Raw genomic sequence first — 55,830 nt, forward strand, 5'->3', positions numbered from 1 at the left:
AATGGTCGCGGTCGGGGAAGACTTCGTCCTGCAGCGGCAGGAACGCGCCGCCGGAATCGACCAGGTAGATGCACGGCAGGTGGTTCTGTTCGGCAATCTCCTGCGCGCGCAGGTGCTTCTTCACCGTCATGGGATAGTAGGTGCCGCCCTTGACCGTGGCATCGTTGGCCACGATCACGCACTCCACGCCGCTCACCCGGCCGATGCCGGCCACCACGCCGGCGGCCGGCACGGCGTCTTCGTACATGCCATGCGCGGCCAGCGGCGCGATTTCGAGGAAGGCGCTACCGGGGTCGAGCAGGGCGTCGATGCGGTCACGCACCAGCAGCTTGCCGCGTGCGGTGTGCTTGGCGCGCGCGGCCTCGCTGCCACCCAGCGCGGTGCGCGCCAGGGTGGCGTGCAGATCGTCAACCACGGCCTGCATGGCCGCGCGGTTGGCTTCAAAGGTATCGCTGCCCGGTTGCAGCTGGCTGTTCAGGACGGTCATCGCGGTGGCCTTACAGGGTGCGCTGGAACAGTTCGCGGCCGATCAGCATGCGGCGGATCTCCGAGGTGCCGGCGCCGATTTCATACAGCTTGGCGTCGCGCCACAAGCGGCCGGTCGGGTATTCGTTGATGTAGCCGTTGCCGCCCAGGATCTGGATCGCCTGGCCGGTCAGCCAGGTCGCCTTCTCGGCGGCGTACAGGATGGCACCGGCGGCGTCCTGGCGGGTGGTGCGGCCCTGGTCGCAGGCGCGCGCCACGGCATAGACGTAGGCGCGGCAGGCGCCCAGGCCGACGTACATGTCGGCGATCTTGGCCTGGATCAGCTGGAAGCTGCCGATCGCCTCACCGAACTGGTGGCGCTCGTGCACGTACGGCATCACCACGTCCATCGCTGCGGCCATCAGCCCCAGCGGGCCGCCGGACAGCACCACGCGCTCGTAGTCCAGGCCGGACATCAGCACGCGCACGCCACCGCCAACCTGGCCCAGCACGTTTTCTTCCGGCACTTCGCAGTCCTGGAACACCAGCTCGCAGGTGGGCGAGGAGCGCATGCCCAGCTTGTCCAGCTTCTGCGCGGTGGAAAAGCCCTTCATGCCCTTCTCGACCAGGAACGCGGTGATGCCCTTGGCGCCGGCGTCCATGTCGGTCTTGGCATAGACCACCAGCACGTCGGCATCCGGGCCGTTGGTGATCCACATCTTGTTGCCGTTGAGCACGTAGCGGTCGCCGCGCTTGTCGGCGCGCAGCTTCATCGACACCACGTCCGAACCGGCACCAGGCTCGCTCATCGCCAGCGCGCCGACCAGGCTGCCGTCGCACAGGCCGGGCAGGAAGCGTTGCTTCTGTTCTTCGTTGCCGTTCTTGCGCAGCTGGTTCACGCACAGGTTGGAGTGCGCGCCATAGGACAGGCCGATGCCGCCGGAGGCACGCGAGATTTCTTCCATCGCCACCACGTGGGCCAGGTAGCCCATGCCGGTGCCGCCGTATGCTTCTTCCACGGTGAGGCCGAGCAGGCCCTGTTCGCCCAGCTTCGGCCACAGGGCCAGCGGGAACTGGTTGCTGGCATCGGCCTCGGCGGCCAGCGGTGCGACCTCGGCGGCGGCAAAATGGGCCACGCTCTGGCGCAGCAGGTCGATGTCTTCGCCAAGGTCGAAGTTCAGGGATGGCACGTGCATTGTGGTGGCTCCACGACGGGATGGCAGGAAATGGACGCACCCGGCGGGGGAGCGGGCGGCGGTCTGCAGGACCGCTGCCCGCACGGGCGATTGGACCCAGCGTAGCGGGGTTCGGATAAGAAGTGAATACAAATTCAAAAATTGAAACCAGAATCAAAACATGGCCTACAAACGCTCTGCACTGATGGAAGAACGCCTGGCCGGGGCCCGTGAACGGATCCTGCTGGCCACCCGTGAGCTGGTCGCCACCGGCGGCTGGCGCAACGCCCCGGTGACCGCCGTGGCAACCCAGGCGGGGGTATCCACCGGCCTGATCTATCGCCATTTCCCGTCCAAGGCCGAGCTGTTCGTGGAGGTGCTCAACGCCGCGGTGGCCCACGAGGTCGCGATCATGGAGCGCATCGCCAGTGGTCCGGAGGTGGCCAGCGAGCGCCTGCGGTTGGCGATCACCGCCTTCGTTCGCCGCGCCCTGGCCGGGCCGGGGTTGGCGCATGCCTTCATCGTCGAACCGGTCGATCCGGACGTGGAGGCTGAGCGCATGCGTGGTCGTCGCGCCTTCGGCGACGTGTTCCTGCGGCTGGTGGAGGAGGGCGTGGCCGCCGGTGAGCTGCCGGCGCAGGACGCGCATGTGGCCGCCGCCTGCCTGGTCGGCGCCTTCACCGAGGCGATGGTCGGCCCGACCGCACCCAGCCGCGAAGCGCACCGCGACGAAGACGCGCTGGTGGATGCGATCTGCAGCTTCTGCCTGCGCGCGATCGGCGCCCGGTAACGTGGTAGAGCCGGCCGCTGGCCGGCTTCTGTTGCTGGGGTCAGATCCCTTCTGCGCCGCAAAAGGGATCTGACCCCAGCCCCCGGCATGTTGCGCCGCACCAGCGGTGACGCCTGTTGTCGCACGCAAAGCGCGTTCTATACTCGGTCCATCACGCAGTCGCTCAGCCGTGGTCCAACGACTATCAGCCAGGGGTAACGAAGAGTGCGGAATTACGATCTGGAGTTCCTGAAACGCTTCTCCATGGTGATCGCGCTGCTGGCGACCATCACCCTCGGCCTCATCCTCCTAGCCGCCTACATCCACACCCGGATTCCGCCCGAGGTGTCGCCGACTGCGGCCAAGCGCACCGAACAGCGCATCTCGCCCACCGGCGCGGTCTATGCCGGCAGCACCGGCGCCGCCGCGCAGGCTGCGGCCAAGGCCGCCGCGCTGGCCAAGGCCGCCTCGCAGGTGGCCTACGGCGGCACCAAGGACGGCAAGGTCATCTTCGACAACCTGTGCACCGCTTGCCACACCACCGGCGTGGGCATGGCGCCGACGCTGGACCATTCGCACTGGGACAAGCGCATCGCGCAGGGCAAGGACACCCTCTACAAGCACGCCATCGAGGGCTACACCGGCCCGGATGGCGGCATCATGCCGCCCAAGGGTGGCAACCCGGCGCTGACCGAGGAACAGATCCACGCCACCGTGGACTGGATGCTGGGCAACCTGAAGTAGGCGCCGGAACGGCCAAACCGCGAAACGGCGGAAACGTTGGAACATGGAACGGCCAAACGGGATGGCGGAACCGCGGAGCATGGAACGGCCGAACGGGATGGCGGAACCGCGGAACATGGAACGGCCGAACGGGATGGCGGAACCGCGGGAAGGGGGTAGAGTCGACTGTTGGTCGACTGCTCTTCCCAACGCCACCGAAAAAGCCCGCGCTGCGCGCGATAGTCGATTAACAGTCGACTCTACCCGCCGGTCGCCCCAATCGCCGCGGTCGTTCTCCATCCGCCGCCGGCGGCTTTGCGGGCCAAGGCCAAAACCGCGCGCGTCGCTGGGGTTTCGCATTTCAAGGTTAGTCTGTGCGCCTCTTCCATGGAGTCGCCCGTCGATGCGCCGCCGTTCCCTCGCCCTTGCCCTGTCCCTGCTGCTGCCGGCCGGTGCCTTTGCCCAGGCCCAGCCGCAGGCCGCACCGGCCGCGTCGCCCTCCGCTGCGCGCAGCAGCGCCACCGTGGTGCTGACCGCCGCGCCGGCCGACTGGCGTGCACTGGATGGCCAGCGCGTGCGCATCGCCGCACCGCTGACCCTGGCCGGTACCGACGGCCTGGAGCGCTTCGGCCAGCTCACCGTGGCCTTCGATGGCCGCCTCTGGCAGCCGACCGAAGTGGCCACGCCGGGCACTGCCGGCTATGAGCAGGTGATGGCCGACAACCAGCGCCGCCGCCTGGTGCTGGAAGATGGCGGCGATGCCCGCGACCCGGCCAGCGTGGCTTACCTGCCGGGCAACCCGGTGCTGCGCACCGGCATGCAGCTGCGCGATGTGCAGGGCATCGTGCGCATGGACGCGCAGGGCCATCCGCGCCTGCAGGTCGAAGGCGCGCTGAAGCTGCCGGAGCTGAAGCGCCCGGCGGTGCCGACCGTGCCGGGCAGCCTGCATGTGGCGGCCTTCAACCTGGAGAACTTCTTCAACGGCGACGGCCAGGGCGGTGGCTTCCCGACCCTGCGCGGCGCACGCACGCTGGAGGAACACAAGGCGCAGGTGGCCAAGCTGGTCACCACGGTCAACGCGCTGGGCGCCGATGTCGCCGCGCTGATGGAACTGGAGAACGACGGCTACGGCCCGCAGTCGGCCATCGCCGAACTGGTCGATGCGCTCAACCGCGACCGTGGCGCGCAGGGCGACTGGCGCTTTGTCGACGCGGGCAACGGCCCCGGTGACAACCCGATCCGGGTCGGCATCATCTACCGCAGCGCGCGCCTGCAGCCGGTGGGCAAGCCGGCCACGCTGACCGGTGGCCCGTTCGTCGAGCACAGCCGCGTGCCGCTGGCGCAGGCCTTCCAGGGCAAGCAGGGCGCGCCGTTCGTGGTGGTGGCCAACCACTTCAAGTCGAAGGGCTGCCGCGACGCCGCCGGTGCCGACGCCGACCACAACGACAACCAGGGCTGCTGGAACGCCACCCGCGTGACCTCGGCGCAGCAGCTGCACGCCTGGCTGCAGACCGACCCGACCGGTACCGGTGCAAAGGACGCGGTGCTGCTCGGCGATTTCAATGCCTACGCGATGGAAGACCCGATCCGCACCCTGCATGACCTGGGCTGGCAGGACGCGTTCAAGGTCGCCAAGATCGAGCATCCCTACAGCTACGTCTACAACGGCTATACCGGCCGCCTCGACCACGCGCTGCTGAGCCCGGGCATGGCCAAGCGCCTGCGCGGTGCCGCCGAGTGGCACAGCAATGCCGACGAACAGGACGCCAGTGGCTACCAGGGCCGCAACGTGCAGGGCCCGTGGCGCAGCTCCGACCACGACCCGCTGTTGTTGGGTTTCGACAGATAAGGTTCGGCGGGGATCTGCTCTGGGAGGGACCTTGATCGGCACGGATCCTGCCGTTGCTTTTGATCTTCCAGTCCGTCTTCAAGCGAGCCGAGCATCGCAGGTGAATCAGGGGCGAAGAGGCGCCGATGTTTGAGCGCAGCGAGTTCGGCGCCGTCCCCTGGTTCATCGAGAAGCGCAGGGTACCGGTGCACAGCACCGGCTCGCGGCTGGCGGCGCGTTTCTTTTGGTTACTTTTCTTTTCGCGCGAAAAGAAAAGTGACATCCCACCGCGGGCGCGGAAATGGCCCGCCGCAACCAACGCTCACCCCCGGGCGATCAACCCGATCGCCAGCACCGCCAGCGCCAGGCCGGCGCGGTTCCACTTCGTGGTCGCCTCGCCGAAGGCGAACACGCCCACCAGCGCACCCACCACCACCACGCCGATGTTCATGCCGGCGAACACGGTGGCCGGGCTCTGCGGCATTGCCTGGTGCGCATGCACATAGAAAAGAATGTTGCCGCCATTGAGCAGGCCCAGCAGCGCGCCGGCGCCGAGGTTGCGCCAGGCCAACCGGCTGCGGTCACTGAAATGCCGCCACAGCTGCAGCGCCAGCATCAGCCCGAAGGCCACGCTGAAACTGGCCAGTACCGCCGCCATCGACGGCGTGCCGGACAGCGCCACCTGCTTGAGCAGCACGTCCACCACCGCGAAGCCGCCCCATACGCCCAGCAGCCAGCCCCAGCCACCGGGTGAGGACGCCACCGCCGGTCCGCGCGGGCGCAGGCTGATCGCCACCATCGCCAGCAGGCCCAGGCCGAGTCCGGCCAGCTTCCACGGCGTTGCGGTCTGGCCGAAGAACAGGAAGGCCGCCGCCAGTGACAGCAGCAGCGACAAGCGCTGCGCCACATCGCTGCGGACGATGCCGGCCACCGCGACCGCGCGGCCCAGCACCAGGAAGATCGAGGGCAGCACCACCGCCAGTGCCAGCAAGGACAGCCACGGCGCATGCGGTGCGCGCAGTGCATCCAGCGGCGGCTGCAGCACCACCGCCGTCATTGTCGCGGCCACCAGATAGTTCCAGGTGACCATCTGCGCGACATCCAGCTGGCGGCGTCCGGCCACCTTCAGCAACACCGAAACCAGCACACTGCAGATCACGGCCAAAGACAGGTAGAGCATGGGGCGGGCACAGGGCAGGGGCAGGGGACGGTATCATGGTGCCATGCACAAGCCTTCGTTCCCCGTCGCCCCCGGCGAAACCGCCTGCCTCGAACTGGACGGCCCGGCCGGCCCGCTGGAAGTGGTCGTCGACCTGCCCAAGGCCGATGTGCCGGTGCAGCCGATCGTGGCCATCGTCTGCCATCCGCTGTCCACCGAGGGCGGCACCCTGCACAACAAGGTGGTCACCATGACCGCCACCACCCTGCGCGAGCTGGGTATCGCCACGGTGCGCTTCAACTTCCGCAGCGTTGGCGCGTCGGCCGGTGAGTTCGACCACGGCGTGGGCGAGCAGGATGACTTGAAGGCCGTGGCTGCCTGGGTGCAGAGCCAGCGCCCCGACGACCGCCTGTGGCTGGCCGGTTTCAGCTTCGGCTCGTTCGTTTCGCTGAAGGCTGCGGGCGAGCTGCAGCCGGAAGCGCTGATCTCGATCGCGCCGCCGGCCGGCCGCTGGGACTTCGATGGCATCGCACCGCCGGCCCGCTGGCTGGTGATCCAGGGCGAGCAGGACGAGATCGTCGACCCGCAGGCTGTCTACCAGTGGCTGGACACGCTGGATTTCCCGCATGAGCTGGTGCGCATGCCCGAGACCAGCCATTTCTTCCACCGCAAGCTGATCGACCTGCGCGGCGCGCTGACCCACGGCGTCAAGCACTGGCTGGGCGCGGCGGCATGAGTGCAACCGAGCTGACCCCGTCGCAGCGGTACGCGGAAGGGGTTGCCCGTGGTGACTGGCAGAACGACCCGGCCCAGCATGCGGCGCTGGCCGAGCTGGACCGCATCCACCTGGGCCTGCTGGACAGCGCCGAGGACGGCTGGCTGGACCGCCTGTCCTCGTTCTGGAAGAAGCCCGAGCCGGTCAAGGGCCTGTACTTCTGGGGCGGCGTCGGCCGCGGCAAGACCTTCCTGGTCGACCTGTTCTACGACGGGCTGCCGATCAAGCAGAAGTACCGCACCCATTTCCACCGCTTCATGCGCAGCGTCCACGAGCGCCTGCGCGAGCACCAGGGCCAGAGCGACCCGCTGGCGAAGATCGCCCAGGAATGGCGCAGCAACCTGCGCGTGCTGGTGCTGGACGAGTTCTTCGTCACCGACATCGGCGACGCGATGCTGCTGGCGCGGCTGCTGGAGCGCCTGTTTGCCGAAGGCGTGACCCTGGTCACCACCTCCAACACCGCGGTGGAGAACCTGTACCTCAACGGCCTGCAGCGCGAGAGCTTCCTGCCGGCCATCGGCCTGCTGCAGCGCTTCTGCGTCGAGCTGTACGCCGAGGGCACCGAGGATTACCGGATGCGCGCGCTGACCCGCTCGCCGGTGTACCGCGCGCCGCTGGCTGCCGACAGCGATGAATGGCTGGCCACGCGCTGGAACGAGCTGAGCGGCGGCCAGCCGGCCAAGACCGGCAACATCGAGATCGAGGGCCGCAAGATCCCGGTCCGCGGCCGTGGCAAGAGCATCGCCTGGTTCGATTTCGCCGCGTTGTGCGAGGGCCCGCGCGGCCCCTCGGATTACATCGAGATCGCGCACGAGTTCAACACGGTGCTGCTGGGCGGCATTCCGGCGTTCGATCGCCTCAACGAAGATGCCGCGCGCCGCTTCGTCAACCTGATCGACGAGCTGTACGACCGCCACGTCAACCTGGTCTGCACCGCCAGCACCTCGCCGGTGGAGCTGTACACCGGCCAGCGCCTGCAGGGCGCGTTCGAGCGTACCGCCTCGCGCCTGATCGAGATGCAGAGCGCCGAGTACCTGGGCACCCCGCACCGGGCGTGAGGGGCCTGCGGGCGTGCGTTGCCGGCCAGCGGCCGGCACGACCCCCTGGGATTCCGGTAGTGCCGGCCGCTGGCCGGCAATGATCGGGAGAAGGGCGCAACGGCGTTTCCCTGCGGCCGCCGCTCCGGCCTGGCCGACACATGCAGCCTCGGGTCGCTGCCCGGCGGGCGGTCCCGGCATCCACCGGATTCCCACCGGCTGCCCACCACCTATCCACAGGGTTGTCCCTAGCCAGTTTCATCACTGTCATGTGAAGCTGTCATTGTTCCGTTTTCGCGGTGCGTTGTACCACCGCAATGACGCCTTTCGGGCTTGACTGCGCAGCCCGTTCCGGCAGGTCTGAAGCGTCTGATCCGGACGCCGGCGGCACGATCCTTGCGGCGCAAGGGATTGCCGAATTTCACTACATTTGGCGTTGACGGGCCCCATCACCCCCACTATCTTGTGGCCGTCGGTCGCAGCAACCCCAATTCCAGGGATGCCCGGGTACCCATCCGCGATCGTCAACGGCAGTGGCAGGCGCAGGGTCTCATCCGCTGCGACGCCGTCCTGCCATCCTGGGCTGTCATGTCCCGGGCTGCGTCACCCGATGCATCGAGCACCCACCAATCACGCCAAGAGGACACACGCCGTGACCACCGAATCCAGCGCCACCATCGAGAAGGAAAGCGAATTCCTGTTGACGTCGCCGCCGACGGCCAACGCGATGAGTGTGACCAAGCGCAATGGCACGACCGAACTGGTGGACCTGAACAAGATCGTGCGCGCGGTGCAGCGTTCCTCCGAAGGCCTGCACGCCGTCGATCCGATGCGCGTGGCCACCCGCACCATTTCCGGCCTGTACAACGGCGCCACCACCCGCGAGCTGGACGAACTGTCCATCCGCACCGCCGCCCTGCTGATCGGTGAAGAGCCCGAGTACGGCCGCCTGGCTGCGCGCCTGCTGGCCAACTACATCGCCAAGGAAGTCTCGGGCCAGGAAATCTACGCCTTCTCGCAGTCGGTCAGCCGTGGCCATGAAGTCGGCCTGATCAACGACCGCCTGCTGAACTTCGTGCAGACCAACGCGCGCAAGCTCAACGACGCCATCGACATCTCGCTGGACCTGAACTTCGATTACTTCGGCCTGCGTACCCTGTACGACCGTTACCTGCTGCGCCACCCGCACACCCGCAAGGTGATCGAGACCCCGCAACAGTTCTTCCTGCGCATCGCCAGCGCGCTGAGCGAGGACGTGTCCGAGACCCTGGCGCTGTACAAGCGCATGGGCAACCTGGACTACCTGCCGTCCAGCCCGACCCTGTTCAATTCCGGCACCACCCACGAGCAGCTGTCCTCGTGCTTCCTGCTGGACTCGCCGCAGGACTCGCTGGAGTCGATCTACTCCAAGTACGGCGACATCGCCCAGCTGTCGAAGTTCTCCGGCGGCATCGGCGTCAGCTACACCCGCGTGCGTTCGCGTGGTTCGCTCATCAAGTCGACCAACGGCCACTCCAACGGCATCGTGCCGTGGCTGAAGACCATGGATTCGTCCGTGGCCGCAGTGAACCAGGGTGGCAAGCGCAAGGGCGCGGCCTGCGTGTACCTGGAAACCTGGCACGCCGACATCGAGGACTTCCTCGAGCTGCGTGACAACACCGGTGACGAAGCCCGCCGCGCGCACAACCTGAACCTGGCCAACTGGGTGCCGGACCTGTTCATGAAGCGCGTCGAAGCCGACCAGGAATGGTCGCTGTTCGATCCGCGCGTCGTGCCGGAGTTCACCGACCTGTTCGGCGAAGCCTTCGAGGCCGCCTACCTGCAGGCCGAAGCCCAGGGCAAGGCCAACCGCACCATCTCTGCCCGCAAGCTTTACGCCCGCATGATGCGTACGCTGGCCGAGACCGGCAACGGCTGGATGACCTTCAAGGACAAGTGCAACCGCGCCAGCAACCAGACCCTGCGTCCGGGCAACGTGATCCACCTGTCCAACCTGTGCACGGAAATCCTGGAAGTCACCTCCAACGATGAAACCGCGGTGTGCAACCTGGGTTCGATCAACCTGGGCAACCACTTCGACGAGCACAACGAGTTCGATTTCGAGAAGCTGGCCGAGACCGTGCGCCTGGCCGTGCGCCAGCTCGACCGCGTCATCGACCTGAACTTCTACCCGATCGAAACCGCCCGCCGCGCCAACCTGCGCTGGCGTCCGGTCGGCCTGGGCTGCATGGGCCTGCAGGACGTGTTCTTCCGCAAGCGCCTGCCGTTCGACAGCGCCGAAGCCCGCGCCCTGTCGAAGAAGATTGCCGAAGCGATCTACTTCCACGCGCTGGAAACCTCCTGCGAGCTGGCCCAGGAACGTGGCAAGCACCCGTCGTTCAACGACACCCGCGCCGCCAGTGGCGAACTGCAGTTCGACGCCTGGAACGTGGTGCCGGAAGACACCGCACGCTGGGACGCCCTGCGCGCCCGCATCAAGGAACACGGCCTGCGCAATTCGCTGATGATCGCGATCGCACCGACCGCGACCATCGCCTCGATCGCCGGCTGCTACGAGTGCGTCGAGCCGCAGGTGTCCAACCTGTTCAAGCGCGAAACCCTGTCCGGTGACTTCCTGCAGGTCAACCGTTACCTGGTGAACGAGCTGAAGAAGCTGGGCCTGTGGACGCCGGAAATGCGCGATGCCATCAAGCTGGCCGAAGGTTCCATCGCCGGCGTGGCGCAGATTCCGGAAACGCTGCGCGAGGTCTACCGCACCGCGTGGGAACTGCCGATGCGTTCGCTGATCGACATGGCCGCCGAGCGTGGCGCCTTCATCGACCAGTCGGCCTCGCTCAACCTGTTCATGGAAAGCCCGAACATCGGCGCGATGTCCTCCATGTACATGTACGCCTGGAAGCAGGGCATCAAGACCACCTACTACCTGCGTTCGCGCCCGGCCACCAAGATCGCCAAGACCACGGTGAGCGCTGCGGCCCCGGCCAAGGTATTCAGCCCGGACGAAGCCATCGCCTGCTCGCTGGAAAACCCGGAAGCCTGCGAGGCCTGCCAGTAACACACCGCGCGGTGGGTGCCGACCGTTGGTCGGCACTCGAACACCTCGCACCTGTAGAGCCGAGCGATGCTCGGCTGCGGAAAAACACCCACGGTAGCGCCGGGCCACGCCCGGCGGCTCACCCAGGAATTCAAGGAAACACCCATGGCCGACAAGCCCAAGCAGATGCTGCTCGATCCCGGTTTTGAACTGACCCTGCGCCCGATGCGCTACCCGCAGTTCTATGACATGTACCGGAACGCGATCAAGAACACCTGGACGGTGGAAGAGATCAACTTCCAGATCGACATCACCGACCTGCACAGCAAGATGTCGCCGGGCGAGCGCCACCTGATCCACCGCCTGGTCGCGTTCTTCGCCACCGGCGACTCGATCGTCTCCAACAACCTGGTGCTGAACCTGTACCAGCATCTCAATGCGCCGGAAGCGCGCATGTACCTGTCGCGCCAGCTGTATGAAGAAGCGCTGCACGTGCAGTTCTACCTGACCCTGCTCGACAACTACCTGCCGGATCCGGAAGAGCGCGCCAAGGCGTTCTCGGCGGTGGAGAACATCGACTCGATCAAGAAGAAGGCCGATTTCTGCTTCAAGTGGATCGACTCGATCCAGAACCTGACCCGCATCGAGACCCGCGAACAGCGCCGCCAGTTCCTGCTCAACCAGATCTGCTTCGCCGCCTGCATCGAAGGCCTGTTCTTCTTCGCGGCCTTCGCCTACGTGTACTACTTCCGTTCGCGCGGCCTGCTGCCGGGCCTGGCCTCGGGCACCAACTGGGTGTTCCGCGACGAGAGCGCACATATGGAGTTCGCGTTCGAGTCGGTGCGCGTGGTGCGTGAGGAAGAACCGGACCTGTTCGACGAAGAGATGAAGCAGCAGGTCTACGACATGCTGGCCGAAGCCATCGAATGCGAAGTGCAGTTCGCCGAGGACGTGCTGTCCGGCGGCGTGGCCGGCATCTCCACCCGCGACATGCGCCAGTACCTGCAGCACTGTGCCGACCAGCACTTCGCCAAGCTGGGCATGGAAAAGAAGTACAACGTGCGCAACCCGCTGCCGTTCATGGAACTGCAGGACGTGCAGGAGCTGACCAACTTCTTCGAACGCCGCGTCTCGGCCTACCAGGTCGGTGTGCAGGGCGAAGTCGCCTTCGACATGAACTTCTGATCGAACCGGCCCGGCCTGTCGCAACGAAGAACCCCGGCCAATGCCGGGGTTTTTCGTTGCGCATCAGAAGGATGAGCTATTCTCGCTGGACGCCAGTGGTGGCGGTGCTTCGCATCCATGCCGGGCCTGGGGAGGAAGAGGGGATGCCACTGCAGGAATGACGCGTGGACAATCCCAGCGCCGGGTTCCCGTGCGCGTGGTCCTGCCATGGTGGCGCAACTGAATGGACCCTGGAGGTCGCAATGGAGACTGCAGTGCCTGGAACAGCAACCCGCAGGACCGTGTTTCGTGGGTGGACGGGAGGATTGTTCGCCGTCCTGGTCGCCTGTCCGCCCCTCGCCCATGGCACGAACTGCGATTCCAAGGTGACCAACGTTTCCATCGATGCCAGCGGCAAGGTGTTCGTGGCGACCACCGTCTCGCCCATCCACGCGGTCTGCAACATCGTCAGCAAAGGCGACTTCAGCATGCCGCCCGAGGTCTGCAAGGCAACCTACGCCATGCTGATGAGTGCGAAGGTCTCCGCCATACCCATCCGCCTGTACTACACCAGCGTGCCGCAATGTGGCGATATCAAGGCCTGGTCGGCACAACCGAGCTTCTACCACGCTGAACTGTTCTGATTACGGGGCCGGGCGTATCGCCTGGAGGGCACGCCGCGATCAGCGCCGCCCTTCCACCGCCATGCGCACCGCCAGTCCGGCCAACACCGTGCCCATCAGCCAGCGCTGCACCATCTGCCAGGTGGGGCGTGCGGCCAGGAAGCCGGCGATGCTGCCGGCGGTCAGCGCGATCATGCCGTTCACGCTGACGCTGACCAGGATCTGGGTGGAGCCCAGCACGATCGACTGCATCAGCACGCTGCCTTCGCTGTCCGGGTGCAGGAACTGCGGCAGCAGCGACAGGTACATCACCGCCACTTTCGGGTTCAGCAGATTGGTCAGGAATCCCATCGTGAACAGCTTGCGCGGGCTGTCCTGCGGCAGTTCGCGCACCGCGAACGGCGAACGGCCACCGGGCTTGAGCGCCTGCCAGGCCAGGTACAGCAGGTACAGCGCGCCACCGATGCGCAGCGCGTCGTAGGCGAACGGCACGGTCATCAGCAGGGCGGTGATGCCCAGTGCCGCGCACAGCATGTAGAACACGAAGCCCAGCGCCACCCCGCCCAGCGAGATCAGTCCCGCCATCGGCCCCTGGCAGATTGAGCGCGAGATGACGTAGATCATGTTCGGCCCGGGCGTGAGCACCATGGCCAGCGAAACCAGCGCAAAGGCCAGCAGGTCGGAAGTGGCGGGCATGGGAGGTCCTGGCAGTGGGCGTGAAGCAGTGTAACGCCTGCTGCAGGCGCGGCCTGCGCAGGCACCGCTGCCGGGTGACCGTTGCACGTGCATTCCGATGGCCGTCACGCCGGTCGCTTAGAATCCGCAGCACCCCACACCGAAGCTCCCCCATGACCCCGATCCCCGAGACCGTGCCGCCCATCGAAGTGCGCATGGCCGAAATCGTCTTCCCCAACCACACCAACCACCTCGGCACCCTGTTCGGTGGCCAGGCACTGGCGTGGATGGACAAGGCCGCGTTCCTGGCCGCCGCCCGCTACTCGCGCCGTACCGTGGTGACCGCGCGCAGCGACCAGGTCGACTTCAAACTGCCGATCCGCATCGGCCAGATGGTGGAAACCATCGGCCGCATCGTCGAAGTCGGCCGCAGCTCGATGAAGGTGGAGGTGGAACTGGTCGCCGAAGACCTGCACAGCGGCGAGCGCAAGCTGTGCACCCGCGGCCACTTCGTGATGATCGCGCTGGACGAGGAAGGCCACCCGATCGCGGTGCCGCCGCTGCCGGCGGCCTGACCCGGCCAACCGACCGGCGCTTGCAGGGGCGCCGCAGCGCCCCCATCTGGCAGCCATGAGCCTGCCACTGACCGACTTCATCGACCGCGCCCAGCGCCTGTTCGTGCTGACCGGCGCCGGCTGCAGCACCGCCTCGGGCATTCCCGATTACCGCGATAGCGACGGCCAGTGGAAACGCACGCCACCGGTGACCTACCAGGCCTTCATGGGCGAGACGGCTACCCGCCAGCGCTACTGGGCGCGCAGCCTGCTGGGCTGGCCGCGCTTCGGCCTGGCCCGGCCCAATGGTACCCACCAGGCCCTGGCCGCACTGGAAAGCCGTGGCAAGCTGCAGGTGCTCCTGACCCAGAACGTGGACGGCCTGCACCAGCGCGCCGGCAGCCGTAACGTGATCGACCTGCATGGCCGCCTGGACCTGGTGCGCTGCATGGGCTGCGAGCGCCGCAGTGGCCGCGAGGACTTCCAGCAGCGCCTGCTGGACGCCAACCCCGGCTGGGATGCGCTGGAGGCCGGCGTCGCGCCTGATGGCGACGCCGACCTGGAGACCGATTTCTCCAGCTTCGTGGTACCCGGGTGCCCGCACTGCGGCGGGGTGTTGAAGCCGGACGTAGTGTTTTTCGGCGAAAACGTGCCCCGCGAGCGGGTGGAGGCGGTGCACGAGCACCTGCAGCAGGCCGACGCCGTGCTGGTGGTGGGCTCGTCGCTGATGGTCTATTCCGGCTTCCGCTTCGTGCAGGCGGCGGCCAAAGCAGGACTGCCGGTGGCGGCGTTGAACCGTGGCCGCACCCGTGCAGACGACCTGCTGCAGTTCAAGGATGAACGCGATTGTGCTGAGGCGCTGGCGTCGGTTATCGAACCATCGGCTGGGTAGAGTCGACTGTCAGTCGACTCTACAGGCCACCCGCCGCCGCGAAACAGCGATCCATCCAGATGGTTGATCCCGGAGCCGTGCGGCGGTGCAATACGCATCCCCTACGTCGTCCATCACTGTCTTGAGCCAGCTGTTTTCGCCGATCTCGTTCGGCCCCCTGACCCTGTCCAACCGCATCGTCGTCGCGCCGATGTGCCAGTACTCCGCCGAAGACGGCCGCGCCAGCGACTGGCATGCCATGCACCTGGGCAACCTCGCGCAATCCGGCGCCGGCCTGCTGATCCTGGAAGCCACCGCGGTCGAGCCGCGTGGCCGCATCAGCTGGGCCGACCTGGGCCTTTGGGATGACGGCACCGAGGCCGCGTTGGCACAGGTACTGGCCAGCGTTCGCCGCTGGTCGCCGATGCCGCTGGGCATCCAGCTCGGCCATGCCGGTCGCAAGGCCTCGGTGAACCGCCCTTGGGACGGCGGTGGCCAGCTGCCGGCCGACGATGCGCGTGGCTGGGCCACCGTGGCGCCGTCGCCGCTGCCGTTCCACGCCGCCGATCCGGCACCGCAGGAACTGGACGAGGCCGGCATCGCCGAGGTCATCGCCGCCTTCGCCGCCAGTGCGGTGCGTGCCGAGCGCCTCGGCTTCGAGCTGATCGAGCTGCATGCCGCCCACGGCTACCTGCTGCACCAGTTCCTGTCGCCGCTGAGCAACCGTCGCACTGATGGCTACGGTGGCTCATTGCCGAACCGCCTGCGCCTGCTGGTGGAAGTGTTCGACGCCGTGCGTGCGGCGGTTTCGGACAAGGTCGCCGTGGGCGTGCGCATCTCCGCCAGCGACTGGGTCGATGGCGGCTGGGATCTGGTGCAGAGCGAAGCGCTGGCCCAGGTGCTGGACGCGCGCGGCTGCAATTTCCTGCATGTCTCCAGCGGTGGCCTGGACGAACGCCAGAAGATCACCGTCGGTCCGGGCTACCAGGTGCCGTTCGCGGCAGCGATCAAGGTCAAGGTGCGCATGCCGGTCATCGCCGTGGGCATGATCACCGAGCCCGAGCAGGCCGAATCGATCCTGCGCCATCGCCACGCCGATGCCGTGGCCCTGGCGCGCGGCATCCTCTACGACCCGCGCTGGCCGTGGCATGCCGCTGCCGCATTGCGCGACAGCGTGGAACCGGCGCCACAGTACCTGCGCTGCGAGCCGCGCGATGCGCGCGGCGTGTTCAAGACGCGCTGAGGCTCACACCCGCCAGGCCGGCGCGATGCCGGCCTGAAGGTGTTCGAACAGCGCGCGGATCTTGGCGGTGAAATCGCGGCGGTCGCTGACGCAGAAGTAGACCTCCATCGGTTCCGGGCGCCACGCGGTGTCGGCGTCGAACACCGCCTGCAGGCGGCCCTCGCGCAGGTACGGCTCGGCCACGAATGCGGCCAGCCGGGTGATGCCGGCACCGGCCGCCGCCAGCGTCGCCAGCGCATCGATGTCATCGCAGACCATGCTCGGTGGCAGCGCGGCGTCCACGCGCTGGCCGTCCTTCAGCAGGCCCCAGCGCAATGGCCGGCCATCGGTGGGGAAGCGGTGCAGCAACCCGCGATGACCGCCCAGATCGGAAGGCTGTTGCGGGGTGCCGTGCGCCTTCAGGTAGGCCGGCGAGGCACAGAACACGAACGGAACACGCGCCAGCTGCCGCGCGACCACCCCATCCTCCAGCTGCGCCCCGATGCGGATGCTGGCATCCACCGCTTCCGGTCCATGCTGCACGGCGCGGTCGGTCAGGCGCAGCTCCAGCTGCAGTTGTGGGTAGAGCTGCTGCAGTGAAGGCAACAAGGGGGCAAGCACGTGGCGACCGAAGGCGCTGCTGCTGGCGATGCGCAGCGGCCCGGCCGGTTCGATGTCACCGGCGGTGACCATCGCCTGCGCGCGCGCCAGGTCGGCTTCGATGTGGCGCACCTGCGCCAGGTACAGCGCGCCGGCCTCGCTGAGCGCCAGCTGCCGCGTACTCCGGTTCAGCAACCGTACGCCCAGATGGGCCTCCAGCCGGTTGATGTTCTGGCCGACCGCGGTGGCGCTGATGCCAAGGATGCGGGCCGCGGCGGCAATGCTGCCGGTCTCTGCGGTGCGGGTGAAGCTGCGGATCAGTTGCAACAGGTTCATGACCGACCAGCTTGCCACGGGAAGGTCCAAGTATCGCTTGGTACTGAACCAAGCAGGCCGGTTGCACCCGTGATCATCCGGCCGCTGGGCAGGGCGCTGCCCTACACTGTAGCGATGCGCCCCGATTCCATTCTTACCCTGTCCTGCCCCGACCGCACCGGCATCGTCTACCGCGTGTCCGGCCTGCTGTTCGACCACGGCTGCAACATCCTCGACGCCCAGCAGTTCGGCGATGAGGAGAGTGGCCGCTTCTTCCTGCGCGTGCACTTCGACCGCGATGCCGGCCTGCCGCTGGAAACCGTGCACGCGGCCATGGCCACGCTTGCCGAGGGCTTCGGCATGGACTGGCAGCTGCACGATGGCCGACGCCGCGCGCGGCTGCTGGTGCTGGTCAGCAAACAGGGGCATTGCCTCAACGACCTGCTGTTCCGCGCCCACAGCGGCCAGCTGAAGGTGGACATCGCAGCAGTGGCGTCCAACCACGCCGACTTCGCGCCGCTGGCGGCGTCCTACCAGGTGCCGTTCCACCACCTGCCGGTGACCGCCGATACACGCGCGGTGCAGGAGCAGCAGATCATCGACCTGGTCGAGCGCGAGCGCATCGACCTGGTGGTGCTGGCGCGCTACATGCAGATCCTGTCACCCACGCTGTGCCGCGCGCTGGCCGGCCGTGCGATCAACATCCACCACAGCTTCCTGCCCAGCTTCAAGGGCGCGCAGCCGTACCACCAGGCACACGCGCGTGGGGTCAAGATCATCGGCGCCACCGCGCACTATGTCACCGAGGACCTGGACGAAGGCCCGATCATCGAACAGGACGTGGCCCGCGTGGACCATGCGATGGCACCGCGTGAACTGGTGCGGCTGGGAAGTGATACCGAATCGCTGGTGCTGGCACGCGCGGTTCGCCGCCATGTGGAGCACCGCATCCTGCTCAATGGGCATCGCACGGTGGTATTCCGGTAATCGCCCATCCCGCGTCCGCCGGGCATGGCGCGGCGCTACCACGGTTGCTATCCGGTAGTGCCGGCCGCTGGCCGGCAACTGCAGAGATCCCGAGGTTGCCGGCCAGCGGCCGGCACTACCGAATCCTGATTTCATCCAATGAAAAGCCCCCGGTTCGGCCGTCCCGCGATCTGTAGGGGGGCGTAGTTAGGGGGCTGGATGAATCGATTGTGTTGTTGTGGGCAGGAGCGCGCAAGCGGCATAAGCGACGTGCGCGGTAGCGCCGGGCCATGCCCGGCGGTCACGCCTCAGACGATCGCGATCCCCGCCTTGCCCAGCGCCTCGCGCACCATCGCGTCATTGGCTTCGGTCACCGGCCGGGTCAGCTCCCACAGGAACTTCACCCGGAAGCCGGACTTCACCGCGTCCTGCGCGCTCCACAGCACGCAGTAGTCACGGGCCAGGCCGCATACGTGCACTTCGCGGATGCGGCGTTCATGCAGCCAGCCGGCCAGGCCGGTGGCCGGGCGCTCGCCATCGGGGCCGTGGTTCTCGCGGAAGGCGCTGTACGAATCCACCTGTTGGCGCATGCCCTTGCGCAGGATCAGGTCGGCCACGGTCCAGTCCACGCCCGGATGCAGGGCGGCACCGGCGCTGCCCTGCACGCAGTGGTCGGGCCACAGGGTCTGCGGCTGCGCATGCAGCAGGATGGTCTCGAACGGACGCTGGCCGGGGTGCTGGCTGGCGAACGAGGCATGGTCGGCCGGGTGCCAGTCCTGTGTTGCCACCACGGTGCGGTAGCGGCGCTGCGCCAGCAGATCGGCAATGGGTGCCACCAGCGCATCGCCCTGGTCGCAGGCCAGGGCGCCACCGGGCATGAAGTCCGGCTGCAGGTCGATCACCAGCAGGGCGACATCGGCGGGCAGGGCGGTCATGGCAGTCCCGGTACAACAGAAGGGGCGACCAGCGTGGCCGCCCCATGCCTGCACGTCAATCGTCCTGCGGCGTCCCAGCGTCCTGCCCGTAGTACAACAGGCCGATCTTGATCCGCTCGCGGCCATTCTCGCGGCGATGGCGGTTGGCATCGCGCAGCGAGTACACGCAGCCGCAGTATTCCTGCTGGTAGAACTGCTCGCGCTTGCTGATCTCGATCATGCGGCTGGCACCGCCGCCCTTGCGCCAGTTGTAGTCCCAGTACTGCAGGCCTTCATAGCGCGAGGCGGCGCGGATGCCGCAGTCGTTGATCTGCGCCATGTTCTTCCAGCGCGAGATGCCCAGCGAAGAACTGATGGTGTCGTAACCGTGCTCGTGCGCGTACAGCGCAGTGCGCTCGAAGCGCATGTCGAAGCACATCGTGCAGCGGATGCCGCGCTCGGGCTCGTTTTCCATGCCGCGTGCACGGCTGAACCAGTTGTCGGTGTCGTAGTCGCAGTCGATGAAGGGAATGCCGTGCTGCTCGGCGAAGCGGATGTTCTCCTGCTTGCGCAGCTCGTACTCCTTCACCGGGTGGATGTTGGGGTTGTAGAAGAAGATCGCGTAGTCGATCCCGGAGGCGGTGATCGCCTCCATCACTTCGCCGGAACAGGGCGCGCAGCACGAATGCAGCAGCAGGCGCTTGCCGTCGGCGGGCAGGGTCAGGGTGGGGCGTTGGAGCTCGGTCATCGTCAGGTACCGCATGGACCGCCGGCAACGGCGGTGGCCCATGCATCAGCGCGTGGGTGAACGGGTCTGGCCGGATACCGTGAACAGGACGCGCGCGGCCACACCGCCTGCACGCGCAGGACGACGACGGCCCCGGCAACCTCCCCGCGGAGATTCCAGGTCGAGTCAGGGGACGGTCGTGTCCCCCGGCCGGGGCCGGTATTCGGGCTGATGGACACGGGCCGCAGCCCACCTACTACCCGCCGCTTCCCAGGCGCGAGCCCAGTGCTGTTGGCAGGATTCGTTTCCATTCACCGCTGCGGGGCAGCTCCGGAATGGACGCGCGAGGCGCCTTCACCGGATTCCCGTTTAAATCCCTCCCCGCGCCGCAGCGATGGGAGGGATACCTTCGGCGTGTGCAAGGTGGACCTGTTGGTGGCGCCGGTCAAGAGCGCAGGGGGCAGAGCCCGATGCGCTGCAACGGGATCCGACCCCGGTCGGGATGCACCTTCAATGCCCCACGGCCGCCCGCGTGCGGATGTCGTCCAGCCGCTGGTCGTGCAGCAGGCGGCCGTTCTCCCACACGGTCACCATTGCGTCCTCGAAGCCGTCCGGCAGGGTGTCGTCGCCATTGGCCGGCAGTGGCGCCGTATGCAGGCTGCCATCGTCCAGGCGGCGCAGCAGGCGCATGCGGCCACGCTTGCTGGCCTTGCCGGCGTCGGTGACCGGATCCTTATAGACGTCGATCCACTCGCCCTCGACCCGTGCGGCCGAGCACTTCAGCGCGAACTTCTGCGTATCGCGGTCCAGCCGCTGCAGCAGCGCACCGCCCATGCCGAAGGCCACGTTGTCGGCGGCGTAGCCGTTGTCGGTGATGCGCTGCAGGATCGCGCGGATGGTGTCCGGATTGATGCCATCGCCCTGGATCACCCGCACGTGGTTGAGCACGCGATAGCCCTTGCCGTTGATCGCGTGGCCGAAGGCTTCATCCAGCCGGCGCAGGCTTTCGGCCACCACCTCCACCGGGTCACCCGAGTCGGGACGGATGACCAGGGTGGCGCCCGACGCGATCACGTCATCGCGCAGGGTGGTGCCCCAGTGTTCGCTGATCGCGCGGTAGATGTCATAGCTGTCCGACACCACCGCCACGATCGAACCGGGCTTGCCGAACTGGCGCAGCATGTTGCGATAGGCGTCCACCTCGCGTTCGCGGCCCCAACTGGTGATGGTGCTGTGCTCGGCGGCCGGAATCGAATAGCCGGCCATCGGCGCGTGGTAGTGCGCGCGTGCCAGGCACAGCGCCGACACGGTATCGGTGCCGAGGAAGTTGACCAGGTGCGCGGCACCGCCCAACGCGGCCGATTCCAGGCTCGATACACCGCGCGCGCCGAAGTCGTGCAGCTTGAACGGCAGCTGCCCCTGCGGGTCGTCGCTGGTCTGCTGCAGGAACGCGGCGATGGTCTGCCGTGCGTGCCAGCTGATGGTGGCCACGGTGACCGGATACCACACGCGCAGCAGCAGCGTTTCCAGGTACGACGGCACCCAGAACGCAGCCGGATCGGTCGACTCGATGGTCATCAGTGCCTGGTGGGTGGGCACCACGCTGCCCTCGGGAACGGCGCGGATGCGCACCGGCAGGTGGCCGCCAAGCCGGTCGACGATATCGCGCCAGCCGGCCTCGTTGAACGGTTCGCCGTGTGCGGCGAATACCGCAGCAGCGTCGTCGATGTCGGCGTGGGTGACCGGTCGTGCCAGCGCGTCCTTGAGGATCGCCTGCAGGCCGAAGAACACCGTGCGATCGTGCAGGCCGCCACGTGATTCGACGTAGAAGAACGTGGCATCGGTACCCGGCGGGTACTGCAGCCAATGGCTGGCCTTGTAGCTGTCGGTGTTGAGGAGAAGATTATCGAGGTAGTGCATGACGGAAGCTCCTTCGCGTCGAGTGACACCAGCGGTCTATCCGCCAGTGGGGAGGCCGGGCCTGTCAGCCGCGGCCGAGGAAATACTCCAGGATGTGCAGGTGGTCTTCGAACAGCTGCGGGCCCATGTCCAGGGCTTCACTCACCGGTATCCAGCGCGCCTTGTCGGCGTCGTCGCCGCCGCGCACAGGCGGCAGGTCACCGGCCGGGAATTCGAAGTGGAAACCGTGGGTGATGGTGCGGCCGCGCTGGCTGCGGTCGGGGTGGTCGAAGACCTGCTGGCCCTTCAGCGAACCCTTCAGCACCGGCAGTGGAATCTTCAGCCGGGTTTCCTCGCGCAGTTCGCGCAGGCAGCTGTCGAGCAGGCTCTGTTCCTGGCCGACGAAGCCGCCGGGCAGCGCCCACAGCCCCTTGCCGGGTTCCGAGCGGCGACGCACCAGCAGCACGTGGCCTGAATGCACCACCACCGCATCGGTGGTGACGAAGGTGGGCGCGTAGGGCGCATCCTTCCAGGCGGCCTTGTACTGTTCGATGAAGCGGTACTCGGCCACCAGCTGGCCATAGGCAGGCGCGCTTTTGCGGAACGCTTCAAGCATGTCGTACACCGGCCCCGGCACATTGCCACGCAGCATCAGCAGCGCACCGTGGAAGTCGACGTCGCCGGCTTCGAACAGGTAGCGCCGCAGCTCGGTGGCCGACAGGGTGGCGGTGTGCTGCACGTCCACCAGCGGCCACTGCGGGAACTCGCGCAGGTAGTAGCTGGACGCGTCCTTGTCCATGCCGATCAGGCCCACCTTCGCATCGGCGGCGGCGCCGTCGTTGCGCAGGGCTTCAGCCACCTGGCGCTGCACGTTGGCGATCCACTGCGCTTCGTTGTACAGGTGGTCACGCAGCGGGCGGATCAGCAGACGGTCGGTGTGGCCATCGAGGGCGGCCTGGATCATCACGGCGCGTTCGGCCACGGTCCAGGGATTGCGCAGGCTGCGGGGGGTATCGGCAGAGCCGACCAGGAAGATCAGCTTGCGGGCCCGGCTCAGGGCCAGGCGGGCAACGGCGGCGTGGCCGTTGTGGAAGGGCTCGAATCGCCCGATGAAGACGAGATAGTCGAATTCCATGAGAATCCCTCATGTCGTTGTGGCAGCCGCGGGTCTGTCCCTTGGCTTGCTGCAGATGCTACGCCGATGGCGGGGCGGGTCAAGCCTGCAGCCGTGCTTTCTGCTGAACGGCGCATTGCGTGCGCGGACTGCGCCGTTGTTCTCAGGCCCTGAGAAGCCCCTGCGCCATACTGGCACCCACGCGGCGGACGGCATGCTCGGGGGCAAGACAGTGGCGGACAAGTACTGCGATCTGGTCATGAAAGGCGGCATCACCAGCGGCATCGTGTACCCCAATGCGGTACTGGCGCTGGCGCGCGAGTATCGCTTCAAGAGCATCGGCGGCACTTCGGCCGGCGCCATCGCCGCCGCCGTGGCGGCTGCGGCGGCCTGCGGTGATCGTCGCCAGCAGGCCGGCGAGCACCTGCCCGGCGATGCAGGCTATGGCGGGTTGTCGGCGGTGTCGGCGCAGCTGTCGCGGCGCGGCTTCATCTACAGCCTGTTCCAGCCCGCACGCGGCGCACGCGCGGCCTATCGCCTGCTGGTGGTGCTGACCGGCAATGCCAGCCTGCCGCACAAGCTGCTGTGCCTGGCCGTTGCCGTGTTCGAGATCGCGCCGCTGGAAGTGCTGGTGTCGCTGGCGCTGCTGCTCGGCCTGGGCTGGTGGGGCGGTGGTTGGAGCGGGGTGGCGGCCACGCTGCTGCCGTCGCTGCTGTGTGCGTACGGTGCGGGTGTGGCCGGTGCCGCGCTTCGTGTGGCACGCGTGGCGCGACGCAATCTGCTGGGCCTGTGCAGCGGCCTCGGCCGCGATGCTCGCACGCCGGCACTGACCGAGTGGCTGCACGAATGCCTGCAGCAGTTGTCCGGCAAGCCGTTGGATGCACCGCTCACCTTCGCCGACCTGCACGATGCGCCGCGCTATGCCGGCGAGCCGGACAGCCCGCATGCGATCAGCCTGCAGATGATCACCACCTGCGTGTCGCACAATGAGCCGCGCACGCTGCCGCTGGGCGGCGCGCAGTTCTGGTTCCTGCGCGAGGAATTCGAGCAGCTGTTCCCGGCCAGCGTGGTGCAGTGGCTGGTGACGCAGGCCGGCCCGCCGCTGGAGGTGGAAGGGCGGCAGTACTACCACCTGCCGCCGGGCCCGAAGCTGCCGGTGCTGGTGGCCACGCGCATGAGCCTGAGCTTCCCGCTGCTGATCAGCGCGGTGCCGCTGCATGAACCCTCACGCCGCGAACGACGCTGCGAGCCGACCGCGCCGGCGGCCGACCCCGAGCACAACGTGGCCGACAGCATGGAAGGGCTGACCAGCGCCGGGCAGGCTTGCGGCCCGGTGATCACCGCCTTCCGCATCTGCTGGTTCTCCGATGGTGGCATCAGCAGCAATTTCCCGATCCATCTGTTCGATGCCGCGTTGCCGCGCTGGCCGACCTTCGCCATCAATCTGGTCTACCCGCAGCACGCCGAAGAGGTGAACCACGGCAGCAGTGGCCGCCAGTCGCTGGAGCACGCGGTGTTCCTGCCCACCGAGAACCGACACGGCTGGCAGCGCACCTACCAGTCGATCGCCACACCGCTGGCGGCCGCCGAGCTGGGCCGCTTCCTGTTCGCGGTGGTGGCGACCATGCAGAACTGGCGCGATCTGCTGCAGGCGCGCGCGCCGGGTTACCGCGACCGCATCGTGCACGTCAGCCTGCAGGGCGACGAGGGCGGCATGAACCTGGACATGCCGCAGGAGGTGCTGACCCGCATCGCCGACAAGGGCAGCCTCGCCGGTGCGCGCTTCTGTTCGTTCTCGTTCGAGAATCACTACTGGATCCGCTGGCGCAACCTGGCCTCGGCCTACCAGCGCTACACGCTGGAAGTGGCACGCACCGATGATCCGGCGCAGCAGGTACTGGCTTACCGCGCGGCGTACGCGATGGTTGCCCGCGGGGAACCGGCACCGCCGTCGTACAAGCTGGGCTCGGAAGACAAGCGGCTGGTCTCGCAGCAGCTGTGGGGGTTGATGGTCGAGCAGGGACGTACCTGGGAAGACCTCGGCCCGGACCTTACCGACGGAGCACCGCGTCCGCTGCCGCAGATGAAGGTCACGCCGATCTACTGAGCCGGCAGTAGATCCACGCCATGCGTGGATGCATTTCGCGCAGGGCCAGAGCGTGCCGACCAACGGTCGGCACCCACCATCAGCATCAGCATCAGCATCAGGTTCCAGCAGCAGGAGGAAACTGTCGAAGGCGGGGTGGTGTCGGATTGCGGGGTGTCCGCGGCATGGATGCCGGGGGGGCACTTCAGGGACGGGTTCACGGCGTCCCCGCAATCCGACACCGCCCCGCCATCCCACGGAAAGCCCGCTGTTGCTTTTGAGGTTGCCGGCCAGCGGCCGGCACTACCGCAGGTGCAGGGCGCAGCCCTGCCGAACCAACCCTACCGCCCCGGCAACTGCGCGAACGCGCGCTGCATGCAGTCCTCGCGCGGGCACACCCGGCAACCCGGCCCGATCGACACCGAGTTCCCCGGGCTCTGTACATCCAGCCCCAGCGAATACACCAGTCGTTCGGCGTGCTGCAGGTCGCAGCCCAGCGCCACCGCGAAGGTCTTGCGTGGCTGGCCATGGCCCACCGGCCCGCTGCTGACCTGCCGCGCCAGCCAGAAGTGGCGCCGCCCATCGGGCATGCGCGCGGTCTGGGTGAGGATGCGGCCGGGCTGGTTGAACGCCTCGTAGACGATCCACAGCGGGCACGACCCTCCCACCTGCGAGAAGTGGAAGTCGGTGGCCGAATGGCGCTTGGAGACGTTGCCGGCGCGATCCACGCGGATGAAGAAGAACGGCAGCCCGGGCGCGCTGCGCCGCGCCAACGTGCTCAGCCGATGACAGACCGCTTCAAAGCCCACGCCGAACTGGTGCGCCAGCAGCTCGATGTCGTAACTGCTGGCCTCGGCCGCACGCAGGAAACGCATGTACGGCATCACCAACGCACCGGCGAAGTAATTCGACAAGCCAATCCGCGCCTGCGCGATGCGTGCCTCATCGGTAAAGCCAGCGCGCGCCACTACCGCATCGATCTGCGGCAGGTAGCCGTGAAGGGCCAGCTCGGCCGCCATCTGGAACGCCTGCTGGCCGGGCTCCAGGTAATCGGGCAGCCACAGCCGCCGCGCACCGGCATCGTATTGTCGTTTCTCGCGCCCGGCCTGCAGGGCGGCCACTTCCACCAGCACGCCATGGCGGTCGGCCAGCAGCTGGCGCAGCCGCGGTGCCACATGCCCGGGTGACAGCCCCCACTCGGCGAACAGGCGCTCGGCCAGCTCGTCCAGCTCGGGAATGTGGTTGTGCATGCGGTTGAAGAACTCGCGTACCTGGTCGCCGGCCGGCAGTGTGCTGCCGGCACCGGGCTCGCCCAGCTGGAACTCCAGCGCGGCGGCATGCTCGCGCAGCGCCAGGTGGCGGCGGTGCAGGTCCAGCAGTGCGCGGCTGACCTGCGGCAGGTTGCCGGCCAGGGCGCGCAGCTCGGTCGCGCTGACGTCGGCCAAGCCGAGGTCGCGCAGGGTCTCGCCCAGTGCTTCCTGCAGGGCAGCGGGTTCATCTTCGTCGAACAGTGAGGAAACATCGCCCAGTACCTCGCCCAGCTTCTTCTGCACGGCCGGGGTGAGCGGGCGTTTGTTGCGCTCGATCTGGTTCAGGTAACTGGCCGACAGGCCCAAGGCGCGGGCCAGGTCCACCTGGCTGTAGCCGCGCTGCTCGCGCAGCCGTAGCAAGCGCAGGCCAAGCTGCCGCTGGGTGGCTGAATAATTCACAGAATTAACATGAATCGTCTGGCGTGTTGGCCAGATTAAGCGGATTCAGCCCGGAAATCGAGTCGGTTGCTGTGAATAATGCCAAGCATCTTTCGCACCCCGTGGGATTGTCGTCATGACTGTTGCAGCGCCCCGTATCCGCATGCTGATCGATGGCCAGTTCGTTGAATCGGCCACCTCCCACTGGCAGGACGTGATCAATCCGGCCACCCAGGACGTGCTGGCCAAGGTGCCGTTCGCCACCACCGGCGAAGTGGACGCCGCCGTCGCCGCCGCCAAGGAAGCCTTCAAGACCTGGCGCAAGACCCCGATCGGCACCCGCGCGCGCATCTTCCTGAAGTACCAGCAGCTGATCCGCGAGAACATGAGCGAGCTGGCCCACATCCTCACCGCCGAACAGGGCAAGACCCTGCCGGACGCCGAAGGTGATGTGTTCCGTGGCCTGGAAGTGGTCGAGCACGCCGCCGCCATCGGCAACCTGCAGCTGGGCGAGCTGGCCAACAACGTGGCCAATGGCGTGGACACCTACACGATCATGCAGCCGCTGGGCGTGTGCGCTGGCATCACCCCGTTCAACTTCCCGGCGATGATCCCGCTGTGGATGTTCCCGATGGCGATTGCAACGGGCAACACCTTCATCCTCAAGCCGTCCGAGCAGGACCCGATGGTCACCATGCGCCTGGTCGAGCTTGCCCTGGAAGCCGGCATTCCGAAGGGCGTGCTGAACGTCGTCCACGGCGGCGAAGAAGTGGTCAACGCGATCTGCGACCACCCGGACATCAAGGCCGTGTCGTTCGTCGGTTCCACCCGCGTCGGTACCCACGTCTACAACCGCGCCTCGCTGGCCGGCAAGCGCGTGCAGTGCATGATGGGCGCCAAGAACCACGCCGTGGTGCTGCCGGACGCCAACAAGGAACAGACCCTCAACGCGATGGTCGGCGCCGCCTTTGGTGCGGCCGGCCAGCGCTGCATGGCTGCCTCCACCCTGGTGCTGGTCGGTGAAGCGCGCAACTGGGTGCAGGACCTGGTGGCCAAGGCCCAGACCCTGAAGGTCAGCGCCGGCACCGTGTCCGGCACCGACGTCGGCCCGGTCATTTCCTGCAGCGCCCGCGAGCGCGTGGAAGGCCTGATCGCCTCGGGCGTGGAGCAGGGCGCCAAGCTGGTACTGGATGGCCGCAAGCCGCAGGTGGATGGCTTCGAGAAGGGCAACTTCGTCGGCCCGACCATCTTTGCCGGTGTCACCACCGACATGCGCATCTACCAGGAAGAAATCTTCGGGCCGGTGCTGGTCATCCTCGAAGCGGAAACGCTGGAAGACGCCATCGCGATGGTCAACAGCAACCCGAACGGCAATGGCACCGCCCTGTTCACCCAGTCCGGCGCGGCCGCACGCAAGTTCCAGGAAGACATCGACGTCGGCCAGGTCGGCATCAACGTGCCGATCCCGGTGCCGGTGCCGCTGTTCTCGTTCACCGGCTCGCGCGCGTCCAAGCTGGGTGACCTGGGTCCGTACGGCAAGCAGGTGGTGCTGTTCTACACCCAGACCAAGACGGTCACCGCGCGCTGGTTCGATGACGAAACGCTGAGCCATGGCGTCAACACCACGATCAGCCTGAAGTAACGGCAGGAGCAGCCATGAGCCACTCGATGACGACGGAACTGGAAGAAGCACAGCAGGCGTACCGCGAGGCGGCGCGCGACTTCGCACAGGCCGAACTGGCGCCGCACGCCGCGCGATGGGATGCGGAGGGCATCTTTCCGCGCGAGGCGATCGCCAAGGCAGGTGAACTGGGCTTCTGCGGTCTGTACATGGACCCGGAGGTGGGCGGCAGCGGTCTGAGCCGACTGGACGCCGCCGTCGTCATCGAGGAGCTCGCCAACGTCGATCCGTCGACCGCGGCGTACATCAGCATCCACAACATGGCCTCGTGGATGGTGTCCAAGTGGGGCCAGCCGGCGCTGCGCGATGCGTGGGGCCAGGATCTGGCCGCCGGCCTCAAGCTGGCCTCGTACTGCCTGACCGAACCCGGTGCCGGTTCCGATGCGGCCTCGCTGAAGACCACGGCCGTGCGCGACGGTGACTTCTATGTGCTGAACGGCTCGAAAGCCTTCATTTCCGGCGCCGGTGCCACCGAGCTGCTGGTGGTGATGGCGCGTACCGGCGGTGCCGGTGCCGGCGGTGTCAGCGCGATTGCGGTGCCGTCGGACCTGCCGGGCATCAGCTTCGGCCGCAAGGAAGAAAAGATGGGCTGGAACAGCCAGCCCACCCGCGGCATCACCTTCGAGAACGTCCGCGTGCCGGTCAGCCACCTTCTGGGAGAGGAAGGCGGCGGCTTCAAGCTGGCGATGAAGGGGCTCGATGGCGGCCGCATCAACATCGCCGCCTGCTCGCTGGGCGCCGCGCAGGGAGCGCTGGATGCCGCGCGCCGCTACATGGGCGAGCGCCGCCAGTTCGGCAAGGCGTTGGCCGAATTCCAGGCGCTGCAGTTCAAGCTGGCCGACATGGTCACCCAGCTGGTCGCCGCACGGCAGATGGTGCACACCGCCGCGCGCAAGCTCGATGCCGGTGCCAGCGACGCCAACGTGTGGTGCGCGATGGCCAAGCGCTTCGCCACCGATGCCGGTTTCACTGTCTGCAATGAAGCGCTGCAGATCCACGGTGGCTACGGCTACATCCGCGAATATCCGATCGAGCGCCTGCTGCGTGACTGCCGCGTGCACCAGATCCTGGAAGGCACCAACGAGATCATGCGGGTGATCGTTGCCCGTCACCTGCTCAACACCGAAGAGGAACTGCGATGAAGGATTGGCGTACCCAGGAGCACGTGGGCCTGAAGGTGGAGGTCGATGGCCACACCGCCGTGGTCACCCTGAACAACCCGCCGGCGCACACCTGGACCGTGCACAGCCTGTCAGCGCTGCGCGACCTGGTCGGCGCGCTCAACGCAGACCGCGACATCTACGCGCTGGTGATCACCGGCGACGGCGAGAAGTTCTTCTCCGCCGGTGCCGACCTCAACCAGTTCGCCTCCGGTGACAAGGCCGCTGCACGTGAAGCCGCGCGCCGTTTCGGTGAAGCCTTCGAAGCGCTGTCCGGTTTCCGTGGTGTGTCGATCGCCGCGATCAACGGCTACGCCATGGGCGGTGGCCTGGAATGCGCACTGGCCTGCGACCTGCGCATCATCGAAGACCACGCCCAGGTCGCGCTGCCGGAGGCCACCGTCGGCCTGTTGCCGTGCGCCGGTGGCACCCAGAACCTGCCGCGCCTGGTCGGCGAGGGCTGGGCCAAGCGCATGATCCTGCTGGGCGAGCGCATCAATGCCGAGACCGCACTGCGCATTGGCCTGGCCGAAGAAAAGGTCGGCAAGGGCGAATCCAAGGCACTGGCCCTGGAATGGGCGAAGAAGGCCGGCAAGCAGAGCCCGACCAGCATCGCCGCCTGCAAGACCCTGGTGCAGTCCACCCGCACCGGCACCCACGCCTCGGCGCTGGTGGCCGAGCGCGAAGCCTTCGTCGACCTGTTCGACACCGCCGACCAGGTCGAGGGCGTGACCGCCTTCCTGGAAAAGCGCGCCGCGCAGTGGAAGAACGCATGAGCACCGACACCGCTGCCGACGACGCACCGGTGTTGTTCGAAGAGCGCGTGGCCGGCAACGGCACGCGCATCGGCATCGCCACGCTCAACGCGCCGCGCACGCTCAATGGTTTCTCGCTGCCGATGGCGCACCTGTTGCTGAAGCAGCTGAATGCCTGGGCCGATGACGACGGCATCGCCATGGTGGTGCTGCAGGGTGCCGGTGAGAAGGCGTTCTGCGCCGGCGGCGACCTGCACAGCCTGTACAAGAGCATGGTTGCGTTCCGCGAGGCCGGCCGCAGCGACATCCGCGAGAACGACTACGCCGCCGAGTTCTTCGACGTCGAGTACCGCGTCGATTACCTCATCCACACCTACGCCAAGCCGATCCTGTGCTGGGGCCATGGCATCGTGATGGGCGGCGGCATCGGCCTGATGTCCGGCGCCAGCCACCGCGTGGTCAGCGAGCGCTCCAAGCTGGCCTTCCCGGAAATCACCGTTGGCCTGTTCCCCGATGTCGGTGGCAGCTGGCTGCTGCCGCGCGTGCCGGGCAAGGGTGGCCTGTTCCTGGCGCTGACCGGCGCACTGCTCAACCCGGGCGATGCCATCTACGCCGGCCTGGCCGATGTGCACGTGGCTGAAGAACGCCGCAGCGCGGTGTTCGATGCGTTGCTGCAGGTGGCCTGGTCCAGTGATGCCGCACACAACCACGAACGCCTGACCCATCTGCTGCAGTCGCATGCCAGTGATGCTGCGACCGGTCCGCTGCTGGCCAATGCAGCGCAGGTCGAGGTGCTCTGCGAAGGCGATGACCTGCAGACCATCGTGGCGCGCATTGCCGGTCTGCAGACCGACGATGCCTGGTTGCAGGCGGCACAGAAGACCCTCGCCGCCGGTGCACCGGGTTCGGCACGGCTGTCGTACGAGCTGCAGCGCCGCAGTGCCGGCCAGGACCTGGCAGCGATCTACCGCCTGGAATACGTCGTCGCCCTGCATTGCGCCGCCCACGGTGATTTCGCCGAAGGCATCCGCGCGCTGCTGATCGACAAGGACCGCAATCCGCAGTGGAACCCGACCACCCTGGCCGAGGCCACCGCCGCGTGGGCCGATACCTTCTTCGCTTCCCCCTGGGCCGATGCCGCGCATCCGCTGGCCGACCTGGGCACTCCCCTTGTTGAAAGGAGCCTTGCATGAGCCGCATTGCATTCATCGGGTTGGGCAACATGGGTGGCCCGATGGCCGCCAATCTGGTCAAGAACGGCCATACCGTGCGCGTGTTCGATCTTGTCCCGGCCGCGGTGCAGGCCGCCGTCGATGCCGGCGCGAGCGCAGCCGCATCGGCGCGCGAAACCCTTGCCGATGCCGAGGTGGTGATCTCGATGCTGCCGGCCAGCCGCCACGTCGAAGGCGTGTACCTGGGCGAGGACGGCATTCTTGCCGCGATTCCGGCGGGTGCACTGGTCATCGACTGCAGCACCATTGCCCCGGCCAGCGCGCGCAAGGTTTCGGAAGCCGCTGCCGCGCGTGGCCTGCAGATGATCGACGCGCCGGTATCGGGCGGTACCGCCGGTGCCCAGGCCGGCACCCTGACCTTCATCGTCGGTGGCGAAGAGGACGCGCTGGAACGCGCCCGCCCGGTGCTGCAGGCAATGGGCAAGAACATCTTCCACGTGGGCGCCAGCGGTGCCGGCCAGGTTGCCAAGCTGTGCAACAACATGGCGCTGGGCGTGATCATGGCGGTGACCGGTGAAGCCATTGCACTCGGCGTGGCGCACGGCTTGGACCCGAAGGTGCTGTCGCAGATGATGGCGGTCAGCACCGGCCGCAGCTGGGCCACCGAAGTGTGCAACCCGTGGCCGGGTGTGCTGGAAAACGCCCCGGCCTCGCGCGGCTACAGCGGCGGTTTCGGCAGCGATCTGATGCTCAAGGACATGGGCCTGGCGGTGGAAGCGGCGATGAGCGTAGGCGCCTCGATCCCGCTGGGCGAAGTGGCCCGCAACCTGTACTCGATGAACCACCAGGCCGGCCGCGGCAAGCTGGATTTCTCCAGCGTCGTGCAGCTCATCACGAGCGAGAAATAAGGCTTGGGTAGGTAGAGCCGAGCCCATGCTCGGCTGCTTTTCCGCCGGATGTTCCAGCGCCGGACGGATCAGCCGAGCATGGGCTCGGCTCTACAGAAGCAAATGCGTCCCCGGCGCGCGCCGGGGCCCACCCGAGGTGGGATGGGCGGATGCCCGGTTTCGACCGGCATCCGCCCATTTTTTTGCCCTGCACGCGGGTAGTGCCGGCCGCTGGCCGGCATCACCGCATCAGGCAACGATCAGCGTCACGTCGATGTTGCCGCGGGTGGCATTCGAGTACGGGCACACGATGTGCGCCTTCTGCACCAGCTCTTCGACCTGCTCGCGCGGCACGCCCGGCACGTTGATGGTCAGCTCGGCCTCGATGCCGAAGCCGGTCGGGATCTGGCCGATGCCCACTTTGCCGGTCACGGTGGTGTCGGCCGGCAGCGCGACCTTGGCCTGGCCGGCCACGAACTTCAGCGCGCCCAGGAAGCAGGCCGAATAGCCGGCGGCGAACAGCTGTTCGGGGTTGGTGCCCGGGCCACCGGCGCCGCCCAGCTCGCGCGGGGTCGACAGCTGGATGTCCAGCACGTTGTCGGAGGAGACGGAACGGCCTTCACGGCCGCCGGTGGAGGTGGCCTGGGCGGTGTACAGAACCTTTTCGATGGACATCGGGATGCTCCTGGTCGGTGGGTGGATGTTTGCGTTGGAGCCTACTTTGCCCGGTTTCCGCGTACGTTGGGTTGCAGGGCGTACGAAAAACTTGATCGATCGTCCTGTCGGCCTAGATCGTCCACTCGCGGTCGGTGGTGAACATGATGGTCAGCCAGCGGTCCGGCGAGGCCTCGCCCAGCGCATCGCCGATCTCGTCGCGCAGCTGGTCCCATTCCACCAGCGGCCGCGGCGGGTCGTCCTCGCGGACCACGAAGAACAGCTCGATCTGCTCGCCGCGGCCCACCTGGGCCACGTAGCTGCGGTGCTCGACGAAGCCATGCTTGGCCACGATCGCGCGTGCCACGGCATCCACGTGCGCCTGCAGCTCCGGCGGGGTGACCAGCAGGATGCCGGCCAGCGCCCGGCGCACGGTACCGAGCGGGGCGATCATCACCAGCACGCAGACGAAGGCAAGGATGGCCGGGTCGATGTACGGCCCGATCCAGGCCCAGGACGTGCCCTGTACCAGCACGCCGCCAAGGAAGGCGACCATGTAGCAGGCCGACATGCTGGCCGCGATCACCCAGTTCTTGGCATCCAGCGCGATGAATTCAGAGCCGATACGGCGGTTGGCGCGCAGCACGAACCAGCCCAGCGCGCTCTCGGCCACCAGTGACAGGCCGGCGAAGATGATCGCCGGGCCCAGCGCGATGTGGCGGCCACCGGACATCAGCGCATCCACCGCATTGACCAGCGCATACAGTGCCGCGCCGATCATCAGCGTGCCGCTCACGCCCAGCACGATCGGCTCCAGGTGCCAGAAGCCCATGGTGAAGCGCTGATTGAGCCGCGACTGCAGGGCATCGGTCTGCGTGGACAGCGCTATCAACCGGGCCACCAGCAGCGACAGCCAGGTCATCACCACGTCGATCAGGCCGTAGATGCCATCGAAGATGATCAGCGAGGAATTGGCCAGCAGGCCAAACACCACCGCCGCAGCGGCCAGCAGCAGTGCGCCGGCGATCGACAGGCGCAGCACGCCCTGTTCGGTGGCGGGGTCGAAGAAATGCGGGTGGTCGGTGGCCATGGCCCGATTGTAGAGCGACGCCATGCTCCGCTGTCTTCTGCTGTCCGGCATCGTCGCAGAACGTCGAGGACATCGCCGAGACGCCCAGCGAGCGTGACCGCGAATGCGTCGCCCAGGGCGTGGCCAACATGGTCATCGAATTCTTCGGCCGCATGCTGGATATGCAGCGCGACGATGCCGGTGACACGCAGGTCTACCGCGTGCGTGGGCAGGTGTTCTTTGCCTCGGCCGGCCATCAATCTGTACCTTCGGCGCCACGTGCTGGTAGTCGAAGTGCCGGGCAATGCCCGGCGAATGAAGCGGTCGCGGTCAGGCCTTACCGGCCTGCACGGTCAGATGCACTCCAAGCGCCGACAGCACACGTTGCACGGTATCGAAGCGTGGGTGTGCTCCGGGGCGCAGCGCCTTGTACAGGCTTTCGCGTCCAAGGCCGGAGACCTCGGCAACGCCGCCCATGCCGCGGGCGCGCGCCACTGTTCCGAGTGCCTCCTGGAAGTGGCCCGCGTCACCTGCTGCCAACGCCTCGCTTAGATAAGTGGCGATTGCGACGTCATCATCCAGATAGTCTGCGGGATCGAAGGGAATCGTCTTCAGCTTGCTCATGGGGAGAGTCCTGGGAACGGCATGGAATCAAATGGTGGCTACAGCAGCTCCGCGAGCCTGACCGCTTTTTCGATATCGCGACGCTGGCTCGACTTGTCGCCACCGTGCAGGAGCACGACGATGGATCTCCCACGACGTGTGAAATACACGCGATATCCCGGCCCATGGTTGATTCTCAGTTCGCTTACGCCATGACCCACTGATCGGACATCTCCCTCGAGACCGCGGGCGACGCGCTGCAGGCGCTCCACGATCACGCCGCGGGCCCTGCTGTCGTTGAGCCCACGCAGCCATCGCGTGAATGTCTCTGTTGCCTGGAGAATCGCCATTCATCCATCGTATCCATAAGGATACATGGTTCAATCGGCATCCGCGACGATCATCGACGCACCGTGCTCGACCCCACGGGTCTGCCTCAGGCCGACCAGTGGGGCGGGCGCGAATGACGACAGCAGGCCCATGGGCCTGCATTCCTCACGCCATCATGGCCCGCGGGCCGTGCTGCTGGGTCTGCTGGTCGATCTTCTGCTGCTCGCGCTGCTGATCGCTCACCTGCAACGCCCGCTCGCTGTTCTCCTGCACGCTCTGGCGCATCGCGTCAGCGGTCGATATCGGCGCGGTATTGCGGTTCAACGCGCTTTCGTCATGCAGCGCATTGGCCTGCACCGCGCGCGCCATCGAGCCATCCTGGTTCAGCTCAACGCGATCAACCCGGTACAGGCCGGCACGCGCAGCTTCCACGGTGAGGGCAGCGGCCAGCTTCTCGCTGTGCTCGCCGGAGGGCAGGCCACGCGCTTCCTCGGCGAACTTCACCTGCACCAGGGTCTCGGTGTACAGCCAGTTCTGCGGGCTGCGCGGGTCGGACATCGGGTACACCGTCTCGCGTGCAGGCTCGGCCGCTGCCTGCTGTTCCGGGGTGTTGCCCTGCGCCTGCGCGCGCTGCTGCACTTCATTGGCCAGCGCCTGGCGGGTTTCCGCATCGGCAATGCCGGTCGCGGGCAGGCCATGCTGCTGCTGGAAAGCGTTGATCGCATGGCGGCTGCCACCGCCCAGATAGCCATCGCTGCCGATGGCCTGGCCCTTGGCGTCGGTCAGCCCCAGCGCGGCCAGGTTGCCCTGGAGTTCGCGCGCGTCGCGGTCGATCGCGGCCAGCGTGGCTGGCCCGGCCTTGCCGTCCACCGGGTCCAGGTTGTGTGCGCGCTGGAAGTCTTCCACCGCCTTGCGGGTGGTGGCATCGAAGCGCCGGTCCGGATTCAGCGTCTGCTGGCCGCCAGCACTGGCATAGCCCAGCGTGACCAGATTGCTCTCCAGCTTCAGCACGTCACGGCCGCTGGACCCTTCCTTCAACGTCTGCGAACCGGCTTGCTGGCGCGGTGCGCCGATCTGGTCCAGCGCCACCTTGATGTCCGCATCGTTGTGCTCACCGGCGGGCGAGTAGTCGCGGCTGCTGACCTTGGCATGGGCGCGGTCCATTGCGTCCTTGTTGTTGGCGTAGGCATTTTCGTAGCGCACGGCGATGTCGCCGGCCTTGGGCGCGTCGAAGTACTGGTAGGTCTCGCGGATCTGCCCGGCCTTCGCGCGCAGCGCCTCGTAGTCACCGCCTTCTTCCAGCACCTTCTGCAGCTTGGGCAGCTGGCTGGGCAACTGGTTGGCGGTCTTGGCGATCAGGCTGATCGCTTCGAAGCGGTTTTCCTCGGCGATGCCGCTGCCGTGTGCGTCCACCATCGCCATGCCGATCCGGGTGGCGTTGCGCACCTGCGGGTAGTCGATGTTCGCGTGGATCCACTGCTTGCCCTCGGCCGAACCGGCCCAGGCGTTGATGCTGTCGCGCGTGTTGGTATCGATGAACTGGATCGAGCTGCGCCCGCTCAGGCCATTGCCGTGGCTGAGCAGGTCGCGGCGCAGGTCGGCGTGGTCCTGGGTGAAGGGCAGGTTGTGCGCCTTGGCATAGGTGCTGGCCTGATCGATCACGGCGTCGACATAGGTCGTCTCGCCCGCCTTCAGTGCGTGGCCGTCGATGGCGCCCAGCGCCCACTCGCCGCGCTGGCCGAAGTCGACCTGGATCGCGCCCAGGCTGTAACCGCTGTTCTGCGCGACTTTGTTCACCGTGCCCCAGTGCGGTTCGGTCACGCCCTGGGTGATGCCGGCGATGGCCAGATGATAGGAGGCGGGGCCACCTTCGGTACCACGGCCGACGGCGAAATACACGGCGCCGGAGGTGGCATCGAGATCATGGGTATCGATGTTGGTTGGCATGTCTTACATCCTTGTGCAGTCAGAGGGTCTGCCCCTCAAGGGTCAGTCCAGCAGCTGCAGATACTTCTGCAGCTGGTCGGCACGCGCGCTCAGGCGCATCACATCGTTCAGCTCGCCCTGCAGGTTGCCGGGCTGCGAATCGTCGTACAGCGCGGTATCCAGTTCGCTATCGCGGCTGCGCGACTGCAGCCACGCGCGCTGGGCATTCACCAGCTTGGTCTTCTTTGCGCCAGTCAGCTTTGCCTGCAGCTGGCGGTAGGCCTGGTTCAGGCGCTGATCCTGGCGTGCGCTTTCCGAGGTCAGGCAGGCGGCCTGCTCGATCGCACCCTGTGCCTTGTCACGGCAGGTGGTGAAGGCCGGGCTCAGCCCGGTGGCAGCCGGTGCTGCGGTTGCCGTGCCGATGGCCAGTACGGCGACCGCCAGCGCGGTGGCGAGGGTCCTGCTCAAACGCTTGTGCTGCATCATCTGCTCCACACGTCCAATCCATTGCGAGCGACGGACTATAACGGCGTCAATATTTCGTCGTCGTCAACGAATCGCGACAACTGTGACCGGTTGCCCGTCATTGTGGGGTGGCGCCGCCCGGCTTGCGGACGGCCCTCGGGCCCGGGCGCCCCGCTATCCGGGCGCCAGCCGCCGCCATTCAGCCGGGCGGTGTAAACTATTGATCTCACTGGCAATGCCAGTCTCCACGATCGACACCCCGATGACGTCCGCCGCCGCCCGTTACGCTGATTCCCTGCGCCTGTCCGTTGCCCCGATGATGGACTGGACCGACCGCCATTGCCGCGTGTTCCATCGCGTGCTGGCGCCGGGTGCACGCCTGTACACGGAGATGGTGCACGCCAACGCGGTCATCCACGGTGACCGCGAGCGCCTGCTCGGCTTCGACCGCAGCGAGCAGCCGCTGGCGCTGCAGCTGGGTGGCAGCGATCCGGCCCTGCTGGCGCAGGCCGCACGCATCGCTGCCGAGTGGGGCTATGACGAGGTCAACCTCAACTGCGGTTGCCCGTCCGATCGCGTGCAGGCCGGGCGTTTTGGCGCCTGCCTGATGCGCGAGCCGGTGCTGGTGGCCGAGTGCGTGGCGGCCATGGTCGACGCGGTTGATATCCCGGTGACGGTGAAGTGCCGCCTGGGTGTGGACGAGGACAACGACTACGACGTGTTTGCCAGCTTCGTCGACCGCCAGGTCGCCGCTGGTGCGGCGATGGTGGTGGTGCATGCGCGCAACGCGTGGCTGAAGGGCCTGTCGCCGAAGGAGAACCGCGAGGTTCCGCCGCTGAAGTACGACTGGGCCTACCGCCTGAAGGAGGAGCGCCCGGCACTGCCGGTGGTGATCAACGGTGGCCTGGCCAGCATCGAGGCGGTACAGGCGCAGGCCGCGCACGTCGATGGCGTGATGCTGGGCCGGGCGGCCTATCACGACCCCTATCTGCTGCATCAGCTGGAGGCGCTGCACACCGGCGCCCCGCTACAGGCACGTGGTGACCTGCTGCGCGCGATGCGCCCCTACATCGAGGCGCGGCTGGGCGAAGGCCTGGCGCTGAAGCACATCACCCGCCACCTGCTCGGCCTGTTCCATGGCCAGCCCGGTGGTCGCGCCTTCCGCCAGGTGCTGAGCGAGGGCGCACACCGCCCGGGCGCCGGCTGGAGCCTGATCGAACAGGCCTTGGCGGTCACCGAACGCGAAGCTGATCGCGCCGCAGCGTGACGTCGGTCACGGTCCTGACTTGACAAGGGGCGGCGATTCGTCCCGAATGTTCACCTAGATGAACGACGCGAGCGCAGGGCCGGAAAAGTTCAGACCGGATTCACTGCCCCAAACCAAGAATTTGCAAAGGATTTGTAAAGCGCCGGGTCCCGAACCCGGCTCCCGGATTTACGACTTTTGAACGAATCGCCGTGCTCGGCTAGGATCGCATCGATGTCTTCCGCTCCCTTCCATCGCCGCATTGCCCTGGCCACCTGCGTGGTGCTGGCGGCTGCGCCGCTGTCTTCGGCGCTGGCGCAACAGCCGCCGCGTGGCGATCAGGGGCGCGCGGAGATGATGGAGCGGGGCGAGCGCGGTGGCCGTGGCGACGAGCGCTCGCTGTCCGATGCCGTGCGCCGCGTGCAGCGCACCACCGGCGGCCACATCCTCGGCGCCGAGCGCGTGCCGTTCGATGGGCGTGACATCAACCGGGTGAAGTACATGGACGACCGGGGCCGGGTCCGCTACATGGACGACCCCGCACCGTCGCGTTCACAGCCGCGCACGCCGCGGTCGGATATGTCATCACTACGCGGCGATAACCCCTGAACAGGGATAGTTGTCGCTATCAACCCGTACCCCACAGGCCTCCGGGCCACACCCAGGACACTAGGGAGAGTTCATGCGTATCCTTCTGGTCGAAGACGAAGCCCCGCTGCGTGAGACCCTGGCAGCCCGGCTCAAGCGCGAAGGCTTTGCCGTCGATGCTGCGCAGGACGGCGAGGAAGGCCTCTACATGGGGCGCGAAGTTCCGTTCGATGTCGGCATCATCGACCTCGGCCTGCCCAAGATGTCGGGCATGGAGCTGATCAAGGCCCTGCGTGACGAAGGCAAGAAGTTCCCGGTGCTGATCCTGACCGCGCGTTCGAGCTGGCAGGACAAGGTCGAAGGCCTGAAGCAGGGCGCCGACGACTACCTGGTCAAGCCGTTCCACGTCGAAGAGCTGCTGGCCCGCGTCAACGCGCTGCTGCGCCGCGCCGCCGGCTGGAGCAAGCCGACGCTGGAATGCGGCCCGGTCGCCCTGGACCTGGCTGCGCAGACCGTCAGCGTGGCCGGCAGCAATGTCGACTTGACCAGCTACGAATACAAGGTGCTGGAGTACCTGATGATGCACGCCGGTGAACTGGTCTCCAAGGCCGACCTCACCGAGCACATCTACCAGCAGGACTTCGACCGCGACTCGAACGTGCTGGAAGTGTTCATCGGCCGCCTGCGCAAGAAGCTGGACCCGGATGGCGAACTGAAGCCGATCGAGACCGTGCGCGGCCGCGGCTACCGTTTCGCGATTCCGCGCAACGAGGGCTGAGCCGGCTCAGCCTGGCGAGACCATGATGTCCGGCCGTCTGTGGTTCTTCCGACGCTGGCGGCCGCGCTCCCTGCAGGCGCGCCAGATGCTTGCCGCGTCCGTGGGCCTGGTCGCGTTCCTGGCCCTGGCCGGTTACGCACTCGACGCCGCCTTCGCCGATACGGCGAAGGCGAACCTGCGTGAGCGCCTGAAGAACTACGCCACCGCGTACGCGGCCGGCATCGACTTCACCCGCGACCGCTCGCTGTACATCCGCGAGCAGCCGCCGGATTCGCGCTTCGACGTGCCGGGCAGTGGCCTGTACCTGCAGGTGGTGATGCCGCACGGCAAGGGCAATTCGATGTCCGCCGAAGGCCCGATGCTGCCCACCGTCGGCGGCGGCCTGCTGGCGCCACGCCAGGAAGTGTTCGAAGGCCCGCTGCCGATGATCCAGATCGACGGCAGCCAGGGCTCGGTGTACCGCTATGGCCTGGGCCTGGTGTGGGACGCCGACGCCGACCCGGCCACCGAATTCCCGTACACCATCTATGTGATGGAAGACTCGCGCGCGCTGGGCGCGCAGCTGCGCGTGTTCCGTGGCCGTGTCTGGTTCTACCTGGGCGGCATCGGCCTGATCCTGCTGCTGCTGCAGACCGTCATCCTGCAGTGGAGCCTGCGTCCGCTGCGTCGGGTGATCACCGAGCTGACCAAGGTGCAGCGCGGCGAGACCGAGCGCATGAGCGAGCGCCACCCGCGCGAGCTGGAACCGCTGACCGACAGCATCAACGCCTTCATTGAAAGCGAGCGCGAGAACCTCGAGCGCCAGCGCAATACCCTGGCCGACCTGGCACACAGCCTGAAGACGCCCATTGCGGTGCTGCGCACGCAGATGGACAGCGGCGCGGGCGATGGCGCGCTGCGCGAAGAACTGGACGTGCAGCTGCAGCGCATGAACAACCTGGTCTCCTACCAGCTGGCACGTGCTGCCTCGTCGGGCCACAAGCTGTTCTCCGCGCCGCTGCCGATCGAGTCCAACGCCGAGGAAATCGTACGTGGCCTGGAGAAGGTCTACGCCTCCAAGGGCGTGCTGTGCGAGTTCGACATCGATCCGGCCGCGCGCTTCCACGGCGAACCGGGCGACCTGCAGGAACTGCTTGGCAACCTGCTGGAAAACGCCTTCAAGTGGGCCAACCGCCGCGTGCTGCTGACCGCGCAGCCGCTGCCGGCACCGAACGCGCGCCGCGCTGGCCTGCTGCTGGCGGTGGACGACGATGGCCCGGGCATTGCCCCGGACGACATCGGCAAGGTGCTGCAGCGTGGCGTGCGTGGCGACGAGCGCGTGCAGGGCCACGGCATCGGCCTGTCGATCGTGCAGGACCTGATCAAGGATTACCGCGGCGAACTGGCCGTCGGCCGTTCCAGCGAACTGGGCGGCGCCCGTTTCGAAGTGCGTTTGCCGCCGGGGCCCTAAACCTCGTTGATCGGTAGTGCCGGCCGCTGGCCGGCAACCAAGCAATGCCATCGAAGATCATGAGGTTGCCGGCCAGCGGCCGGCACTACCGTGTTTCGATCGTCGGCGGCTCGCCGTAGAACCGCTGCAGCTGCGCGGCCACCTCCGGCAACGCCTGCTGCAGCAGATCCGGTGCCGAGAAGTGATACTCGCTGGCCACCGCGAAGAACTCTTCCGGCGCCTCGGCCGCGTACGGGTCGATCAACGTCTCCTCGCCGGCATCCACCTGCGCGCGGAAGGCGTCGTAGGAACGCTGGAAGGTGGCGGCCCACTCGCGCTGCCACTCGCGCGGCAGTGGCGGCGTGCCGTCCATCGCGCCATCCAGCGCATCCAGCTTGTGCACCATCTCGTGCACCGCCACGCAGTAGCCCTCGTGCGGCGTCGCCAGGTCGGCCTGCACATCGGCCCACGACAGGATCAACGGACCGCTGTCCCACGACTCGCCAATCAGTTCGTCATCCCACTCATGCAGTACGCCGGCCGCATCCATGTGGCTGCGATGTACGCGGAATGCATCGGGGTAGACGATCAGCTGCGACCAGCCTTCCAGACCCACCTTGCCGAACTCCAGCAGCGGCAGGCAGCACAGTGCCGCCAGCAGCACGCCATCGCCGGCATGCAGCTGCAGCTCGCCGATCGGCGTGATGGTCTTCTCGTGCAGGAAGCGCGTGGCCAGCAGGCGCAATCGCGCGCGGCGTTCGTCGTCCAGACCGTGCAGCCAGGCGGCGCGGCGGCAGGCCTCATTCCACAGTACATCGTCGATCGGCCGCGGCGCAGGCCGCAGCCACTGCAGCAACGACTTGATCAGCGGAACATTCCCGGCAGGTAGCTGTGCCACTTCGGTGCGCGGATGCGCTGCAGCACGTCGTCGTCGCTGCCACCGCCGCCCGTGCTGGTGCTGGCTGCCGGGCGGACCGGTGCCGGCTTGGTGGTGGCGGCCGAAGCGGTCGCGGTCGGTGCACGCTGCGAAGCGGCATCGCCGTTGGAGGACACGCAGGCGCCGCGGCTGTCGTCCAGCGCTGCCGTCGCAGACGCCGCGAAGGGCATCGTCAGCAGGATCAGGCAATGGGCATAACGGCGCATTGACGACATCCACGTTAAGGGAAGGTGAGTTCCCGATTCTAGCCCGAACCCGGCGCCCCGTTGGAAGCCCCCGCGGAACCCAGCGTGGCGGGCGCCGCTGGCGGCTTTCCCGCATAATTCCTTCCTGACTTCGTGGAAGCTGCCGTGGACGACCGCCAACTGCTGGCCAAACTCGCTGCCGGTCGCCTCTCCGGCGACGCCCTGGCCCGTGAGCTGGGCCAGACCCGGGCGGCCATTTGGAAGCGTATTCAAGGACTTAGAGCCGCCGGTGTAGACATCGAGGGCCGTGCAGGTGAGGGCTATGGCCTGACCCGCCCGGTCGACCTGCTGGACCCGGACGCGATCCGTGCCGGCCTGCCTGCCGGCGTCCAAGCCCTGCTGCACGACCTGCAGGTCGCCTGGACAGTGGACTCGACCAACGCCGAATTGCTGCGTTGCAGCGCGCCCCAGCGCGGGGTGAGCGTCCTGCTGGCCGAGCGCCAGACCGGCGGCCGCGGCCGTCGCGGCCGTACGTGGGCGTCGCCGCTGGCCGCGCATATCTACCTGTCGGTGCTGCGGCTGTTCTCCGGTGGCCTCGGTCGCCTGGCCGGGCTGAGCCTGGTGGCCGGCATCGCCGTGGCCGAAGCGCTGCACGACCTGGACTACACCCAGGCGCAGCTGAAGTGGCCGAACGACCTGATTGTCGATGGCAAGCGCAAGCTGGTCGGCCTGCTCGCAGAAGGCGGTGGCGAATACGCCGGCCCGGCGCGCGCGGTGATCGGCATCGGCATCAACACGCACATGCCGCCGTCCTTCGCCGAGCAGATCACCCAGCCGTGGGTGGACCTGGACACGCTGGCCGGCAAGCCGGTGGACCGCAACGCGGTGGTTGCTGCCGTGCTGGCACGCCTGCTGCCGGCACTGGAAGAATTCGATCGCGAAGGCCTCGCTCCGTTCCTGCCGCGCTACGCCGCGTTCGACATGCTGGCCGGTCGCGAAGTACGGGTGGAACTGGAAGGGCAGTGGCAGCACGGTACCGCGCTTGGCCTCGCCGATGACGGCGCACTGCGCGTGCGCATCGATGGCCGCGAGCGCCTGCTGCACGCCGGCGAAGTCAGCGTGAGGGCGGCATGAGCGATTGGTTGTTCGACCTCGGCAACTCGCGCTTCAAATTCGCGCCGTTGCAGGGCGACCGTGCCGGTGACGTGCAGGCCTGGGCGCATGGCGCCGAAGGCATGGCCGGACAGCCGCCGCACAGCCTGCCCAGCGGCACCACCGCGTTCGTGGCCAGCGTGGCCGCGCCGTCGCTGACCAGCGCCATGCTGGACCAGCTGCAGCGTCGCTTCGAGCACGTGCACGTGGTGCGTACCAGCGCCGAATGCGCCGGTGTGCGCATTGCCTATGCCAAGCCCGAAAAATTCGGTGTGGACCGCTTCCTGGCCCTGCTGGCTGCGGCCAAGGCGCAGCGCCCGGTGCTGGTGGTCGGGGTGGGCACCGCACTGACGATCGATCTGCTCGACGCCAACGGCCAGCACCACGGTGGCCGCATTTCCGCATCGCCCACCACCATGCGCGAAGCACTGCATGCCCGCGCGGTGCAGCTGCCGGCTACCGGCGGTGACTACAGCGAATTCGCCAATGACACCGCCGACGCGCTCGCCTCCGGCTGCGATGGTGCGGCCGTGGCACTGATCGAACGCAGCGCACAGCAGGCGCACACGCTGCTGGGCGTGGCACCGTCGCTGCTGGTGCATGGTGGCGGCGCACCGGCGCTGATGCCGTTGCTGCCCGGCGCGGATTACCACCCCTCGCTGGTGCTGGATGGCCTCGCCCGCTGGGCGGTGCACCAGCCCGCAGGCTAGTATCCGCGCATGCTGACCCGTGCCCTGATCGTCGTACTGGCCATCCTCAATCTTGGCGTCGCCTGCTGGTGGCTGCTGCGCGATGCGCCGCAGAAGCCTGCGCCGCCGCCGCAACCGGCCGGCGTGGCCGAGCTGCGCTGGGTGCCCGGTGGCGTGGATGCCGCTGCGGCCGCCGAAGCCACGGCCGCCGCGCCGACCGCGCCGTTGATGGAGCGCGAACCGGCGGAGAAGACCGCAGTGGCTGCGACGCCGGCGCCGGCTGTGCCGGCCAAGCCGGAAATTCCCAAGCCGCAGGTAGCTGAGGCTACGCCGGTTGCGGCCGCTGCCAAACCGGCAACACCGCCTGCACCGACCCCGACCCCGGCGCCGGAAAAGCCCGCAACCCCGCCCGCGGCCGCCGAGCCGCCGCGCTGCGTTGCGCTGGGCCCGTTCGCCGACCGCGCCGCCGCTACCAGTGCGCAGGGCAAGGCCAGCACGCTGCTCAGCCAGGTGCGCCTACGCGAACAGCCCGCTGCCAGCGGCAGTGCCCGTTACCGGGTGATGCTGCCGGCCGCCGCCAACCGCGAAGAAGCCCAGGCCACCGTGAAACGCATCGTCGCCGCTGGCCTGAGCGACTACTACATCATCAGCCAAGGCGAGGAGGCCAACGCCGTGGCGCTGGGCCAGTACCGCAACCGCGAAGGCGCCGAGCGGCGCATGGCGGCGGTGCAGGCCGCCGGCTTCCAGCCGCGCCTTGTCGCCAGCGGCGACGCCGGCCAGTGGTGGCTGGAAGGGCAGCTGGCGGCAGGCACGCAGCCGGCCCAGGCCCAGCAGCGCAGCGGGGCGGCACAGAGCCGGTCGCTGGAATGCGCAAGGTTGCGCTAGAATCCCCTGACCGCGGCGCTGCCGCCGGTGCATCCCCCATGCCGCTTTAGCTCAGTTGGTAGAGCAACTGTCTTGTAAACAGTAGGTCATCCGTTCGATTCGGATAAGCGGCACCATCTTCCGATCCACTGGCATCCGTAGATGTCCACGGTGCACAATCAACCCGCTGAAATTGCGGGTTTTTCTGTGCTTTTTTGTCCCCTGTCGTCCATGTGCATCCGCCCGCATAGGGGGTGCAATTGGGGGTACATGGGGGACTGAGCTAGATCGATAGGAGGATGTACCCCCAATGGCCCATAAGTCGTTGACGGATATGGCTGCAAGGAACGCAAAGGGCAGAGAGAAGCCCTACAAACTTGCAGCAGGAGCAGGTCTCTACCTGCAGGTCATGCCCAATGGGAATCGCTACTGGCGAATGAAGTACCGCCATGCGGGCAAGGAGAAGTTGCTCTCCATCGGGGTCTACCCGGAGGTGAGCCTGAAGGAGGCATGTGACAAGCGCGACGCCGCGCGCGCGCAGCTGCGAGACGGTAAGGATCCGTCCGAGGAGAAGCAGCTGGGCAAGCTGAAGGCCCAGCTGTCCGCAGATGGTCGTTTTGGAGCTGTGGCCCTTGAGTGGCTTGAGACAAGAGGAGACTTGGCAGAAAGCACACGGTCAAAGGCCAAGTGGATGCTTGAGACATACGCGTTCCCATGGTTGGGCAAGCGCGCAATCGAAGACATCAGCACTGCGGAGGTTCTGGCAGTTCTGCGCCGGCTTGAAGCCCAGGACAAGATTGAGTCGACCCAACGACTGCGCCAGATCTGCGGCCAAGTGTTTCGATACGCAGTGGCCACCGGTCGGCTTGATCGGGACCCTACTGCAGCTTTGCGAGGGGCCTTGAAGACCGCAAAGAACCGCCACTATGCCTCGATTACGGACCCTGCAAAGATTGGAGAGCTATTGCGGGCAATTGACGGATACACGGGACAGCTCACGACACTGTGCGCCCTCAGGTTCGCCCCGCTGGTGTTCACCCGTCCTGGCGAATTGAGGAAGGCAGAGTGGTCCGAGATCGACTTCGAGACTGGGCAATGGTGTATCCCGGCAGAGAAGATGAAGATGGGTGTCGCTCACATAGTCCCGCTATCAAAGCAGGCCTTGGCGGTCCTTCGTGAGCTTCACCCGGTGACCAGCAAGAGTCGTTACATCTTTCCCTCAGTGCGTAGCTTGCGGGATCCCATGAGCGAGAACACTATCAACGCGGCACTTCGCAGGCTGGGCTACGGGACTGACGACATGACAGGCCATGGCTTCCGGAGCATGGCGTCCACCCTCCTGCACGAGATGGGTTGGACCTCAGATGCAATCGAGCGGCAATTGGCTCATGCGGAGCGAAATCCAATCAAAGCAGCCTATAACCGTGCTGAGCATCTTCCAGAGCGACGTCGGATGATGCAGGCATGGGCTGACTACCTGGACAAGCTGAAGTCTGGGGCGAAGAAGCCGCACTTGCTGGCGGTTGCGTAAGCACGACGACTTGCAGGTAATCGCTAGCTACCAAGTCCCGAGGTGTTCTGCCGCCTCTTTCGCGGCGGCTCTAGCAGCCGGGATGTCCGCTACCGGCCAAGACCAGTCGTCGCAAAACCAAGCCGAAGGCGAGCACCCGCTGCCTGCGTATGTGCTTGCACATACGTCCTGCGCGCCGCCGAAAACCCGGAGGTTGGCTCAACCCTCTTGAGATCGGCGCACTGACCGCCAGCGCCGGCAGGGGCCGGGACGGAAAGATGCCGCCTGGCCAGCGGCGTTACCTAGTGACCGACGGGAAGTTGTGAGCTCCTCGCGTCTTTCGCCACTGGATCCACGCGATCGCGGCAAGGAAGAAAACACTGCAGAGGTAACTACCTTCCGGCCCTTGAGCGCCACCGGTGAGGGTGTCCAGCCCTTGCGGGCGCAGCGCCACCAGCAGTGCCGGCAAGTGCGCATCCATGCCGGTGACGGGCAGCTCGTAGCCCGTCGTGAGCAACCAGTTCCACCCCGCGTGCCAGCCCATCACGCCCCAGATATTGCCGGTCCACAGCGCCCAGGCGCAGGCGAAAAGTGAGAACAGGAACGTGCTGAGCATGACCAGGGGCGGCTGGTGCGGACTGAAATGCAGGAAGCAGAAAACGAGCGACACCAGCAGCACTGCCACCGTGACATTAGTCTTGCGCGCCACCACCGACAGCATCCAGCCGCGGAAGATGGCCTCCTCCACGCTCGCCTGGAAAATGAAACCCAATAGCAGCAGACCGATGTGCAGCAGACTGACGGGCGACCGCCAGGCCGGCCCCAAGTCCGCCGCCTGCATGCCGCCAGCCATCCAGATCGCGGCTACGACCAGCGCGATCGTGCAGAATCCAACGGCCAGTCCGTGCAGGAAGGTTTTCAGTGGCGACGGACCGGTCAGCCCGATACTCGCCAGCGAGCGCCCTTCGACGAAGCGTAGCCAGGCGAGCACGGCCGCCAGCGTCGGCGCGAAGCCAATCCACAGCAGCGCATTCAAGCCAGCGAGGCCGATCGGATCGCCGCGCGGCGTCGACCAATGCTTCGACTGCATCCACCCGTCCAGCACGATCACCGGTACCGCGTTGAACAGGATCATCAGGATCGGCGTCAGCCAGGCCCAAGGCAGCCAGCCGCGGGCCGGATCGGGCGAATAGAGGGTAACGGGGGTCATGCGGGGCTCCAGGTCGACGTGATCGCCGCTGCAAGTTGCCACCCGCGCGGGGGCGCGGCAACTCGCTTGCGACCAAGCCACAGAAGCCGCCGATGAATCACCCGGATTGCCGACGAGTTGGCGCTGAGTCGAGATCCGCACCGCGCGCCGACTGCCCAGCGAGCTCTACAAATCTCTGACGTGGGACCGGGCAAAGGAGATGGCCGACCATCGCCGCTTCACTCTCGCCAAGGACATCCACGTCTACTTCTGCGACCCGCAGCATCCTTAGCAGCGCATCCCCGTTTGTTGGCCAGAATGCAACTGGAGTCTTTAGTCGTGGACTGCAAATCTCCAAAACTACTGACTCGCCCTCCAGGGCTAGGCGTTCATATGGGAGAGCTTGTTTGGGCATAGCACAGACAGGGCCCTCATCCATAAGGGCCGCTTCAACGTCAACTTGCCTCGTTCCTGAAGCTGCTTTTCACCACTGAATGCCTGCGCCGGCTCCGATCCCGAAATCACCGCGGCTGTTGTGGCTGCCTTGCATTTTCAACACGAATTTTCCATCCTCCGTGACACGCGACGCGCCGATGGAGATCGCCGATTCGCCCTCGTACGACGAGATGCCCACTGCAGCCATGTTCTTACCTGGCGTATACGCCTGCGGCATGCTGGCCATCGCCATTGCAGAAGCTACGCCGCCGCGGTAACCACGGTCGATGGAATGGATGCCATCCCTCACCTCGCGGAACCGATCGTCCGTATAGGTCTGCGCCTGCTGCAAAGTCTGCTGCATTCCACTGCTCAGTTGTTCAACATTTACTGCATCATTCGCCCGCGTGCCAGCGGCCACGTTGGTGATCTGACGCTGCTGCGTGGCATTGCCCACCGAGACGGTGTTCTCGCGATCTGAGATCGACTTGCTACCGAGCGCCACCGAATTTTCCGCAATGGCTTGGGATTGGTTGCCAAGGGCAACGCTGTTGTCGCCAAGTGCTGCGGCGCCGGCACCCCCCGCAGCCGAATTGGCTCCGGCTGCAACCGGAAGTGAACGATTGTCATCGCTTGCCTGGAACATCCCGCCGCCTTCGACAGGAGCGGGAATTACAGGAAGATCCGTGCCGGCCTGCATGGCCGTCTCGACCGAATCCACCCTGTCGCTAAGGCGACCAATCGCCTGGTGCGCAGCGTAGAGCTGGCTTCCATTCACAGCATCCGTGCTGCTGCCGTTGACCTGGCCGGCTGCCACGTTCGAGATCTGGCGGGCAGCGCCTGCAGAACCAACGCTCATGACACCGACCGGGACAGCTCCCGCGTAGGTATACGAGATTCCGCCGAGCTGCGTTCCAGGCGTCCCAATAGCGCTGCCCGCGATGGCGCCAGCGCCGATCGCAATGGCGTTGTCGGACTCAACGATGGCATTGGTACCGATAGAGACGGAATTGCTGATGGAACGTACGATCGGATTGCCGCTTGCATCGGTCAAGGTGCCTGCGTTGTTGCCGATGGAAACGTTGTCGTCGCCACTCAGGGCCATGCCTGCTTCATGGCCGGTCGCAACGTTACGGGAGCCCACAACCCCATAGCCAGCAGTTGTACCAGTAGCAATATTGCTGTCGCCAATGCTCAGCGCGCCCGCAAACACACCAGAGGACACGTTCTGATCGCCTTGCGAGCGCTGCCCCGCATAAGCGCCGATGGAAGTATTTTGATCACCCCTCGTGAAGAAATTGGTGGCCATGCCAATGGACACATTCATCTCGCCCGCCGTATTTGCGCCAGCGTTGGTCGGCCCGAAAGCTGTGTTCCTTGTCCCAACGCTGTTGGCACCCGCAGAATGGCCCACGTACGCACTTTCCGTACCGGTGGAGTTGTAACCTGCTTGGCTTCCAATAGCGATGCCATCCTTGCCAGTAGTAGCCTGCGTACCAATCGCAATCCCGCTGGCACCCGACGCGACCGCTTTACTGCCAATCGCTACGGTTGAGCCAGCGCTAGCAATACTGTTGTTGCCCAGGGCGATGCTATTGGCTCCTGATGCATTGGCGTTCTCACCGCAGGCCCATGCGGTATCTACCGCGACAGGGCTGACCTTGAAGTCTGGATCGGATTCGCACACCGCCGCTGCTGCCGTAGTGGCGAAGGCGCCGGACAGCAGTGCGGCTGCCATATACTGTGCCGTCTTGGACGGCGTAAGGTTTGGCGGTTTTTTGGTCTTGGAGGTCATGTGGTTGAACTCATTATTTAGAGGGCGAAGTTGTTGAGCCTTGCGACTGGCAAAGGCTCCCCTGTGCTGTCACCCTGAAAGGTGGCGCGTCAGTTGGGAGTTTTGTATCGATGGATCGACCTGATCCCGCAGGACCAGGCGCCGCAACTACGCGGTCTAGAATGTTTCCAGCAGCAGATGCTGCTTCGTGTATTGAGATGGTTTGGGCATCCATGCCCTAAGCCGTCAACGCTGTTTGCCTGCTGCAGAAGGGGAATTTCTACGGCACACTTCCTTGTCCACAGCGATGATTAAGGCTCGCTCGCCAAGGCTGGGGATTTTGCTTGACCGCATCCTTTGCAGAATTTCATGCTGCGGATGACACTATGACGAGCATCCATGCCTAGTGGAATCAGACGTTTCCTATTTCCCACCCTCATGAATGAGGCAAGTGCGTGAGATCAAGTATCTCCAATGGTGTTGCCGATAGGCCTAACCGTGTCGTGACCCATGCATAACACGCTCCCGAAAAACCAGGTCGGCATACGGCATAAAGTACAGACTTCGCCGCGCGGGGGGGCCATGGCTCGCGAGTAATCAGGCGATGAAGGACCTCCGTTTTGCCGAGGAGCAGATTGCGTATGCGCTCAAGCAGGTCGAGCTGGGCATGGCGATCGGCGAGAAGTGCTGCAAGATGCGCGTCGCGCAGGCGGCGTTCTACTTGTGGCACATGTAGTACGGTGGCATCGGTCCCTCCGAGCTCAAGCGCTTATGTCTGCCGGAAGAGGAAGACCGCAAGCTCGAGCAGTTGGTGGCCGGCCTGAACCTCGACAAAGTGATGCTGCGGTAAGTGGCCACAAAGAAGCTCTGAGGCCGGCCCAGAAGCGCGCCTGGCGGAGCAGCTGCACGAGCGATTTGTTAGCAATGAGTAGCGTGCGCTGCAGATCGCGTCGATGCCGCGCTCGGCGCTTCGCTGCACGGCCAAGGCGTAACAGCAGCGTTATCCGCCGACGGAAAATGCGATGGCGGAAATTTTCAATGGCCGACTGCAGCCGGCTGATGGCCGTGCCATTGGGAGTTGGTCACCGTGATACAAGTAGCTCTGAATTCGGGCGCAATGTGAAACAGACGTCCATTCGACAGGGTTGTGTTCCTACGGACAAGGTCCCCGCCGGAAAGTGCCTCGCGCTCCCCGATGACGACTAGATAGGGCTTGTCCGGCTCGAAGATTGACCAGGAAAATGCCGGAGTCTTTCCGGCGACGCCATAGGCTTCAGCGACTAGCCTGTTACACCAACATCAGAAGCTGTACTCCAAACCCATTCCCGGCCCTTGCATTCGTGCATCAAAGACGAAGCCTTGGCTGGTGGTGTAATCAGTGGATAGCCATCGATAACCCGCAGCGATCGAAAGGTGCTCGGTTGCACGGTAGCCAGAGACCAGCATCACATCCGTGGACAGATTCGAGTCGCCGGCGCCGGCGAGCACCCAGCCACCGACGAAAAGCTGATTGGAAAAGATGTGGCGGGCCTTGATGCCGATCTGTGCATCCACCCATCCATGGCTCTGTTCGCCAACATAACTTTGCGGGACGGGCGGGGGCGTGGGCAGCGGAGCAGAATAGGCCATGCGCATCCGCACCTGCCAGATTCGTACCCCGGCTATGAGGTCCGTTGTGGTCGCCGCGTCCTCATGCAATCCGTAGCGGGCAGCCAACAGCGTGCTGTAGTGGCGCGTAGCTAGGTGCACTGGCAATGCAAATCGACCCTGGGGCACGTTGAGGACCGTGCTGGATCGGCTGTACTGACCATCCAGTAGAAGGCCATAGCGTCCCTTTTGCGCCTCAAACATGCCCATGCCACCCAGCTCGAGATCGTCCAACGTCTCGCTGAAGCTCTTCGAGCCGTGAAGTGTGAGTGGCAGACGCTCATGCGAGAAGCGCCCCTCGGTCGCCGTTGCCCAAAGATATGGAGCGACCCGAAAGGACCATCCACTGGCGTCCATTGCGCCCTGGTTTGCACTCTGCGCTTGAGCCAAGCACGGTGCAGCTGAGAGTGCGCCGATCAGGATGATTCGACTAGGGTTCATGGATCGCTCTCAGGATTCAAATACTGAAAATGTAGCGCCGAGCATCAGCCAATAGTGGTTTCCACCCGGGTGAAGGCGCTGTCAACATGATCGCCCGAGGCGGCTGTCTGAGGATTGTTGCAAAGCCCACACGTCGCGACGGAGACCGACCATGGCGCCAATCTGCCGGTCGTGGACGTAGAAGCGGCACCCTTGGCTCACCCAAGCAAGCCCGCTCGACGCAGCTTCGTTCCTCAACCACAGCTGCATCGCGGCACTTGCGTGGTATACATTGCTGACCGCCGCCAACTGCCGCCCCCAGTACTGTCAGTCGATCGCGCATACTGACTTCAGGTGCGCCCTACTCTTCAGCAGGTGTAGCCTGGCGCCGTAGCGAGGTGGCACTGATTGGGCACGTCCCGTCGATGTGCAGGGCGAACTCGAGCCACTGCGCCACCTCGCACCCTTCACAGAGGAAGAGAAGCGAATCACCGTCTGCGGCAGCGGAAAGGGAAACAAATAGCTGCACGACCACTGCGGGTTGAGTAAGCAGAACAATCCGCTTTACCGAATGCGTCCCCGAACCTATTGAATACGCCAGGAAGGAACTGCGGAGCTCTCTACGGAGTGCCTGCGACACCGCCGCTTCAGGGGTGTTCCTGCGAAGACACCAGCCCACCAGTACGCGTCTATTCTTAAATCGTACGAGGACAATCCCGTGATGTGCACCCCGCATCAAGGCTGTGCCATGAATAGGATTATGTACGTTCCGATTTGCCGTGAATATGCTTCTCCTGCATGAAAGAAGAGCCCTGCAGTTGTGCCTGCTTCTCGAGTAATGATGGTGCACTGTTCTACGCATGGAGAGGGATGCTGTGTATGCTTTCGAAACCGGATACCCCATTCCACCGAGGGGCCGCGGATGCAAATGCTAGGTCAGCCCAAGCCTGACCACCATCAGACGCGTCCTATATCAGTTGAAGACGGCTGCGATCATGCTTGCGGAGCTTCGGCACTGGCGCGCCTTCCAGAGAGGGCGCATTATCCGGAGGGGGCAAGTCATCCTCCGTAGTCGCTGTATCTGGGTAAGGGGTACTGCGTGGCACAGCGGGTTCTGATAGTGGAAGATCATCCGTTCCAGCTCGAGGTTCTGGCCGATCTATTCTGCAGTCGGCCGGGCGTCGAGGTGGAAGCATGCCTGTCCGCGGATGATGCCGCTGCGCGTTGCCGGGCCGTAGCGTACGACTTGGTTGTCAGCGACCTGAATATGCCGGGGATGGACGGGATCCAGTTCATCCAGCTCCTTTCCGGCCTGCCCCACCCACCGTTGCTCGCGCTGGTGAGCGTAGACCGCGGGCGGATGCTCGCCTCAGCCAAGCTGGCCGCTCAGTCACTGGGACTGAACGTGGTGGGCGTGCTGCGCAAGCCGGTCCAGGAAAGCGAGGTAGCGGAATTGCTGGGCGAGCTGGGCAGCATTCAGCAGAGCCCGGGTGGAAGGGTGCGCTCCCTCGGTGCCGAGCCAGGGGAGCAGGAGCTGCGTCGGGCGCTGCTGGACGGGCGCATCACAGCGTGGTTCCAACCCAAGGTCTGCATTCGAAGTGGACTCACGGTGGCCGCCGAGGCGTTGGCCCGTTGGGTGTCCGAGCACGACGGAGTACTGCCCCCGGCCAGGTTCCTGCCGGCCATCAGTCGGTTTGGTCTGGAGAAAGAACTGCTCCATCAGGTACTTGCAACGAGCATTCGGGCCCAGCGTCAGTGGCTGGCGGCCGGCCACCGCATTGCGGTTTCGGTCAACCTTCCAACACATATGCTGGAGCAATTGGATCTGCCAGATGAACTGCTGGCCTTTGTAGAGGAACGGGGCGGAGAGCCGGCACAGCTGTGCTTTGAGTTACTGGAAGACAGCATGACCGAACATGTAGGCGACTATCACGCTGGCGCCTGCCGCCTGCGCATGAAGGGTTTTGCATTAGCCCAAGATGATTTTGGGCAAGGCATGAGTTCGGTACATGGCCTGGTCAACACCCCCTTCAACGAGATCAAGATCGACCGGGCGCTCGTCCATGGCTGTTCGCGTGATCCCGCGTTGGGCATGGCCCTGGCGAACCTGATTCCGCTCATCCGCCAGCTGGAAATGACCAGCGTGGCTGAAGGCGTGGAAACCGAAGAAGACTTGGAGATGCTGAGAACACTGGGGTGTGATCTGGCCCAGGGATACTTGATCTCGCGACCGATGCCTGCGAGTGACTTCACCCGATTCCTTGTTCCGCCTCCCTGAATGCCGCTCGGATATGTCGATGGAAGGAGGTCGAAATCAGAATTGACTGATGGGTAAGTCGCGTGTGAAGCATCTAGATTCAACGACCATTCCCAAGTTTGACGGCATTCAATTCCGAGGCTCCGAGCACAGGATCAGCGCATCCTTGGCTTGACTCCTCCCCTCGTTCCAGCCCCATCATCGAGTCTGACCAGATCCCTAGGAGAACCCGCGTGCAGAATCGTATCATTCTGGCCTCCATGCTGATGCTCTGCTGCAGTCCACTCTTCGCCGCAGAGGTCGGCGCGGATGCTGACAAGGCGCTACGAGTGGCTGCGCAGAAGGAAGTCCCTTCCGTCATCTCAACGCTTGATGATTTGGTCAACATCGAGTCAGGGTCAAGCGACACGGCGGGCCTGACGCGGATTTCAACCTACCTCGCGTCGCGGTTGAAGCGTGTGGGCGCAACGGTAGATCGCCCTACGAACGCGGTTGACGGCGTGCCTATGGTGCGTGGTGTGCTGAGGGGCACCGGCGCGCTTCGGATCATGTTGATCGCCCACATGGACACGGTTTACGACGAGGGTATTCTTCGAATCGAGCCCTACCGGCGGGAAGGCAACCTGATCTATGGCCCCGGTATCGCCGATGACAAAGGCGGTGTTGCGGTGATCCTGCATTCGCTTGCCCTTCTGAGGGAGCGCGATTGGAAGGACTACGCCCAGGTAACTGTGTTGTTCAACCCGGATGAAGAAATTGGCTCTCCTGGCTCCGGCGAGACGATTGCTGCGTTGGCTGCCCAGCACGACGTGGTGCTGTCTTTTGAACCCTCACCAGCCAAGGCCGTTATCCAGAGCGAAGGCGTGCTGCTCAGCGCCGCAGGCACCTCGCAGGTTCTGATGACTGTGAACGGACGCGCTTCTCATGCTGGTGCTGCACCCGAGCAGGGCCGCAATGCGCTGCTGGAGCTTTCCAGCCGCCTGCTGCAGACGCGCTCCGCAGCCGAGGATGTGCAGGGTGCACACTTGAACTGGACCATGTCCAAAGCAGGGGCGGCGCGCAATCAGATCCCCGGTGAGGCATCGGCGGTCGGCGATGTGCGTGTTACCGAGGCCGATGCCAACGAACGCCTGTTGGCTGTACTGAAGGCGAAAACTGCCACGCCCGGTTTGATTCCGGAGACCACCACGACGGTAAGCCTCGATCCGCTGCGACCGATGTACGTTGCCGGTGAACGTGGCTCCGCACTTGCCGAGCGCGCCCGAAAGATTTACGCCGAACTGGACGGGCGCGAGCTGCTGTTCCATCCCACGACCAACGGTGGCACCGATGCTGGCTTTGCTGGTAGATCCGGGAAGGCCGCAGTGCTGGAGGGGTTGGGACTGGCAGGATGGGGCTACCATGCCAAGAACGAGTTCATCGAAGTGGATTCCATCGAGCCACGCCTTTACTTGGCGGCACGCATGATGATCGAGCTGGGTGCCGACGCTTCCGCAGAACGGTAGAAATCCACCCTCGAGGTTACGAATCCCGCCGCAGTTCTCGCTCTGCGAGGTGCGGAGAAAGAGTAGCCTGCTGCTTTCGCTCAGCCAAACAGCGAGGATCTCAGGCAGAACGTCACTAGTTCCTGATCTGTCTGCGTTCC

The 55,830-nt window shown here is 66.0% G+C and carries 51 protein-coding genes, 1 tRNA gene, 2 pseudogenes and 1 riboswitch (2 of these 55 running past the window's edge); of the genes and pseudogenes, 32 read left to right on the forward strand and 22 right to left on the reverse strand.

The window, feature by feature from the left end; translation table 11 throughout:
* Positions 1-487, reverse strand: partial view of a carboxyl transferase domain-containing protein gene (locus AC5P99_RS09535; RefSeq protein ID WP_099606037.1) — the start only. 1,124 nt of this gene lie to the left of the window's left edge; the window shows 487 of its 1,611 coding nt (coding positions 1-487); it begins with the start codon at positions 485-487; the stop codon falls past the left edge of the window.
* 10 nt (positions 488-497) lie between these two features.
* Positions 498-1,661 (reverse strand): isovaleryl-CoA dehydrogenase, encoded by a 1,164-nt coding sequence (locus tag AC5P99_RS09540; protein WP_005407660.1) that lies wholly within the window; start codon positions 1,659-1,661, stop codon positions 498-500.
* Positions 1,662-1,821: 160 nt separating this feature from the next.
* Here AC5P99_RS09540 and AC5P99_RS09545 point away from each other — a divergent pair, with 160 nt between their 5' ends.
* The 3 genes from AC5P99_RS09545 to AC5P99_RS09555 all read left to right on the forward strand — a co-directional run bounded on the left by AC5P99_RS09545 (position 1,822) and on the right by AC5P99_RS09555 (position 4,981).
* Positions 1,822-2,430 carry a TetR/AcrR family transcriptional regulator gene (locus AC5P99_RS09545; RefSeq protein WP_005407661.1) on the forward strand — a complete coding sequence of 203 codons (609 nt, stop codon included), beginning with the start codon at positions 1,822-1,824 and terminating at the stop codon, positions 2,428-2,430.
* Positions 2,431-2,634: 204 nt separating this feature from the next.
* Entirely contained in the window at positions 2,635-3,153 is a 519-nt protein-coding gene (locus AC5P99_RS09550) for a c-type cytochrome (protein ID WP_005407662.1), read from the forward strand.
* Between the two features lie 382 nt (positions 3,154-3,535).
* Positions 3,536-4,981, forward strand: a complete 1,446-nt coding sequence (locus AC5P99_RS09555; protein ID WP_099604898.1) for an ExeM/NucH family extracellular endonuclease — start codon at positions 3,536-3,538, stop codon at positions 4,979-4,981.
* 301 nt (positions 4,982-5,282) lie between these two features.
* Here the strand turns inward: AC5P99_RS09555 and AC5P99_RS09560 are convergent, their stop codons facing one another.
* The gene (locus tag AC5P99_RS09560) at positions 5,283-6,140 is read right to left on the reverse strand and encodes an EamA family transporter (protein ID WP_495213077.1); all 858 of its coding nucleotides are present in this window, start codon (positions 6,138-6,140) and stop codon (positions 5,283-5,285) included.
* Between the two features lie 43 nt (positions 6,141-6,183).
* Between AC5P99_RS09560 and AC5P99_RS09565 the strand changes: the two genes are divergently transcribed.
* The 5 genes from AC5P99_RS09565 (at position 6,184) to AC5P99_RS09585 (ending at position 12,773) form a co-directional block, all read left to right on the forward strand.
* A complete protein-coding gene (locus tag AC5P99_RS09565; RefSeq protein ID WP_049449357.1) occupies positions 6,184-6,855 on the forward strand; it encodes an alpha/beta hydrolase in 672 nt (223 codons plus the stop codon).
* Entirely contained in the window at positions 6,852-7,952 is a 1,101-nt protein-coding gene (zapE, locus tag AC5P99_RS09570) for a cell division protein ZapE (protein ID WP_049449359.1), read from the forward strand. Before AC5P99_RS09565 ends, zapE begins: the two co-directional genes overlap by 4 nt.
* 631 nt (positions 7,953-8,583) lie before the next feature.
* The gene (locus AC5P99_RS09575) at positions 8,584-10,986 is read left to right on the forward strand and encodes a ribonucleoside-diphosphate reductase subunit alpha (RefSeq protein WP_005407668.1); all 2,403 of its coding nucleotides are present in this window, start codon (positions 8,584-8,586) and stop codon (positions 10,984-10,986) included.
* Positions 10,987-11,130: 144 nt separating this feature from the next.
* The gene (locus tag AC5P99_RS09580; protein ID WP_049449365.1) at positions 11,131-12,150 is read left to right on the forward strand and encodes a ribonucleotide-diphosphate reductase subunit beta; all 1,020 of its coding nucleotides are present in this window, start codon (positions 11,131-11,133) and stop codon (positions 12,148-12,150) included.
* A gap of 365 nt (positions 12,151-12,515) precedes the next feature.
* Positions 12,516-12,773, forward strand: coding sequence for a hypothetical protein (locus AC5P99_RS09585; RefSeq protein WP_005411932.1), 258 nt, complete (start codon positions 12,516-12,518; stop codon positions 12,771-12,773).
* 39 nt (positions 12,774-12,812) lie between these two features.
* On the opposite strand, the gene AC5P99_RS09590 is transcribed toward AC5P99_RS09585, so the two are convergent.
* A complete protein-coding gene (locus tag AC5P99_RS09590) occupies positions 12,813-13,448 on the reverse strand; it encodes a LysE family translocator (protein WP_005407671.1) in 636 nt (211 codons plus the stop codon).
* A gap of 152 nt (positions 13,449-13,600) precedes the next feature.
* On the opposite strand from AC5P99_RS09590, the gene AC5P99_RS09595 reads away from it, so the two are divergent.
* The 3 genes from AC5P99_RS09595 to AC5P99_RS09605 all read left to right on the forward strand — a co-directional run bounded on the left by AC5P99_RS09595 (position 13,601) and on the right by AC5P99_RS09605 (position 16,095).
* Entirely contained in the window at positions 13,601-14,002 is a 402-nt protein-coding gene (locus AC5P99_RS09595) for an acyl-CoA thioesterase (protein WP_005407672.1), read from the forward strand.
* Positions 14,003-14,057: 55 nt separating this feature from the next.
* A complete protein-coding gene (locus tag AC5P99_RS09600) occupies positions 14,058-14,873 on the forward strand; it encodes an NAD-dependent protein deacetylase (RefSeq protein ID WP_049449367.1) in 816 nt (271 codons plus the stop codon).
* Between the two features lie 121 nt (positions 14,874-14,994).
* The gene (locus tag AC5P99_RS09605) at positions 14,995-16,095 is read left to right on the forward strand and encodes an NADH:flavin oxidoreductase/NADH oxidase (protein ID WP_285309757.1); all 1,101 of its coding nucleotides are present in this window, start codon (positions 14,995-14,997) and stop codon (positions 16,093-16,095) included.
* Between the two features lie 3 nt (positions 16,096-16,098).
* Here the strand turns inward: AC5P99_RS09605 and AC5P99_RS09610 are convergent, their stop codons facing one another.
* The gene (locus AC5P99_RS09610; RefSeq protein ID WP_049449369.1) at positions 16,099-17,010 is read right to left on the reverse strand and encodes a LysR family transcriptional regulator; all 912 of its coding nucleotides are present in this window, start codon (positions 17,008-17,010) and stop codon (positions 16,099-16,101) included.
* Between the two features lie 114 nt (positions 17,011-17,124).
* On the opposite strand from AC5P99_RS09610, the gene purU reads away from it, so the two are divergent.
* On the forward strand, positions 17,125-17,976 hold the full coding sequence (gene purU / locus AC5P99_RS09615; protein ID WP_005411937.1) for a formyltetrahydrofolate deformylase: 852 nt from the start codon (positions 17,125-17,127) through the stop codon (positions 17,974-17,976).
* Between the two features lie 287 nt (positions 17,977-18,263).
* Here purU and pncA read toward each other — a convergent pair whose 3' ends face one another.
* The 4 genes from pncA to AC5P99_RS09635 all read right to left on the reverse strand — a co-directional run bounded on the left by pncA (position 18,264) and on the right by AC5P99_RS09635 (position 22,630).
* Positions 18,264-18,890, reverse strand: a complete 627-nt coding sequence (gene pncA, locus AC5P99_RS09620; RefSeq protein WP_108269914.1) for a bifunctional nicotinamidase/pyrazinamidase — start codon at positions 18,888-18,890, stop codon at positions 18,264-18,266.
* Between the two features lie 55 nt (positions 18,891-18,945).
* Positions 18,946-19,632 carry an epoxyqueuosine reductase QueH gene (locus AC5P99_RS09625; protein ID WP_005407678.1) on the reverse strand — a complete coding sequence of 229 codons (687 nt, stop codon included), beginning with the start codon at positions 19,630-19,632 and terminating at the stop codon, positions 18,946-18,948.
* Positions 19,633-19,793: 161 nt separating this feature from the next.
* Positions 19,794-20,023: riboswitch (cobalamin riboswitch) on the reverse strand.
* Positions 20,024-20,106: 83 nt separating this feature from the next.
* On the reverse strand, positions 20,107-21,516 hold the full coding sequence (locus AC5P99_RS09630) for a nicotinate phosphoribosyltransferase (protein ID WP_049449373.1): 1,410 nt from the start codon (positions 21,514-21,516) through the stop codon (positions 20,107-20,109).
* 64 nt (positions 21,517-21,580) lie between these two features.
* Positions 21,581-22,630, reverse strand: a complete 1,050-nt coding sequence (locus tag AC5P99_RS09635) for a bifunctional nicotinamide-nucleotide adenylyltransferase/Nudix hydroxylase (RefSeq protein WP_049449375.1) — start codon at positions 22,628-22,630, stop codon at positions 21,581-21,583.
* Positions 22,631-22,823: 193 nt separating this feature from the next.
* On the opposite strand from AC5P99_RS09635, the gene AC5P99_RS09640 reads away from it, so the two are divergent.
* Positions 22,824-24,716, forward strand: coding sequence for a patatin-like phospholipase family protein (locus tag AC5P99_RS09640; protein WP_495213078.1), 1,893 nt, complete (start codon positions 22,824-22,826; stop codon positions 24,714-24,716).
* Between the two features lie 320 nt (positions 24,717-25,036).
* On the opposite strand, the gene AC5P99_RS09645 is transcribed toward AC5P99_RS09640, so the two are convergent.
* Positions 25,037-26,404 (reverse strand): helix-turn-helix domain-containing protein, encoded by a 1,368-nt coding sequence (locus tag AC5P99_RS09645; protein WP_049449378.1) that lies wholly within the window; start codon positions 26,402-26,404, stop codon positions 25,037-25,039.
* A gap of 115 nt (positions 26,405-26,519) precedes the next feature.
* On the opposite strand from AC5P99_RS09645, the gene AC5P99_RS09650 reads away from it, so the two are divergent.
* From AC5P99_RS09650 to mmsB, 5 genes are read left to right on the forward strand one after another with little or no spacing between them, the layout of a single operon-like run.
* Positions 26,520-28,025, forward strand: coding sequence for a CoA-acylating methylmalonate-semialdehyde dehydrogenase (locus tag AC5P99_RS09650; protein WP_057500041.1), 1,506 nt, complete (start codon positions 26,520-26,522; stop codon positions 28,023-28,025).
* A gap of 26 nt (positions 28,026-28,051) precedes the next feature.
* Entirely contained in the window at positions 28,052-29,206 is a 1,155-nt protein-coding gene (locus AC5P99_RS09655) for an acyl-CoA dehydrogenase family protein (RefSeq protein WP_458296175.1), read from the forward strand.
* Entirely contained in the window at positions 29,203-30,000 is a 798-nt protein-coding gene (locus AC5P99_RS09660; protein WP_049449380.1) for an enoyl-CoA hydratase, read from the forward strand. The genes AC5P99_RS09655 and AC5P99_RS09660 overlap by 4 nt, the downstream gene beginning before the upstream one ends.
* A complete protein-coding gene (locus AC5P99_RS09665; protein ID WP_495213079.1) occupies positions 29,997-31,172 on the forward strand; it encodes an enoyl-CoA hydratase/isomerase family protein in 1,176 nt (391 codons plus the stop codon). The genes AC5P99_RS09660 and AC5P99_RS09665 overlap by 4 nt, the downstream gene beginning before the upstream one ends.
* Positions 31,169-32,059: a 3-hydroxyisobutyrate dehydrogenase gene (mmsB, locus tag AC5P99_RS09670; RefSeq protein ID WP_057500038.1), complete on the forward strand. Its 891-nt coding sequence runs from the start codon at positions 31,169-31,171 to the stop codon at positions 32,057-32,059. The genes AC5P99_RS09665 and mmsB overlap by 4 nt, the downstream gene beginning before the upstream one ends.
* A 228-nt stretch (positions 32,060-32,287) precedes the next feature.
* Here the strand turns inward: mmsB and AC5P99_RS09675 are convergent, their stop codons facing one another.
* Together AC5P99_RS09675 and AC5P99_RS09680 are read right to left on the reverse strand one after the other, a co-directional pair.
* Positions 32,288-32,713, reverse strand: coding sequence for an organic hydroperoxide resistance protein (locus tag AC5P99_RS09675; protein WP_004153735.1), 426 nt, complete (start codon positions 32,711-32,713; stop codon positions 32,288-32,290).
* Positions 32,714-32,825: 112 nt separating this feature from the next.
* Complete coding sequence (locus AC5P99_RS09680) at positions 32,826-33,806, reverse strand: cation diffusion facilitator family transporter (protein ID WP_057500037.1); 981 nt, start codon at positions 33,804-33,806, stop codon at positions 32,826-32,828.
* A 122-nt stretch (positions 33,807-33,928) separates the two neighbouring features.
* On the opposite strand from AC5P99_RS09680, the pseudogene AC5P99_RS09685 reads away from it, so the two are divergent.
* Positions 33,929-34,015: pseudogene (locus AC5P99_RS09685) on the forward strand (sulfate transporter); the annotation flags it as partial.
* 76 nt (positions 34,016-34,091) lie between these two features.
* On the opposite strand, the gene AC5P99_RS09690 reads toward AC5P99_RS09685, so the two are convergent.
* The 4 genes from AC5P99_RS09690 to AC5P99_RS09705 form a co-directional block, all read right to left on the reverse strand.
* Positions 34,092-34,385, reverse strand: a complete 294-nt coding sequence (locus AC5P99_RS09690) for an addiction module antidote protein (protein WP_049448199.1) — start codon at positions 34,383-34,385, stop codon at positions 34,092-34,094.
* Positions 34,386-34,423: 38 nt separating this feature from the next.
* Positions 34,424-34,714, reverse strand: a complete 291-nt coding sequence (locus tag AC5P99_RS09695; protein ID WP_049431373.1) for a type II toxin-antitoxin system RelE/ParE family toxin — start codon at positions 34,712-34,714, stop codon at positions 34,424-34,426.
* Positions 34,715-34,859: 145 nt separating this feature from the next.
* On the reverse strand, positions 34,860-36,641 hold the full coding sequence (locus AC5P99_RS09700; RefSeq protein ID WP_495213080.1) for a peptidoglycan-binding protein: 1,782 nt from the start codon (positions 36,639-36,641) through the stop codon (positions 34,860-34,862).
* A gap of 42 nt (positions 36,642-36,683) precedes the next feature.
* A complete protein-coding gene (locus AC5P99_RS09705; protein WP_199801530.1) occupies positions 36,684-37,103 on the reverse strand; it encodes a lysozyme inhibitor LprI family protein in 420 nt (139 codons plus the stop codon).
* A gap of 217 nt (positions 37,104-37,320) precedes the next feature.
* On the opposite strand from AC5P99_RS09705, the gene dusA reads away from it, so the two are divergent.
* The 4 genes from dusA (at position 37,321) to AC5P99_RS09725 (ending at position 41,147) form a co-directional block, all read left to right on the forward strand.
* Positions 37,321-38,352 carry a tRNA dihydrouridine(20/20a) synthase DusA gene (gene dusA, locus AC5P99_RS09710; RefSeq protein ID WP_495213081.1) on the forward strand — a complete coding sequence of 344 codons (1,032 nt, stop codon included), beginning with the start codon at positions 37,321-37,323 and terminating at the stop codon, positions 38,350-38,352.
* Positions 38,353-38,565: 213 nt separating this feature from the next.
* The gene (locus tag AC5P99_RS09715; protein ID WP_005407693.1) at positions 38,566-38,940 is read left to right on the forward strand and encodes a hypothetical protein; all 375 of its coding nucleotides are present in this window, start codon (positions 38,566-38,568) and stop codon (positions 38,938-38,940) included.
* Between the two features lie 73 nt (positions 38,941-39,013).
* Positions 39,014-39,697, forward strand: a complete 684-nt coding sequence (locus tag AC5P99_RS09720; protein ID WP_004136763.1) for a response regulator transcription factor — start codon at positions 39,014-39,016, stop codon at positions 39,695-39,697.
* 25 nt (positions 39,698-39,722) lie between these two features.
* On the forward strand, positions 39,723-41,147 hold the full coding sequence (locus AC5P99_RS09725; RefSeq protein ID WP_032953760.1) for an ATP-binding protein: 1,425 nt from the start codon (positions 39,723-39,725) through the stop codon (positions 41,145-41,147).
* 85 nt (positions 41,148-41,232) lie between these two features.
* On the opposite strand, the gene AC5P99_RS09730 is transcribed toward AC5P99_RS09725, so the two are convergent.
* Positions 41,233-42,024, reverse strand: coding sequence for a M90 family metallopeptidase (locus AC5P99_RS09730; protein WP_199174620.1), 792 nt, complete (start codon positions 42,022-42,024; stop codon positions 41,233-41,235).
* Complete coding sequence (locus tag AC5P99_RS09735) at positions 41,991-42,269, reverse strand: hypothetical protein (RefSeq protein WP_005407696.1); 279 nt, start codon at positions 42,267-42,269, stop codon at positions 41,991-41,993. The genes AC5P99_RS09730 and AC5P99_RS09735 overlap by 34 nt, the downstream gene beginning before the upstream one ends.
* A gap of 144 nt (positions 42,270-42,413) precedes the next feature.
* Between AC5P99_RS09735 and birA the strand changes: the two genes are divergently transcribed.
* The 5 genes from birA (at position 42,414) to AC5P99_RS09760 (ending at position 46,484) form a co-directional block, all read left to right on the forward strand.
* A complete protein-coding gene (gene birA / locus AC5P99_RS09740) occupies positions 42,414-43,382 on the forward strand; it encodes a bifunctional biotin--[acetyl-CoA-carboxylase] ligase/biotin operon repressor BirA (protein WP_495213082.1) in 969 nt (322 codons plus the stop codon).
* Entirely contained in the window at positions 43,379-44,110 is a 732-nt protein-coding gene (locus tag AC5P99_RS09745) for a type III pantothenate kinase (RefSeq protein WP_049449480.1), read from the forward strand. The genes birA and AC5P99_RS09745 overlap by 4 nt, the downstream gene beginning before the upstream one ends.
* A 9-nt stretch (positions 44,111-44,119) precedes the next feature.
* A complete protein-coding gene (locus AC5P99_RS09750; RefSeq protein ID WP_049449482.1) occupies positions 44,120-44,974 on the forward strand; it encodes an SPOR domain-containing protein in 855 nt (284 codons plus the stop codon).
* Between the two features lie 40 nt (positions 44,975-45,014).
* Positions 45,015-45,090, forward strand: a tRNA-Thr gene (locus AC5P99_RS09755).
* A gap of 173 nt (positions 45,091-45,263) precedes the next feature.
* Positions 45,264-46,484, forward strand: a complete 1,221-nt coding sequence (locus AC5P99_RS09760) for a tyrosine-type recombinase/integrase (RefSeq protein ID WP_495213083.1) — start codon at positions 45,264-45,266, stop codon at positions 46,482-46,484.
* A gap of 277 nt (positions 46,485-46,761) precedes the next feature.
* Here the strand turns inward: AC5P99_RS09760 and AC5P99_RS09765 are convergent, their stop codons facing one another.
* Entirely contained in the window at positions 46,762-47,673 is a 912-nt protein-coding gene (locus tag AC5P99_RS09765; RefSeq protein WP_495213084.1) for a CPBP family intramembrane glutamic endopeptidase, read from the reverse strand.
* Positions 47,674-47,806: 133 nt separating this feature from the next.
* On the opposite strand from AC5P99_RS09765, the pseudogene AC5P99_RS09770 reads away from it, so the two are divergent.
* A pseudogene (locus tag AC5P99_RS09770) lies at positions 47,807-47,941 on the forward strand (IS30 family transposase); the annotation flags it as partial.
* Between the two features lie 195 nt (positions 47,942-48,136).
* On the opposite strand, the gene AC5P99_RS09775 reads toward AC5P99_RS09770, so the two are convergent.
* Positions 48,137-49,882, reverse strand: coding sequence for a YadA family autotransporter adhesin (locus AC5P99_RS09775; protein ID WP_495213085.1), 1,746 nt, complete (start codon positions 49,880-49,882; stop codon positions 48,137-48,139).
* Between the two features lie 583 nt (positions 49,883-50,465).
* Between AC5P99_RS09775 and AC5P99_RS09780 the strand changes: the two genes are divergently transcribed.
* The gene (locus AC5P99_RS09780; RefSeq protein WP_495213086.1) at positions 50,466-50,597 is read left to right on the forward strand and encodes a transposase; all 132 of its coding nucleotides are present in this window, start codon (positions 50,466-50,468) and stop codon (positions 50,595-50,597) included.
* Positions 50,598-51,160: 563 nt separating this feature from the next.
* On the opposite strand, the gene AC5P99_RS09785 is transcribed toward AC5P99_RS09780, so the two are convergent.
* The gene (locus AC5P99_RS09785; RefSeq protein ID WP_495213087.1) at positions 51,161-51,865 is read right to left on the reverse strand and encodes a hypothetical protein; all 705 of its coding nucleotides are present in this window, start codon (positions 51,863-51,865) and stop codon (positions 51,161-51,163) included.
* 1,183 nt (positions 51,866-53,048) lie between these two features.
* Here AC5P99_RS09785 and AC5P99_RS09790 point away from each other — a divergent pair.
* Positions 53,049-54,206, forward strand: a complete 1,158-nt coding sequence (locus AC5P99_RS09790) for an EAL domain-containing response regulator (protein ID WP_495213088.1) — start codon at positions 53,049-53,051, stop codon at positions 54,204-54,206.
* Positions 54,207-54,418: 212 nt separating this feature from the next.
* The gene (locus AC5P99_RS09795; RefSeq protein ID WP_495213089.1) at positions 54,419-55,690 is read left to right on the forward strand and encodes a glutamate carboxypeptidase; all 1,272 of its coding nucleotides are present in this window, start codon (positions 54,419-54,421) and stop codon (positions 55,688-55,690) included.
* An 80-nt stretch (positions 55,691-55,770) separates the two neighbouring features.
* On the opposite strand, the gene AC5P99_RS09800 is transcribed toward AC5P99_RS09795, so the two are convergent.
* On the reverse strand, positions 55,771-55,830 hold the end of the coding sequence (locus AC5P99_RS09800) for a response regulator (protein WP_495213090.1). It continues 582 nt past the right edge of the window; the window shows 60 of its 642 coding nt (coding positions 583-642); its start codon lies beyond the right edge, outside the window; its stop codon occupies positions 55,771-55,773.

This window comes from Stenotrophomonas sp. YJH_SMC_80, assembly GCF_059372495.1.

What these genes read in the sequence shown, in the direction of transcription:
- AC5P99_RS09665 (WP_495213079.1), top strand. Translation starts at nt 29,997, where the DNA reads ATGAGCACCGACACCGCTGCCGACGACGCACCGGTGTTGTTCGAAGAG.
- purU (WP_005411937.1), top strand. Translation starts at nt 17,125, where the DNA reads ATGCGCCCCGATTCCATTCTTACCCTGTCCTGCCCCGACCGCACCGGC.
- AC5P99_RS09580 (WP_049449365.1), top strand. Translation starts at nt 11,131, where the DNA reads ATGGCCGACAAGCCCAAGCAGATGCTGCTCGATCCCGGTTTTGAACTG.
- AC5P99_RS09715 (WP_005407693.1), top strand. Translation starts at nt 38,566, where the DNA reads ATGTCTTCCGCTCCCTTCCATCGCCGCATTGCCCTGGCCACCTGCGTG.
- AC5P99_RS09600 (WP_049449367.1), top strand. Translation starts at nt 14,058, where the DNA reads ATGAGCCTGCCACTGACCGACTTCATCGACCGCGCCCAGCGCCTGTTC.
- mmsB (WP_057500038.1), top strand. Translation starts at nt 31,169, where the DNA reads ATGAGCCGCATTGCATTCATCGGGTTGGGCAACATGGGTGGCCCGATG.
- AC5P99_RS09705 (WP_199801530.1), bottom strand. Translation starts at nt 37,103, where the DNA reads ATGCAGCACAAGCGTTTGAGCAGGACCCTCGCCACCGCGCTGGCGGTC.
- AC5P99_RS09610 (WP_049449369.1), bottom strand. Translation starts at nt 17,010, where the DNA reads ATGAACCTGTTGCAACTGATCCGCAGCTTCACCCGCACCGCAGAGACC.
- AC5P99_RS09625 (WP_005407678.1), bottom strand. Translation starts at nt 19,632, where the DNA reads ATGCGGTACCTGACGATGACCGAGCTCCAACGCCCCACCCTGACCCTG.
- AC5P99_RS09640 (WP_495213078.1), top strand. Translation starts at nt 22,824, where the DNA reads ATGCTCGGGGGCAAGACAGTGGCGGACAAGTACTGCGATCTGGTCATG.
- AC5P99_RS09555 (WP_099604898.1), top strand. Translation starts at nt 3,536, where the DNA reads ATGCGCCGCCGTTCCCTCGCCCTTGCCCTGTCCCTGCTGCTGCCGGCC.
- AC5P99_RS09690 (WP_049448199.1), bottom strand. Translation starts at nt 34,385, where the DNA reads ATGAGCAAGCTGAAGACGATTCCCTTCGATCCCGCAGACTATCTGGAT.
- AC5P99_RS09540 (WP_005407660.1), bottom strand. Translation starts at nt 1,661, where the DNA reads ATGCACGTGCCATCCCTGAACTTCGACCTTGGCGAAGACATCGACCTG.
- AC5P99_RS09735 (WP_005407696.1), bottom strand. Translation starts at nt 42,269, where the DNA reads ATGCGCCGTTATGCCCATTGCCTGATCCTGCTGACGATGCCCTTCGCG.
- AC5P99_RS09745 (WP_049449480.1), top strand. Translation starts at nt 43,379, where the DNA reads ATGAGCGATTGGTTGTTCGACCTCGGCAACTCGCGCTTCAAATTCGCG.
- AC5P99_RS09545 (WP_005407661.1), top strand. Translation starts at nt 1,822, where the DNA reads ATGGCCTACAAACGCTCTGCACTGATGGAAGAACGCCTGGCCGGGGCC.
- AC5P99_RS09675 (WP_004153735.1), bottom strand. Translation starts at nt 32,713, where the DNA reads ATGTCCATCGAAAAGGTTCTGTACACCGCCCAGGCCACCTCCACCGGC.
- AC5P99_RS09775 (WP_495213085.1), bottom strand. Translation starts at nt 49,882, where the DNA reads ATGACCTCCAAGACCAAAAAACCGCCAAACCTTACGCCGTCCAAGACG.
- AC5P99_RS09720 (WP_004136763.1), top strand. Translation starts at nt 39,014, where the DNA reads ATGCGTATCCTTCTGGTCGAAGACGAAGCCCCGCTGCGTGAGACCCTG.
- AC5P99_RS09565 (WP_049449357.1), top strand. Translation starts at nt 6,184, where the DNA reads ATGCACAAGCCTTCGTTCCCCGTCGCCCCCGGCGAAACCGCCTGCCTC.
- AC5P99_RS09780 (WP_495213086.1), top strand. Translation starts at nt 50,466, where the DNA reads ATGAAGGACCTCCGTTTTGCCGAGGAGCAGATTGCGTATGCGCTCAAG.
- AC5P99_RS09560 (WP_495213077.1), bottom strand. Translation starts at nt 6,140, where the DNA reads ATGCTCTACCTGTCTTTGGCCGTGATCTGCAGTGTGCTGGTTTCGGTG.
- zapE (WP_049449359.1), top strand. Translation starts at nt 6,852, where the DNA reads ATGAGTGCAACCGAGCTGACCCCGTCGCAGCGGTACGCGGAAGGGGTT.
- AC5P99_RS09650 (WP_057500041.1), top strand. Translation starts at nt 26,520, where the DNA reads ATGACTGTTGCAGCGCCCCGTATCCGCATGCTGATCGATGGCCAGTTC.
- AC5P99_RS09695 (WP_049431373.1), bottom strand. Translation starts at nt 34,714, where the DNA reads ATGGCGATTCTCCAGGCAACAGAGACATTCACGCGATGGCTGCGTGGG.
- pncA (WP_108269914.1), bottom strand. Translation starts at nt 18,890, where the DNA reads ATGACCGCCCTGCCCGCCGATGTCGCCCTGCTGGTGATCGACCTGCAG.
- AC5P99_RS09760 (WP_495213083.1), top strand. Translation starts at nt 45,264, where the DNA reads ATGGCCCATAAGTCGTTGACGGATATGGCTGCAAGGAACGCAAAGGGC.
- AC5P99_RS09680 (WP_057500037.1), bottom strand. Translation starts at nt 33,806, where the DNA reads ATGGCGTCGCTCTACAATCGGGCCATGGCCACCGACCACCCGCATTTC.
- AC5P99_RS09635 (WP_049449375.1), bottom strand. Translation starts at nt 22,630, where the DNA reads ATGGAATTCGACTATCTCGTCTTCATCGGGCGATTCGAGCCCTTCCAC.
- AC5P99_RS09725 (WP_032953760.1), top strand. Translation starts at nt 39,723, where the DNA reads ATGTCCGGCCGTCTGTGGTTCTTCCGACGCTGGCGGCCGCGCTCCCTG.
- AC5P99_RS09750 (WP_049449482.1), top strand. Translation starts at nt 44,120, where the DNA reads ATGCTGACCCGTGCCCTGATCGTCGTACTGGCCATCCTCAATCTTGGC.
- AC5P99_RS09655 (WP_458296175.1), top strand. Translation starts at nt 28,052, where the DNA reads ATGACGACGGAACTGGAAGAAGCACAGCAGGCGTACCGCGAGGCGGCG.
- AC5P99_RS09700 (WP_495213080.1), bottom strand. Translation starts at nt 36,641, where the DNA reads ATGCCAACCAACATCGATACCCATGATCTCGATGCCACCTCCGGCGCC.
- AC5P99_RS09630 (WP_049449373.1), bottom strand. Translation starts at nt 21,516, where the DNA reads ATGCACTACCTCGATAATCTTCTCCTCAACACCGACAGCTACAAGGCC.
- AC5P99_RS09785 (WP_495213087.1), bottom strand. Translation starts at nt 51,865, where the DNA reads ATGGACGCCAGTGGATGGTCCTTTCGGGTCGCTCCATATCTTTGGGCA.
- AC5P99_RS09595 (WP_005407672.1), top strand. Translation starts at nt 13,601, where the DNA reads ATGACCCCGATCCCCGAGACCGTGCCGCCCATCGAAGTGCGCATGGCC.
- AC5P99_RS09590 (WP_005407671.1), bottom strand. Translation starts at nt 13,448, where the DNA reads ATGCCCGCCACTTCCGACCTGCTGGCCTTTGCGCTGGTTTCGCTGGCC.
- AC5P99_RS09765 (WP_495213084.1), bottom strand. Translation starts at nt 47,673, where the DNA reads ATGACCCCCGTTACCCTCTATTCGCCCGATCCGGCCCGCGGCTGGCTG.
- dusA (WP_495213081.1), top strand. Translation starts at nt 37,321, where the DNA reads ATGCCAGTCTCCACGATCGACACCCCGATGACGTCCGCCGCCGCCCGT.
- AC5P99_RS09660 (WP_049449380.1), top strand. Translation starts at nt 29,203, where the DNA reads ATGAAGGATTGGCGTACCCAGGAGCACGTGGGCCTGAAGGTGGAGGTC.